Here is a 56880-nt window from a genome sequence, read left to right as displayed (position 1 = left end):
TCAGCCAGTCCTAACCGTATCTGAGGTAACACCTGTTAAGAACCTTTTAACACGTATGCAGTTGGAGCGGGTGCATATCGCCCTGCTGCTTGATGAATATGGTGGAACGTCTGGACTCATCACGATTGAAGATATTTTGGAAGAAATCGTTGGTGAAATTCGAGATGAATTTGACGGTGATGAGCGCAGAGAAATTGAGAAACTAAGCGATACAAATTATCTGTTCGATGGTAAGGTATCTTTAATTGAGGTCAAGGAGCTTACCGGTCTTGATTTCGAACATGAGGAAGTGACAACGATTGGAGGCTGGTTATACAGTCATATCCCAGATCCGGCCGTTGGCAAAAGCATTGTACATGACAACGTAACCTTAATCATTCGTGAAATGAACAGATACCGTGTACGCAAGGTTGAGGTCATCATTGAGACCACTGGTGACACTGAATCGTCAGAGCTTGAGAATTCATAAGCTTTTAATCATAAAAAAAAGGATAGAGTTATCAGATTAAATCTGATCCTCTATCCTTTTTTCTTTTATCAAAATCTTACTCATGTAATATTCATCTATCCATTGGCCATCGATTACAAGTGATTTTCTTTTCGTCCCTTCGATCTCAAACCCATTTTTGATATATAGCGACATAGCTAGCTCATTATGGGTCATAACTGTTAACTCTAACCGGACAATTTCAGTATTCTTAGCCCATACATCCAGTTCTTTGAATAGCCCCGTACCAATCCCCTGACCTTGATGCTGTCTTAGAACTCCAATGACTATGTACGCACTATGGCGATTGCGTCTAACATTTCCACCTCTAACCGACATAAAACCTATCAAATGGTTATCAACCTCAGCACCAATAAGGATTGAAGTATTTGCTAAAGCGAAGCTTTCGATCATCTCTTTGACCTGATTTAGACTGGATTGTCGTTCATCCGGCTCTAATAACATAAATTTGGATTCCTGATCCAACTGATGCTGTAATCGAAGTAATTCTTCTGCATCCTCTGGTATAAGCACTTTAAGTGTAACCATCATATCATCACTTCCAATCATAAATAGCTATAAGTACTTTTTGAACAGCTTACTGGAGCTGCTATTGTATCCAAGATGCTCGTAAAATTGATGTGCATCCTCTCTTCTGACCGCACTCGATAGCATGATCTTAAGGGCGCCCCTAGAAGTGGCTACGTGCTCAGCGTATCTCATTAGTTTCGCACCGTATCCTTTCCCTCTCACCTCTTGTGATATGATGACTCTTTCAATGACAGCAAAGGGTCGATCGTCACATAAAGCATCCATACATAAATGAAGATGAAGCGTCCCAACAATAGCCCCTTCTTCTTCGTACACATAAAGAAAACTATCCGTATTGTCAGCTATCCGCTTCAGGCGGTCCGGTGACACTTGTATAGCTGTCTGCTCAGGCAACAACATTCGATATAAGTTTTCAATATACAATGCGTCTTCAGGAACAGCCTCTCTTATCATTTGTTTATTCCTTTCTTAATCATTCTTAACAACGGCAGACCATGATAACATTGCCATTCGGATCTTTAAAATTAAACCAATGGTCATGCTCGATATCCGTAAGAATCTCTCCGCCATTTGCTTTCACATAGTCATAAGCAGCATCAATATCCTCGGTATTTAGATGAAAAGAGGGGATATTAAGAACGGACTCAGAAGTGTAAATTTTGCTGTCTAATACGATTTCTGGTCCTTGCATGGGGATCACGTATAGATGCCCGAATAATACTTCACCATCCAAAGGCAAACCAAGCAATTGGCAATACCATTCTTTGGATTTCTCAATATCCTTTACCGGAATAAAAACTGCACCAATCTGATTCAGAATCGGACTTACCACCATTAAGAAAGCCTCCTCTTTAAAGTTGCAGAATAGGGTGTTATTCTAGAATAATTCGATAAAATATGTCAATTACCTCCCTCCACTTAGGGAAGGTCTGGCAAGTTATGTTATAATTTTGTGTGCACTACTCTAATTTCACGTATGACAGGAGAATTGAATTGGCTAATCTGAACTTCGGTGGATTGAAATTAACTCCACCAAAAGTCTTATCACTAGGATTTGTAATACTTATCACTGCCGGAACTTTTTTACTTAGTTTGCCGGTCGCCTCAGTAGAAGGGCATATTTCTTTTATTGATGCATTATTCATGGCTACATCGGCAACCTGTGTTACAGGTCTGGCAGTCATTGATACGGGCACACAGTTGACTACTTTTGGACAAGTTGTTCTACTCGTATTATTTCAGTTTGGGGGATTGGGTTTTATTACGATGGCCACCTTGATTACTTTGGTCCTTAATAAACGAATATCCTTTAAAGAGCGAATTCTTATGCAAGAATCTATGAACCAGAATTCCATGCAAGGTATTGTCCAGTTGATCCGCAGAGTCCTGATCTATTCCCTTGTTATTCAGCTCACAGGTGCCATCGTGTTTGCCGGTAGGTTTATGATGGATATGCCTTTCGGGAAAGCTGTATATTATGGAATTTTTCACAGCATATCTATTTTTAATAATGCAGGCTTTGATTTATTCGGTGACATTCATGGACCCTTTAGTGGACTTACTCGTTTTGTAAATGATCCTATAGTGAATTTCACCTCAATGATTCTCATCTTTCTTGGAGGGGTCGGTTTTATCGTCCTGTCTGATGTTTTTGACTTTCCAAAACGCAAAAAGCTTACTCTACATTCTAAGGTTGTTCTTTCGACCTCTATGATATTGATTGTCATTGGGGCTGCTCTATTTTTCTTACTAGAATTTAATTCTACGCTGAAGCCCTTGAGTGCAGGTGGAAAGATGATGGCTACATTTTTACAAGCGATAACACCACGTTCAGGTGGCGTCACTACAATTGAAATTCCACTGATGCGGGAATCAACGCAATTTCTAATGATTCTGCTAATGTTCATAGGGGCTGCGCCTGGATCTACTGGTGGGGGAATTAAGATTACTACGTTCGCTGTTCTAGTGGCTGCGGTTTCTGCAAGACTAAGGGGTAAAGAGGATATTGTAATGTTTCGTCATCGGATCGCCAAAGAAAATGTCTATAGAGCCGTGACGATGACACTGATGTCTCTAATGTTAGTGGTCATTGCTACGATGTTGTTATCCGTGACAGAAAAGGCTGACTTTCTTGCTGTACTCTTTGAATCCGTATCTGCATTCGGGACTTCTGGTCTCTCCATGGGACTTACTCCAGAATTGACTACGGCGGGTAAAGTGCTCATTATTTTTCTAATGTTTCTGGGTCGGACAGGTCCGCTTACTCTAGCTTATGCACTCAAACCTAAGGGTAGTAAGGAACTTTACAGATATCCTGAAGGTAAGATTACAATCGGATAAGGCGAGATGTAACCAGCGGCAATGAATATTGCCGCTGGTAATCAATCAACACTTGTATGTTTTACTCTTCAACGATCTCTTGTTTATCTAGTGCGGCATCAAGCAATTGATTGTATACATCGTCATCATTTTCAAGTAGCGCGTCAGTTTCTAAGAACTGCTCTTCACTTCCAGGCTCACCAGCAAAGCTTAGGCTGTAATCCCATTCCGTTCCTCTTGTACTGAAAAAAGTAATCTCATATGGAGCCTTATGGTTTTCGAGAGTAAATATCGTCCTCCCTACATAGCTTTTATCCTCTTTACGGCTCATTTCAGCACTTACGATCTCTAAATTCATCCGCTAATCTTCCTTCCATTCATCAAATCATTTCCCCTCTCAGTATAGCATTGAAATGAATGTAATTCCTCAATTTACACTGTAAATTCCATGTAATTGACTTTTTTCATCCGGCGGTTAATAATTTAGTACAATACTTGTAAAGTACCAAACTATTAGTAATTGGAGGAAATATCGATGACTGATTTCGAGGCAAAGCTTAGTAAATATGCAGATTTAGCTGTGCAAATTGGGGTTAACGTTCAACCAGGGCAAATTCTGGTGGTGAATGCACCGATTCTTGCAGCTGATTTCGTTCGTATGATTACCGCCAAGGCATATGCGATTGGAGCAAGCTTGGTGAAGGTGAACTGGAGTGATGCAAGCATTACACGCCAGCAGTTTGAACATGCTGCACCAGAAGTGTTCACTGAGCCTCCTACTTGGTACGCAGGTGAAATGACCGAACTCGCCGAGAAGGGTGCAGCTATTCTTAACGTGATCGCGGAAGATCCTGATGCACTTAAAGGTATTGATCCTGTACGCATTTCAAATTATCAAAAAGTACGGGGAGCCGCACTCACCAAATATCGTGAAATGCAAATGTCCGACAAAGTTAGCTGGAGTATTGTTGCCGTACCTTGTCAGGCTTGGGCGGATAAAGTATTCCCGAATGTTCCAGCTGAAGAACGTGTAAGTAAGCTATGGGAAGCTATTTTCCACACCGTACGTCTTGATCGTGAAGATCCAGTAGCTGCATGGCAAGAACATCTCGACACCTTAGATCAAAAAGCAAATGTACTCAACGCAAAAAAATATAAGAAACTGCATTACATAGCACCTGGTACGGACCTAAGCATCGAGCTTCCAGAAGGTCATATTTGGGCACAAGGAGACAGTATTAATGCTAAGGGTCATTCTTTTGTAGCCAATATGCCTACTGAAGAAGTATTTACCGCCCCTCTAAAGACTGGCGTGAATGGCACCGTACGAAGCACAAAACCTCTTAGCCATGGCGGCAACATTATCGATGGATTCTCTATTACTTTTGAGAATGGACGAATTGTTAGTGTTAGTGCAGAGCAAGGACAAGAAGCACTAGAACACCTCATTAGTATGGATGAAGGCGCTAAATACCTCGGTGAAGTTGCGTTAGTTCCTCATAAGTCCCCTATCTCTGAGTCCAATATTCTTTATTACAATACCTTGTTTGATGAGAATGCATCCAACCACCTAGCTATAGGTATGGCTTATGCTTTCTGCTTAGAAGGTGGTAAGGATATGACTCCTGATGAACTGATTGCACATGGATTGAATAATAGCGTTACCCATGTGGATTTCATGATCGGTTCAGCGGAAATGAACATTTATGGTATATCTGCTGATGGAACCGAAGAACCTGTATTCCTGAATGGAAACTGGGCGTTCTAATTATTGCAAATATGAAATAAAAGACTAGAGATATTGGGAGGAGTTGAAACTATGTTAGATTTCAAGCAAAAACTGGAGAACTATGCGTTGCTGGCAGTGAAGATTGGGGTTAATATCCAACCTGGGCAGACCCTTGTTGTAAATGCCGACATCGTTTCGGCAGAACTAGTGCGTCTTGTCGTACGCAAAGCCTATGAAGCGGGTGCGAAGCTCGTCAAGGTTAATTATAGCGACGAGGTTGTTACACGTACACGTTATGACCTCGCTCCATCCGATTCCTTCTTGGAACCGCCACAATGGCAAGCAGATGAATTAGAAGATCTGGCTAAAAAAGGTGCAGCATTTCTATCGATAACTTCAACGAATCCAGATCTGTTGAACGGTGTTGAATCAGGAAGAATTGCAGATAATCAGCGGATCTCTGGACAGACATTAGCTCCATATCGTGAATTGTTAATGGGGAATCACGTAAGCTGGAGTATTGTAGCCTTCCCATCAGCATCGTGGGCGGCAAAGGTATTCCCTGAAGCATCACCTGATCAGCAGATTGATTTGCTATGGGATGCTATCTTTAAAGCTACACGTGCGGATCAGGCTGATCCTATTCAAGCATGGAGTCAACATTTAGATGGTCTAAAAGCACGTTGTACTGCTTTGAATGATAATAAGTTCCGTAAGCTGCACTATACAGGACATGGAACCGATTTGACGATTGAACTACCAGAAGGCCATATCTGGTGTCAAGCCGGAGCTGTCAATGGCAAAGGTGTCCCTTTCCTAGCCAATATCCCTACAGAAGAAGTATTTACTGCCCCACTGAAGTCTGGTGTGAATGGTAAGGTAAGCAGCACTAAGCCGCTTAGCTATGGGGGTAATCTTATTGACAATTTCACCCTCACCTTTGAGAACGGCAAAGTAACGGATTTCACCGCTGAAAAAGGTTCAGAAACGCTAGCTTCCCTTATCGCGTTAGATGAAGGCTCTGCTTATCTTGGAGAAGTCGCTTTGGTGCCTTTCCACTCCCCGATATCCGAGAGCGGAATTCTATATTACACCACATTATATGATGAGAATGCCTCCTGCCATTTGGCGTTAGGTGCAGCATATGCCTTTACCCTTCAAGAGGGTACAACAATGACCAAAGAACAATTGCAGGAAAAAGGAATGAACCAAAGCCATACACATGTTGATTTTATGATGGGTTCACCTGAAATGAGCATTGATGGTATTAAGGATGATGGAACAACCGTACCGATCTTCCGTGATGGAGATTGGGCTTAATTTCTTCGCTTAAATTATTGAATAAATAAAATGCCAAACAACCTGCTTGGTTCCTCTTCCGAGGACAAAAGCAGGTTGTTTTTTATTGCAAACTAGATATCCAGAAAATAAATAGTCCAAATTTGAATAAAAGTTCAATATTTGTTCACACTATTGTTGATTTCCGTTCACAAATATGTCACAATACAGTTAAGGATCTAATTTCCAAGGAGGGGATTATCATGTTGAGAGACCCAATATCCAATGAAATTGACAGCGTTGAAGAAGAACAGCTCGAAATTCAAGCACCGGTGGATTCAAGAATTGTTGCATCTAATGCAATCAAATATACCGCCTATGTTATGCTGTTTTTCGGATTCTTGTATTTCCTGATTGCTTACTTGGCACCTATGTTGGAACAATAATGTGATGGATATAATTTTATTAGAAAACGCTTACGGTTAATCACTCTCATGGGAGTAGTGATTAACCGTTTTTATTTCCATGAGAATGCTTTGTTCGTCCAGGCTATTGCTGTAGGCGACCATTTACCATTCATTTTGGAATGTAGCCAAGCTATTGCCTCTTCTCTATCGCCTTCAAATGAGGAAAGACCGTTATCTTCCATCCAGTGGCTTACAGTCTCAAACGAGGTACTGCTCCAGCCATTTTTCTCACCTTCTGCATTTTGGCGTTCTTTTACACCTGAAATAACGATGTCCAGCGATGCCTGAAGCTCCGTAACCGCATTATCAAAAGCCGTCTTCTTTTCTTTAGCCTTCATATCAGCTTCAATACGAAGTATACGCGTATCAATCCCTTGATGTTCACGGATAATTTGCAGTAAAGTCACTGCTTCTCTGCTGGCCAATCCGTCATTATAATGTTCTTCTATAGATTTAGTACTACCTACAGCTGCCACAAATGCTGGAAACCACTCCCTAGAGACCAAGATAGCTTTCTTCTTAACAAATTTACCGTATCCAGCCAGGCCTTCACCAGGAAACCTTACACGCCATGACCATGGATCTAGCTCTGAACCCGTATGCCAATTCTCCGCTTTCGTTAATCCATTTAAAGATGGGTGCTCAGGAATCAGAGTGGCAAGCGGCAAAATCCCAATCTTGGTAACGATTTCTGCAGTTTCCTCAAAGGTGATAACACTTTCCTCTTCATATTCCTTATACATCACAACATCATCTCCTATGTACTCCATTATTTAGACTTCATATTTCCGATCCCAGCAATATAAGTACTGATGAGCCGAGATAGGCTTACATTCGTATCAAGCGCCATTCCAAAACCGCCCTTTTGTTCCAAAGAGGCAAAGCCATGCAGTATGCTTCGTAACCCGCGTACTGCATGAATTTCTCCTTCATCACCCAATTGATAATCCTTCATCACATGAATGATAAGCTTCAAAATATGATCACTTGCCGTTTCCAGCTCCGTATTTGCCTGTTCAGGGGCTCGCAACGTTGTCTCGTATAATCCAGGCCTGCTTCTAGCAAAGTCCACATACGCTCGCCCCATCGCCTGTACAGCAGCGTCTCCACTAAAGCCTTTAGCTGCGTTGTTCATTGCATTGGAAAGTTCCCCTAGTCCATAAATTGCAAGTTGTGTGCGCAATTCCTGTAGCCCGTTAATGTGATTGTATAAAGACGGAGAACGAACACCTAATTTGTTAGCCAATGCGGCTAAGGTTACGGCCTCTATCCCTTCATGATCGGCGATTTCTGCTGCTGCAATAACTAGCGTACGACGATCTAATCCTGCTCTAGGTGACATTTTAATTACTCCTATCTTGAATCATTTGTGCTTTGTGTATAGCTTTCTCCATCGTTTGCACTGGGTTTCTAAGTAAGTCTCCATGTCCAGTAGCCAGTATAGTCGGGGAAGCCTCTAGAAGCTTAATCGCACTTTTTAATGCTTGATCTTTACTCCAGGTTGCCATAGCCGGAAACGGAAACCAAGGAATTACGGTTCCTGAAACTGCGGTTCCCCGGAAGGTTTGAAAAGCATCTCCAACGATAACAGCGCCGCTTCGTGTATCCATGAAAGACATAGATCCAGGAGTATGACCAGGAGTTAAAATTGCTGTTAATGAACCAATGGTATCCCCATCATAGAGCAATACATCTGGTCTCGTTGCTACCTTCTTGGGTACGCCTCCCTTTATAGGGGTCTGAGGTTCTCCCTCACGAAGGGAACGATCTCCACTAAGCAATGCTGCATCCCTTTCTGAAATGTACACCTGAGCCTCTGGAAGCTGTCTCTTTAGCTCATCCAGTGCACCTATATGATCGTCATGAGCATGCGTCAATATAATACGAGTGATCTTTTTATCAAGCTTCGCTGCGGTATCTATAATTCCTTTTACACTGAACGGCATTGCCGCATCTATCAAAGTCAACTCATTCTCTTCCTCAATGATGTAACAATTCACAGGAAACACTCTTGGCATCCAAGTTAGCTGTAATAAATGACCTTCACGCGTTACTCTCATCATTACCCCTCCATAAAACTAATGGTATTAGCTTAAATATAAACTAATCATATTAGTTTTACAAGAGTGAATTATTAGTTTTCTTATCCATCTAGACTTTTGTCCGCATTTTTATTAGATCTTTTAATAATGAACCACTGAATCCATGTTATCCCAACGAAAAATATAACGGAACCCACAAGGGTGCTCATGATACTTTTAGCAATATCCAACTCCCCGGCTTCTCTAAAATCAGATAGGAACATTAAAGCGGCCCATATTAACGTACTGACAGCTCCCCCAATTAAATTGATTTTCTTATACCGTCTTACATCGCCTTCGCCTTCTTTACTCGGTAGCAGATATATTCCATTTTTGACGGAACGAACAGTTATATACAAACACCCTGCCATCACAATCACAAACGTATCAAACCAATACTTAATGTCCCATTGCAGAATAAACACTTTTACCAAAAGACTAACCATAAAGCCCACGAACACAATCATAAAACCATGCGTACTAAACTTCTGAATTTCGCTGATAATCCGCTCATCCTTAATCCTTGTCCTGCTCACCCTTATTCCTCCCAAAAAATATCGTTTAAAGATCGATCCAATGCCTTGCAGATAGCTATGCACAACTTAAGCGTTGGGTTATAGTTCCCAGCTTCAATCAGACCAATCGTCTGTCTTGTAACCCCTACAACTTCCGCTAACTGTTCTTGGGAAAGATCTTTTTGTATACGTGCCAGTTTCATCTTGATGTTCTTGTTCTCCCCCACGCTTTTCCCTCCTTATTTAAATTCATCCACTTAACCAAATTGTAATCAATATCATTCATTATGTACATTATATATTGCTATAAACATTTAACGCGATTTTGCTATCCGACCATACGACATTAGGAGCTTGAACTTACAACAAAAAAGCACCCCTTCGGATGCTTCGGATATATATTCTTTTAATATTCATTATTCAAATAACGTAAAACCTTCTGCTTATTCCACTACATCGTTCTCTGGATAGCTATCAATGATCTTCAATAGTTCAGAAGCATCCGTTCGTGGACGGCTGTCTGGCACAGTCTCCGGGTATCCGGCATGGATCATAGCTATGATCTTCTCTCCAGGCTTCACACCAATTTTGTTACGGAATTCAGGATTATTGATATAAGGATCGGTCTTCCAAATCGTTCCCACGCCTTGCTCCCAAGCTGCTAGCTGGAAGTTCTGCACAAGTGCTGACGCTGCTGCAAAATCCTCATCCCACTCTCTCTGCCGAGGATCCTCAGGCATCACCACAATTAACGTTAATGGAATATTTGAGATATATTCTTTTCGCTTAGCAGCCACTTCAGGATCAGAAAAAGCACGTTTCACAAAAGCAAATGCCGCTTCAGCCAAGAACTTTGTACCATCACCTTGAAAAGCAATAAATCTCCACGGCTCACGTACCCCATGATTCGGCGCCCATACAGCTACATTTAACAATTCCTCTAAGAGACCTTGCGGCAGTGGATCTTTTTTAAAAAGCTTAATAGAGCGTCTTTCTCTTATTACTTCAGCTACACTATTCTTTTGAGTCGGTTGAGTTTGTGTCATGAGATCCACTCCCTATAATAATGATAATCATTATCATTAATGATACAGTATCTATCTGCCATTTGCAAATAATAGAAACAAAAAACACCGTTCCCTAAGGAACGATGTTGAAAGGCTTCAGCCGAAACGACCCATGATATATTCTTGTGTCATTTGATTCTCTGGATTAGTAAAAACCTTATCCGTCTTATCGTATTCTATAAGGGATCCCAGATAGAAGTAAGCTGTATAATCAGAAATCCGTGCAGCTTGCTGCATGTTGTGCGTCACAATTACAATACGAAGCTCTTCTTTTAACTCCTTGATGAGCTCCTCTACTTTACCAGTGGAAACCGGATCTAGTGCGGATGCTGGTTCGTCCAAGAGTAGAATTTGTGGGTTAACTGACAACGCTCTTGCAATGCAAAGGCGCTGCTGTTGTCCACCGGACAAAGCTAATGCTGAATCTTTTAAACGGTCCTTCACTTCATCCCACAATGCTGCTTTACGAAGGCTGCTCTCTACAATCTCATCGAGTGCTTTTTTTCCTTTTACCCCATGGTACTTCGGTCCAAAGGCGATGTTATCATAAATGGATTTATAGAACGGATTGGGCTTTTGCCAAACCATACCGATCTTCTGACGCAGTTTGATAACGTCTGTGCCAGGAGCATTAATATCAACGCCATCAATCCAGATGCTTCCTTTGGTTGTTGATCCGGAGATTTCGTCATTCATACGGTTCAGTGAACGAAGAAAGGTTGATTTACCGCAGCCGGATGGGCCGATCAGTGCAGTAACCGTATTTTCAGCAAAAGGAAGACTAATCCCCTTTACAGCCTCATATGTTCCATAAAAAATACTCAGGTCCTCGGTTTGAAAAGATTCACGCACTGCTGTTGCCGACGTTCCCATCGATTACTCCTCCTACATCTCTACTTTAGTTTTTAGGAATTAGTTCATTCTTTTTGAAGCTGTAAGCTTACGATAAATAAATCTACCGAAATAACGTGCTGCCAAGTTGAAAATCAACACCATAATTACAAGTACTGCTGAAGCTCCCGCAGCAATTTGCGCGGCATCAGGAGCAAGGCCTTCACTATTTACCTTCCAGATATGAACAGCCAGTGTTTCAGCTGGACGGAAAGGATTCAGTGGTGAGTTCGGACTAAGTGGATTCCAGTTGGTGAAATCTAGTCTTGGGCTACTCATTCCTGCAGTGAACATCAACGCGGCTGCTTCCCCAAAGACACGGCCAGCAGACAAAATAGTACCCGTAATAATCGTTGGTAATGCTACTGGGAACAACACGGAGGTTACGATTTTCCACTTGGACAATCCTAGTGCAAAACCAGCCTCTTTTTGTTGCTTCGGAACACTACGGAAAGCTTGCTCAGTAATCCGAACCATCAGCGGTAGATTAAAGACCGTCAATGCCAGTGCTCCAGAGATTAATGAAAAGCCAAGATTGAAATAGTTAACAATCAGCAATAGACCAAACAAGCCGACTACGATTGAAGGGAACGAAGATAATACCTCAACAATTAAGCGAATAAAGCCGGTGATTTTTCCCGGACGAGCATATTCAGCCATGTAAATACCGGCACCCAGTCCTAGAGGTACTGTAATTATTAGCGTGAGTACCAAAAGGAATAAGGAGTTGAATAGCTGAGGGCCAATTCCTCCACCTGCTCGAATTTTTTGCGGTGCAGAGAATAGAAAATCCCAACTAATGTGACTAAGACCTCGAAAGAGGATATATCCTAATAGACCAACCAGAATAGCTACGATGAGCAATGCGAAAAACACAATAAGGCTTGTGGCAATTTTATTTACGGTTCTCGGCTTCAAATTTTATTTCTCCTTTCAAGCAGTCTCACAAAGAAGACAAATACAAAGGTCATCAGCATAAGAACCAGTGCCATACTCCACAGAGCATTATTGTGCGCAGAGCCCATGGTTGTGTTCCCCATTCCAAGTGTGATTACACTCGTCAGGGTAGAAGCTGATTCAAAGAGTGATTTTGGTACGAATGGCGCATTCCCGATAACCATCTGTACAGCAAGGGCTTCACCGAATGCACGTGCCATCCCCAGTACAATACCAGTCATAATAGCAGGAAACGTTGTCGGAATAATCACTCGAGAGATCGTCTGCCACCGGGTGGCACCAAGCGCATAGGAGGATTCCTTTAAATTTTGCGGCAATGAAGCCAGCGCGTCTGCAGCCACGCTTGTAATCGTCGGAAGAATCATGACCGAGAGCACAAGCGCGCCTGCAGCTACCCCGATGCCTTGACCAGGCAGGTTGTTGCGTAGAAACGGTACAATAACACTTAATCCGATGAAACCATAAACAACTGAAGGGATACCTGCCAACAGCTCGATTACGGGCTGAAGCAATTTTTTGCCCCATCCTGGGACAATCTCAGTCATGAACAGCGCAGCGCAAAGGCTAAGTGGACTAGCAATCAATGCTGCAAGTAGAGTAACTAAGAAGGATCCAGTAATAAACGGAAAAGCACCAAAGGATGGCGTATCTGCTTCAGGTGACCACTTTGTTCCGAATAGAAAATCAGTAACGCTAACATCACCGCTTGTGAAAGTTGAAATACCTTTAGACGCCACAAAATATACCATCGATACAATGATTGTTATCAATAGCAGTACACAGAAGGACATATATGTACGTCCCACAAAATCTTCAATATGATGTTTCTCGATGCGTGAGTTCTTTAGTTTCACCCTCAATTGCTCCCTCTTTCTAAAGTGAAAAGAGAGGCAGATGTATCCGCCTCTAATCACTTGAGATTCTAATCCTTACAAATTACTTAGAAGTGAATTACTTAGCTGTAACATTTCCTGTAACGTCACGAGTCACTTGCATTTTTACTGCTGGAATGTATCCAAGCTCAACGACTTCACCTGTTTGTACTTCGTCTGTCAAGAAAAAGTCAAGGAATGCTTTTACTGTTTCATTTGGTTCGCCGTTTGTGTACATGTGCTCGTAAGCCCATACTGGATATTTACCAGAAATAACATTGTCTACAGATGCTTCTACACCATCAAGGCTAAGTGTTTTGATTGAATCGTCAAGGTATGAAAGAGCCAGATAACCGATAGCCCCTGGAGTTTCTCCGATCATTTTCTTAACAGTACCGGAGGAATCTTCTTGAATCGATCCTGGGATATCTTCAGTTTTAGTTCCAAGTGCAAAGCTTTCAAAGGTTGCGCGAGTACCGGAGCTGCCTGGACGGTTGATGATTTGGATTTTTTGATCCGCTCCGCCAACTTCTTTAAAGTTTGTAATTTTTCCTGTGAAAATATCGATAAGCTGTTGCTTAGTCAAGCTGTCCACACCAGCATCCGGATGAGTTACTGCTGCGATCGCTACTACTGCTACTTGATGATCTACAAGAGCTGCTGCTTTTTCTGCATCTGCATCTTTTAGTTTTTCTTCTGCGAATACGTCAGAGTTACCGATATCTACTTGTTTCTCAGCTACTTGAGTAAGACCAGTACCACTACCGCCGCCTTGAACCTGAATGTCCACACCAGCATTTTTATCCATGAAATTCTCGGCTACCAGCTCAACCAATGGTTGTAGTGCTGTTGAACCTGAAGCTAGAATCGAACCACTTATTTTAGCGCCGCTACCTTCATTTGTAGCTGCAGCGTTTCCTCCCGTGTTGTTTGCCCCACCATTACCGCAAGCTGAAAGTGCTAGTACGCTTGTTAAAGCCAAAGTCATAACCCAAGATTTTTTGAATTGCATTGTTTTGTCTCCTCCTAAATGTTTTGTTAGCACGGCTTCCTCATACAGTTCATACGGAACTGGCTTGGAAAGCTTTAACATGGTGTTGTGGAGCTTTGGCCCCCATATGCTTGTTTACTGTAAAAGTGCATTGTACGCATATGTTATTGTTGTTGTCCGGAGCTTCTTAGCCCCTCTGACTCTTCTTATTCTAGAGCTCGTTCGTTAGAGAAACTTCTTAACTTTGTAAAGCCAACGATAAAAATACCAATAGAAACTATATATATGTATAGATTTAATCTATAATGGAGATATAATTTGTTATCCAACTTAGCATTGTACGGAGGAAAGTCATGAATATTATGAAGTTAAAGATCGTTATCCTACTTGAAAAATATAAGAAAGTAACCGATGTAGCTGCTGAATTAGGCCTTAAACAACCCACAGTATCTTTTCATATGAAGAATCTAGAGAATGAATTTGGAACGCCTTTATTCCAATATCGAAGTGGAAGAGTACTGCTCACAGATGCGGGTCGGGCCCTTTATCAATATGCGCTCAAGATTGTCTCACTTACAGCTGAAGCTGAACGTACTGTTAAACAGTTTTCTTCACCAACACAAGGTACTTTAAAGCTGGAAGCAAGTTATATACCTGCAACTTATATTTTACCTAAAGCGCTAATCCAATTCATGAAACAATATCCTGGGATTAATAATTCAATGTCGATCCAAAGTGATATTTTGTTAAAGGAACGACTCCGAAGCCGAGAAATTCAAATGGCTATTTTACATACTTCTGATTGGCATGATGAATCCTTTAACTTTCAGCTGGTTGTCCGCGACGAGCCTGTGCTCATTTTTGCCCCTGGTCACCCTTTTGCAACTATAGAGAAGTTAACACCAGAACAGATCGCGCTTGAGCCTTGGATTCAGTATGAGGGTGGTTCTTGTTTACGGGGATTTGCGGATCAATGGGCAGAAATAAATCATATTCGCTTGTGGAACCGATCCGAGTTGAATTCACCTGAAACTCTAAAGATGTTAGTTAGCGAGGGAGATGGCGTAGGTATTTGTTCTAGAGTTAGCATTGAAGCAGAACTTGCGTTAGGTCGTCTTTGTTATGCTCCTCTACCGGGAGTTTTGCCTGAGAGCGGTGGTTTTGTACTGGCTTGGCGAAAAGATCATATATTAACACCGTTGCAGCAATCTTTTGCCGATATATTAAACAACAACTAATAGGTCCTTCTATTTTATAAAAGGGAGCGCCCAAAGCCAAAATGGTTTTGAGCGCTCTTATTTGCTTATTCTATAAAGGGAAACATTAACTTTTCATTCTCACTTGTGTACATATTTTCCTTCGTAATGAATTCGGAGCCTGTATCCATAACAGGAGCTACTTTGTGACCTGAAACGACTTCAAGTGCAGTTTTCACAGCCAAGTACCCCATAGTAAAAGGTTTTTGAATCACCGTTCCCAGCATCGTTTCGTTCTCCAGCAACTGAACCTCACTACTGGAATTGTCGAACCCAACCAGCTTCACTTTTGATTTTAAGCCCATATCCATAATCGCCAGTCCCGCACCTAATGTAGAGGGCTCATTTAGGCCAATGATTCCCTTTAGTTGTGGCTGATTCTTTAGAAGATCAACAGTTAATTGATATGCCTTCTTCGAAGATCCGTTACTGTAAAGAGTATCCTGCACAAGATTAACTCCATTCTGAGATAAAGCATCCCGAACCCCTTTCTCCCTTTCGATAGCTGTAGCGGAGCCTTGTACAAAATTCATAATGGCGACTTGATCGTCGCTTTGAATATTTTCAATCAACTTCTGCGCTGCTTTACGGCCTGCTTCATAATTATCTGTAGCTATAAAACTCTCCGATACACCGCCGTTCAGTCCCGAATCCACCGTAATAAGAGTGATACCAGCCGCCTTAATCTGCTCTGCAACCGGAACGAGACGATAATAGTCGGTAGCAGCCAAAATAATGGCATCAGGCTTCTCCTCAATCGCCTGTTCCAGTAATTGAATCTGCTTATCTACATCTAGCTCGGTATCTGTTCCTACCGTATGGACATCTGCACCGAATTCCTTGGCAGCAGTCGCCACCCCTTGTTTCATTACCTCCCAGAATTCAATACTGGTATCGATAGTCTTAGGAACGTAGATAATGGTTCCGACCTTTGGATCAAGATCGTTCATAAACATACGATAACCTACACACCCGAGCGCTACAATGAAGAATAACAGTAGAGCAGACAAGCCTATTTTCGACCATAGTGAGCTCATGGACTCTCCTCCTCATAGAGCGCAGGAATTCTTAAAGTGACCGTCGTCCCTTCTTCCATTTCACTCGTAAAAGACAACCCGTAATGGTCCCCGAAATATAGCTGAATGCGATGGTTCACATTTGCGACGCCAACCCCACTGCCAATCCTGTAATCTGCCTTTTGAAGCAATAACTTGTTCATCTGCTCTGGATTCATACCAACACCATTATCTATAACCTGAATGGTAATATCGTTTTGCTCTTTTTTACCTCTAATCAGGATTTGCCCTTGCTCAGGATTATGCTTTATCCCATGATAAATCGCATTTTCAACTAAGGGTTGAAGGACCAATTTCAATATACTGCATTCAAGAATGTCTTCATTCACCTCTATCGAATATGTGAATTTATGGCGATAGCGCATATTTTGAATCGTTAGATAGTGGCGAATATGTTCTAGTTCTCTTGCGATCGGAATCAATTCCTCGCCCTCACCAATCGTAGAACGCAGCAGCTTCGATAATGATGAGGTCATTTCGACCACCTCCTCCATCTTACCGGTCTCTGCCATCCAGATGATCGAGTCTAGCGTATTGTACAAAAAGTGGGGCTTAATCTGTGCTTGTAAGGCCTTCAACTCACTCACACGCTTCATCTCTTGCTCCATCACAATCTGGCTCATTAACTCTTTAATCTTCATGATCATCAGATTAAATGTTCGGGCAAGCTTGCCAATTTCGTTCGTGCTCTCAATTTCCACACGAATGTCGAACTCTCCGCGTTCAGCCTTTTTCATGTTTATTTCAAGATTCTTGAGTGGCTTAGTTAGTGCGTACGAAAGAAGCACAGATATAGCCATGGCAAAGATGAGACTTACTGCTCCCCACAAGGCAGCTGTACCTTGCATCTGCTGTTTGTTAGCAACCAGATCATCTGGATAGGTCACCCCCACAATCTTCCAACCAAAGCTGGTTGTATCCACCGTGTACAGCTTCTGCTCGTTCCCAGTGTTCACTGTAACCGACCCGCTTTTAATCCCAAGAACGGTTTCCAATTGCTCAAACTTAAGCTGCGAGTAGATCAGCTGCTGTTGAGGATGATAGACTAGGCTCCCTGACGGATCTACGATGAATACATAACCGCGTTTTCCCAGTTCGATTTGTTTGCACAAATTGTTAATAACGCTGTAATTAAGATCTACAAGTAGCACACCTTGTCGATCTGCTTCCATTTCTGAAAAGGTATCTGATAGCTTTCTACTGATCGACACTACCCAACGATATTCATCCTGAAATAAGTGCTGCACATGTGAAGAGGAGACAGCGACTCCCGTCTGGTTCAAAGCTTGCTGATACCACTCTTGAGCAATCAACTCAGGAAGCGGTTTCAAAACCGCGTCCAGTCGATCTGAAACCGTTATACCCTCCGAGCTTGCATACACTATAGAAGAAATGTCGGTGCGGGATTGGACGACAGATCGAAGATATTGGCTGGCTAACTGCTTATCTTTGACTTTCCCTTCTTGTCCCGAACTCGAACCTTCTACATATCTCTCAAGATCACTACTAGTTAATACCAAAGCAGCAATACTCTCCATGTTACTAATATAATTCTCGATGTTCAGTTTTACTTGTTCTATTAATTGTGAAGTATAGGCTACGGAATTCCCCATGACGGCAGCTGAGGAGAGTCGGTATGAAGTATAGCTCAGAACTATAGTTGTGCAGAGAATAAGAAGGGAAAAAGAAATAGCGATATTATTATGAATACTTCGACTTCGGAAGAAGCGATGAGGTTTCATAGAAGGAGATTCTCCTTCTGTCGCTGTCGATATTCCTTCGGTGTGATCCCAACATTACGTTTGAAAATCACACTAAAGTACTGAGGATCAGCATAGCCAACTCTAGCAGCGATGTCATAAGTCTTCAACTGTGTGACGGTAAGGAGCTCTTTAGCTTTTTCCAAACGGAGACGAGTCAAATACTCAATAAAAGTCTCTCCAGTATGCTGTTTAAAGGTCGCACTGAAATAACTGATGCTCATAAAAATATGGCTGCAGAGCTCATTAAGTGAAAAGCTGTCATTACAATAATTCTCCCGAATATAAGCTTCGGCTGCTTTCATCTGAGAGGTTCTGACGGTTGTTCTTTGTTCCGATAGCTTGAGTATCAACTCATGGCAAGTTCTCTCCAAATAATTCCTAGCTTCATCTAAAGTCTTAAGGGCTGCAACCTCAGCAAACATATTATGCGAAACAAGCTCTGTATTTGGGAATCCGATATCGACCACATAGTTCATTAGAGAAACGAGCATTTGGTAGATGCTACTGTGGCAGTCTTCTATAGAAGAGCTATTGCTCTTTAGCTCCTGAAACCATTTTGAGAGGACCTCTGAGATCGCTGATGCTTTACCTGTCTTCAACGCGGATATGAATTGCTTTTCCCATGAAGAGAAATGTGCTTGATCCAATCCTTTGCCGAACTCAAGATCCTGTATGGAGATAACCTTATCTATGCCTAAAAGATATCGATATTCTATGGATGAAATCGCTTCCTGGAATGATTGTGGAATTTGCTGTAAATCAACGTATTTTCTACCGATGCCGATGGTAGCCGTCAGCTTCAAATACTTGTTCAGGCTGGTTTGTACTTGATCTGCAAGAAGTTGTGTTGTGACTTCGATCTCTTCGGAATCCCCTGATAATATCGCAGCGAATTTCCCATCTCTCGTCTGAAATACGACACCGCCCTGCTCCTTCTCAAGTTGCTCCTGCACAATGTTAAAAGCTGCAAAGCGCAGCAGCTCAGCATCAGAAGCAATATCCAGGCTACGATTGTCCATTTCTATATCGATTACGAGTGCAAGGTTAGCCTCACCCCGCAGCTGTATATGAAAATAATTCATTTTATTCTCGATCTCGTCGTTTTTCATACGAGTAGTAACAAGCTTCTCCAGAAAACGTTCGCGAAGCAAAGGAAAGCTCTGATTTAATTGCATACGAAGCTTAGCGATATTGGCCTTTTGTAAATGCTCTTCATCCAAACCCTGCTTCATCTTGCTTAGATATTCGGCAAACTCACGAGCATTAATTGGTTTTAACAAATATTCCGTCACCTTCAAGGTTATAGCCTGTTTAGCGTATTCGAAGTCTTCATAACCAGTTACGATAATGACCTTCATGTCCCGGTATCGTTCCATTACAGCTTTAGCCAATCCTAGTCCATCCATAAAGGGCATGCAAATATCTGTAATAATCACATCCGGTCGATACTGCTCGACTGCATCAAGGGCATCTCTGCCGTTATCGAAATCTCCAACAAGTTCAAAACCATGATTATTCCATGCTATCTTCTGTTTAATCCCCTCACGAACCTCGTCTTCATCATCAACTAGAATAATCTTATACATCCAACACCTCCTCAGCTATTGACTCATCGAGTACATGTAATGTAAATGTTTACCTTTTGGGATAAGCATAATAGAGGTTGCCTTCTTGAGGCAACCTCTATTATTAATCTCTTCTATTCGTACAGCAGAGGTTTGATCTCATCGGAATCTATATTGTTCTTATCGTACCAGTGAAACCCGGTATCAATATTCTTTTCTACGGTTTCCCCTTTAATCGCCTGCACAGCTGCCTTCACCGCTTGATACCCAATACCAATGGGGTCCTGTGTAACAGCGCCAGCTACAACACCACTACGAATAGCATCCATTAACTGTTTACCGGAGTCAAAGCCGATAACCACAATCTTACCACCCATCTGTAATTCATTTACTGCATTAGCTACTCCTACTGCAGATCCTTCGTTTGAGCCATAGATTCCTTTAAGGTCCGGATTGGCTTGCATCATCGCTTTTGCAAGATCCGTGGACTTCAACTGATCTCCGCCGCCATATTGCGGCTCTAACACTTCAATATCTGGATATTTCGCTTTCATTTGTTCTAAGAAGCCATCACGACGCTGTTGACCTGTGCTGCTTGTTTGGTCATGTACAACTAAACCTACTTTACCCTTTTTGCCGATCAACTCAGCCATTTTATCAGCTGCCAAAGCTGCTGCCGCTTTATTGTCAGTCGCTGCGGTTGCTACAGGAATATCGCTATCTACACCAGAGTCAAAGCCAATGATTGGAATATTGTTTTCCTTTGCCTTTTCCAGATATGGAATCGCTGCTTTGCTATCGAGAGCTGCTAACGCGATTGCTGCTGGTTTCTTATCTAGCGCCGTCTGCAGCATCTCAATTTGTTTATCTACCTGACTCTCATTTTCAGGTCCTTCAAACGTAATCTCGACATTAAACTCCTTGGCAGCCTTCTCGGCTCCTTGCTTCACCGCTTGCCAGAATTGATGCTGGAAGCCTTTTGAAATGACTGGGATATATGGTTTGTCTGAACCGGATGCACTCTTTTTGCTATCACTGTTGTTACAAGCACCAAGTAAGGTAGTAGCCAGTAATAAACTGGCAAGCATGATAATCCCTCTTCGACGTTGTTTCATTTAAATCTTCCCCCTCGTCATTTGCTTTGTATATCACTCCGTATGGAGATAATACCTAGTTCATTGCTTCCGTCTGCGAAGAATATCAGCATACACTGCTATGATGATTACAACACCGACAATGACTGTCCGCCATTCCTGAGCAACGGACATAATCTGTAAGCCATTCGTCAGTACACTCATAATCAGTGCACCAATAATTGTACCTAGAATAGAACCTACGCCCCCGCTTAAAGATGTGCCTCCAATGACGACAGCCGCTATAGCTTCAAGTTCATAACCAGTGCCAAGTGATGGCTGGGCTGAATTTAGACGTGATGCCATCAGGATACCAGCGATTCCGCTGAAAATCCCTGTGATGGTATAGATCACAATCTTCCATTTGACCGTATTCACACCTGATAAGCGAGTTGCTTCTTCATTGCTGCCAAGTGCAAAGTTATAGCGTCCAATAATGGTCTTCGACAAGATGATGCTTGCGATAACACCGAGCAATAAGAAGATTACGATGGTGTTAGGAATGCCTGGGATCATCTTGCCCATTGCAATCTTGGCAAAAATCGGATCATCATTGAAATAAATCGGCTTGGCACCCGTTATGACAAGTGATAATCCTTTAGTGACCATCATAATCGCCAGAGTAGCAATGAAAGGAGGAATATTCATTTTCGCCACCATTAAACCACTTATAAAACCGCATAGTGCACCAGCTAGAATCCCGCCTACAATTCCGAGTGGAACAGGTAGGCCCCAGAATGTAATGATGACGCCAACCATCACCGAGGAGAAGGTCATCACAGTACCCAAAGCAAGGTCGATCCCACCCGTAATAATTACAAAGGTGGCACCCAGCGCTAATACTCCAATTACAGCTGTCGAGACGAGGATTCCAACTAGGTTAGAAAACTGAAAAAAGTTACTTGATGCTACGGAAAATACGATGACCAGAATGATCAAACTTGCGAATGCTAATAATTTTTGTTTAAACCCTGATTGCGCCCCGCTTTGCTTAGAGCTGATAGGCTGGCTAGTCCCTTTATCTGCAATCTTCATGACCCTGACACCTCCGATAAACTCTTGAACGATTATGAACGCATCGTCGCATATTTCATTATCGCTTCTTGCGATGCTTCTTCTGCGAGTAGTTCACCAGTTATACGTCCTTCACACATGACAATAATGCGATGGCTCATTCTTAGAATCTCTGGGAGATCTGAAGAGACTATAATGATCGCTTTTCCCTCACCTGCTAGCTGATCAAGCAACTTATAGATCTCACTTTTCGCTCCTACATCAATACCACGTGTGGGCTCGTCGAAGATCAACACATCGCAATCTCTCGTTAACCATTTCCCGATAACTACTTTTTGCTGATTCCCACCGGATAAAAATTTGACTTTTTGACTTACACTTGGAGTCTTGGTTGCTAGTGCTTCCGCATGCTGCTCCGCGGACTTTCGCATCTCCCGATCCCTCATCCATCCGAATGCATTACGGAATTTATAGAAGGAAGCAATCGCATTATTCATGCTAATGTCCATATCTACAAGCAGCCCGTAGCGTTTGCGATCTTCGGACAAATAGCCAATTCCATGCTGCACTGCTTGGTGAGGCTGTTTTATACGAACCGTATTTCCATGCAGCTTAATCTCACCCTTATCGATAGGATCAGCCCCAAATACGGCACGAACAACCTCAGTACGTCCAGCGCCCATTAATCCAGCGAAGCCCAGAATCTCACCTTTATTCAGATGAAAGCTGATATCCTTCAACATTTGCCCACTGGATAAGTTTCGAACCTCTAGTACGACTTGCTCTGTCTGTAACGAATGTGTTGGCTTCGACGTTTGATACAGTTCACGACCAACCATCATGCTAATAATCTGATCAATAGTTATTGAATCCGTCCGAACAGTATCCACGTAACAACCATCCCGCATGACTGTAATGCGGTCTGTGATCCGTTTCAACTCATCCATGCGGTGAGAGATGTATATAATACCTACACCTTTTTCTCGTAATTGCTCGATCATACGGAATAACTCGTTAATTTCCGTATCTGTCAACGCTGCAGTTGGTTCATCCATGATCAGTACCTCCGCATTGAAGGACAAAGCTTTGGCGATTTCAACCATTTGCTGATTAGCAACTGTCAGATCTGAGACCAAAGTCTTCGGATCTAGTTTTAGATTCATCTGATCAAACAGTTCCTGCACCTTACGATTTAGCTCCAGATCATCAACGAACCATTTCAGCGCCTTGCGCGGCTCACGACCAATAAATATATTTTGGGCCACTGTAAGATGCGGCATTAGATTCAGTTCCTGATGAATGATACTAATCCCGAGTTCCTGCGCAGCGCGAGTATTAGCAATCTCCACCTCAGATCCCTTGTACCACATCTGACCCGCATCCTTGGAATAGACTCCTGTTGCAATCTTCATTAAGGTAGACTTTCCTGCGCCATTTTCACCGACTAAGGCATGCACTTCCCCACGCTTCAGCTCAAATTGACATTGATTCAATGCATGAACACCAGGAAAAAATTTATCAATCCCCGCCATTCGTAGTAATACTTCGTCCATTTCATATCCACCTCAAATCCTTTATGATTGCCTTTTTGTAAAGTAATCGCTTTCAAATGTTGAATGTAAAATTATTGTATTACCTATAAGTTTCCAATGTAATGGAATATTCTCCGTAAAAAAGTTTAAAATTTTATGTTTTGAAGCAAGCAAAAAAGACTACACCGTCCTTTTACGGACGAAGTAGCCTTTAGATCAGCTCATATGTGTATAACAGTTGTGATCCTTACATTCGAATAGCCTACAGGTTCTGACCCTTTCCTGCCACCAAGGTGAATGTCTTTGGTATTCCTTTATCATAAACATCCGAGGATAGATTGGGTTCTTCGATCAATTGGCGGATCACAAGCCCGGAACTGGCAGCAGCTGTTACAATTTCTCCAAGCGTCCAGCGGCGCCAATATACAACGCTATGTTCCTGTTCGTCTATTGGTTTGCCTGTGGAAGGCAAATACTTAGAGTACGAGACCTTTTTTTCTTCCAATGTCGTATCGAAATAGTCCCCGCTAACTTTGTGCTTACGAACCTTCGCTGTAGAACCCTTAGAGGATATAAGCTTAGTTGTCACAGGATGGAAATCACGTAGAACAAAAATCCCACCAGGAGAAAGTAAATGGCGGACGGTTTCCATAAACGGTGCTAGGTCGGTAAAGTAGTGTACAATTCCTAATTCAGCAAATACGATATCATATGAACCATCAAGCACGTGATCTGGCAGCTTAAGAACATCTGATACGATATAGTTAAGCTGAACACCTGCTTCTTGTGCGAGATCAGCTGCATAACGCGCATTAGCTTCTGAGAAGTCAGCAACAGTAAGGTCCGCTCCAAGTAATGACAGCGCGACTGCTTTCATTCCGTTTGATCCCATGAGATTCATCATCTTTTTACCCTGTACATCTCCAAAATAAGAAGAGAGCGGGTACAGCTTTGCACTTGGTTCCTTAATTAACTTGGCTGCAGCCTCAGACGGTGTACCAAATCGAGCAACCCAAGCTGTGTACGTGTCTTCGTTCCATAGTTCCTCACTCGTTGGCGCAGTGCCTTTTCCAGGATGTAGTTCTAAATTTTGATCTTGTTCTTCCATACCTTGCGACCCCTTTATGATTAAAATATCTGTTATGAAGCATTCTGAATGGCATCTGCCACCTGAATCGTTTTCTTTCTTCCAGCGTACAAATATACACCCAGTCCAAACATAACCAAAAGTCCACCTGCCCATTGTAGCGCAGTTAATTGTTCACCTAATAGCAGATAAGCAAGGATACTAGCCCCCACTGGTTCTCCTAAGATGTTCATAGATACCGTAGTTGCGGATACATACTGAAGCAGCCAATTAAATAAAATATGACCAAACACCGTAGGAACAACTGCTAGCAATAGGAAAATCCCCCACTCATTCGCAGGATAATTAAAAAAGGAAATCCCCATGAACAGATTGTAAATGGCAAACACACCAGCCGCTGATAAGAAGACTATCAAGCTGTACAGGTATGAGGGCATGCGCACTACAAGCTTTTGACCGATAAGCATATGCACAGCTACCGCTACTGTTCCTCCAACCGATAACAAATCACCTTTAAGATTATCTGCAGAGATACCAATATCGCCCCAACCGATAAACACTACTCCGCCAATAGCAATACTCAGCCCCAGAATAGCAGACACAGCCGTTTTTTCCTTATACAAAAAATAAACGCCCAGCATAATAAACACTGGCTCCAGCGCCATGATCATCGTTGAACTAGCTACCGAAGTATACTTCAAAGAGCCCATCCAAAGCAAAAAATGTAGAGCTAGCATAGTGCCTGAGAGCACAAGCATGATCCAGTCTTTTTTACGAAGAGCAAACGCTGCTCCGCTGTATGGTCTTGCAAAAGGCAACATCAGCAGCGAGGTGAACAACAGCCGATACATTCCTTGTATAGATGCTGGCGCTGCTGACCACTTAATAAAAATGGCGGAAAAAGAGATGGCCACAATCCCAATCAACATTAAAATCGGAATAGGAAGTGGCGGTTTTTTAAGCTTCACATGGTACGCGTCCTTTCACTATCTTAAGTCACTTATGTTAATTTAACGCAGACCGTGAAAAAATGCATCTATTTTCATTAGATTTCACTAAAAAAAGCATAAGCAATGTCATTTCTGACGAGAGCTCATGCTTCTTAAAGGCTAAGGTTTCAGAACCACCTTGATGCAATCCTCTTTTTTCTCACTAAAAATGTCATAGCCATGCTCCGCTTTGCTGATAGGCAAGCGATGTGTAATGATATCTGTGGGATCAAATTTATTCTCTTTAATCATCTTATAAAGCAAAGGCATATAGTGAATCACTGGAGCCTGTCCCATTTTTAAAGTAATGTTGCGTTCAAATAGATGACCCAAAGGGAACATATTGTAATTAAGCCCATAAACTCCTACAAGCTGAATAGTTCCGAATTTACGTACGATATCCGAGGCCATTCTAAATGCACTGAGTGAGCCTCCCTGTAGCTTCAGAGTGGTTTCCACTTTCTCCAAAGCAGATATTTTGGCATCCAAACCTACACAGTCAATAACTACATCTGCGCCCCCATGTGTTATCTCCTTCAAATGAGCTTCAATATCCTTAATCTCTTCAAAGTTGTAAATTTCGACATTATTGGTCAGCTTCGCATGCTGCAGACGGTAGCCAATATGATCAACTGCAATTACTCTTGAGGCGCCTTTGATCCAGGCAAACTTCTGAGTAAGCAGACCAACAGGCCCGCAACCGAGAACAATGACTGTATCCCCTGGCTTCACTCCGCCGCTTTCTACTCCCCACCAAGCAGTAGGCACAATATCAGATAAGAAAAGAATTTTCTCATCTTCCATTTCTGCATCCTCAGGAACGACAAAAGGGCCGAAATTACCATAAGGAACCCGCAGTAATTCGGCTTGCCCTCCTGCAAAGCCCCCATAAGTATCGGAATAACCCAGATATCCGCCTGTATCCTTGGCGTCATTAGCATTGTCGCATTGACTCTCCATCTCATGCTGGCAGAAGTAGCACTGACCACAAGCTACATTAAAGGGAATAATGATCCGGTCGCCTTTCTTGACTTTAGTTACGTCTGGACCGGTCTCCTCAACAATCCCCATGGGCTCATGACCAATAACATAGTCATCATGCATACCTGGAATTTCACCGTTAAAAATGTGCAGATCTGAGCCACAAATCGCTGTAGAAGTAATTCGAACGATAATGTCATCCTTTTTCTCAATCTTCGGATCAGCAACCTCTTTAACTTTCACTTTCTTCTTCCCTTGGTAGGTTAATGCTTTCATGCTGTTAATCCGCTCCTTTGAGTATAGCATAGGATAGAACGATAACGTGTCTACTATGTTATAACCCATTACCTTATCCTCTTATCCATGAAGAAGCGGAGAATACATCATAAGCGCATAGTTATCCGTTACAGCTTCATCTCCAACTAGGTCGCCGGTACGTGTGAATATTTTTCGACTGATCTTATTGCTACGAATATATCCGCCCCATGGTTCTAGGCTTATCCAATGATCACTTTCGTACACTTCATATTTATAAAGGGACTGCTCATCGCATCTCCATTCCCCATGCAAATGGCTGTCATCCAGCCAGAGCTTTAATTGATACGTTTGATTCGTGTTATTCTTCACTTGAAGATCCAAATAATTATAAGAACAGGTGGCCCCGCTTCCAAATGGCTGTGTGCGCTGTTCATCTGGAAATACATCATAGCTGTGCCGATGCCGTTCTGTAACCGTAAGAGGTGTATGCAGTGTCATCCAGTAGATCAGATTGGACAACTGGCACAGTCCCCCGCCGACTCCAGAATGGAAGCCACCATAATGCAGCACCATCCCGTCCAGATACCCTTTTCGCTTACTGGGCTTACCAATGCTTCTCCAATAGGAAAAAGTCTCACCCGGGCGCACCAAGAGCCCATCCATTTTCGCTATCGCCAGACGTAAATTGGTTATTTTATTGTATTGAAGCACCATATCTACATTCCGTAGACTTCTTAATAACGGTGTAGCATGAGTCATCACTTCATTAGATAAAATTTCACTAGTGCGCTGCTTCGCCACCTTGCTGCGGCTAGTGCACCATTTCAAATATCTTTTCCAAATAAAATATCGCTTTCCGGCAAACAGTCTAAGTCGAGAACGCTGAATAGGTTTCATGGCAGCCTGAGGTGTATTCATCTAGAACTGAACCTCGCTTTCAGCTCGTAACTGGGCGAATCTCCCTCCGATTACCGCATTATGATGCTTAACGATCTCACTACTATTCAGAACCCCATTATCAAAGGTGCTATGAGCATCTTGGACGAGAACACTCTTATACCCCATACTGTATGCGCGTCTTATTGTCGTATCTAGGCAGAACTCACTTTGCATCCCACAAATCACCAGATTCGTGATCCCCAGCTTCTGTAGCTCCTCTTGCAGTTCGGTTCGGTGAAAAGCATCCCAAGTAGGCTTCTCCACAATAACTTCGCCTTCCTGCGGTGTGATGCGGTGACTGATCTGCCATGTGGGCGTACCTTTTGTATATTCCTCATCTTCGGTGTGTTGAATATAAACTATTGGAGTACCTGCAACCCTAGCTTTGTTCTGAAGGGAAATAATTCTCTCCATTACACCCTCTTCATCGTACAGCTTTTGATCAGGATAAGAGAACATAGCTTCTTGAACATCGATAATTAATAGTGCAGTTGAATTTCCCATTAAGTACCTCCTACAACTTTTATGAAAATCATACCAGATTATGGGACATTCTATCTACAAATTTCAAGGCTTAAATCAATAAAAAAAGGGCATCTGCTGAGCAGACACCCGTTACATTTAAATACTTTTTACTTGCCACGTTTATTATGCCAGATCAATGCATGCAGCTGTGGAAGGACACGTACTCTATTCATCTCAGAGTCTACGATTACTTTATTAAACAACCATTCCAGCCTTCCCAAAAGTCGAGCAGAAATGTCGCCTTCTTCAGTGACATCATCATTCCCAGGCTGCAGAAAGAGCTGCACATTTGGATATCGCTGGTGAATGTCTTTTGCATAATTAAAGTCCTTATCATCAAACACAACGACTTTAAGACTGTGCGTAGAGCGGCCCAGATTCTCCATCTTACTCATGATGTTATCTAGTATTTCCCAATTCGTCGTCATCCCTGAGCTTGGCGGCTTCGGACTAATGGTCAGCACATCCACGTTATTGAACCATTCCTGCCATTTACTGCCCTGAGTTTCTATAGCGGCTTGTATCCCTCGCTCATGTAGCAGGTTAATAAAAGAGCCCAGCCCATCACCAATCAAAGCAGGATTTCCGCCTGAAATCGTAACACAGTCGAAATTATCTCCAGCTATAGCTAAAAGTTCATTCATAATTTCATCCGAGGTCATCATTCGAACCTTATCCTTAGCAGTACCATCCCAAGTAAAAGCAGAATCACACCAGCCACAGCGATAATCGCAGCCATAGGTACGGACAAACATCGTCTTCACTCCAATTACCGCACCTTCGCCTTGAATAGTTGGACCGAACATTTCAATTACAGGAATCTTACTCACAGTCACAGCCTCCATATAAACGGTAGGATGGCCCTTCATCCGGAACATCTTCAGCCAGCACCTCTGCCCAGGAGGTTGGAGTCTCCCATAGCTTTACCGAGTACAAAGGCAACCCTGCTTGCTTAAGCTTGTAGGCAATATATGAAGACATATTTTCAACTGTGGTGCGGAAAGACAACAAAGCTACTTTGGAACCCGTATTCGTTAACGTCTCTAACACAGGTTCGTTTCCCATAGCGAGAAAAGCGTGATCTAGACGGTCTACAAGGCTTTGTTGCACAGTCGTCTTGATATCACTGAAGTCAATAACAAACCCTTCGTCTGAATGGCCTTCCGTAGCCTCTGGTTTGCCCTTAAGCACTACTTCGAGCTTATAAGTATGTCCATGCAGATTGCTACATTTCCCTTTGTGACCAATTAATTGATGCGCCGCATCAAACGTAAATATTTTGCAGACTGAAACCTCGTTAAGCATTAAGATCCGGCCTCCATTCTCTCCGCCTCATATTGCTCAAGACCACGCTGACGCAACAGACAGGCTGGACAAGTACCGCAGCCACTGCCAATAATACCGTTGTAACAGGTCAATGTGTGTTCGCGAACATAATCAAAATAACCCAGTTCATCGGCCATTTTCCACGTTTCTTTTTTATCCAGCCACATCAATGGAGTGTGTATCGCAAACTCATAGTCCATAGATAAATTCAGCGTAACATTCAATGATTTCACAAATACATCACGGCAGTCCGGATACCCGCTAAAGTCCGTTTGGCAGACACCAGTGACGATATGGGAGTAACCCAATTGTTTAGCTAATATTGCGGAAAAAGACAAAAATAACAGATTCCGTCCGTCAACAAATGTACTAGGAAGCTCATCACCTTCGCCAGCAACGATATCAATATCCTGGCGGGTTAGTGCATTTGGTGCCAGCTGATTAAGCAGCCCAAGATCAAGGATATGCTGTTTTACATTAAACTTAGCTGCTATTTCTGTAGCAACTTCGATTTCAGCCGCATGACGCTGATTATAATTAAAGGTAACTACCTGCACTTCCTCAAACTGCTTCAATGCCCAAACCAGGCAAGTGGTGCTATCTTGTCCGCCGCTAAATACGACGAGTGCTTTTTTGTTCATCTTAATCTCTCCTTATCAACTTGTTGGGATTAGCGGTTATCCACTTTTTCTGGATAGAGGTCGTGATTCATTAAGCGGTGCTCCGCCATCGCCTCATACTTCGTACCCGGTCTTCCATAGTTGCAATAAGGATCAATAGATATTCCTCCACGCGGAGTGAACTTGCCCCATACCTCAATGTATCGTGGGTCCATCAGTGAGATCAGATCATTCATAATAATGTTGACGCAGTCCTCATGAAAGTCACCGTGGTTACGGAAACTAAACAGATACAGCTTTAATGATTTAGATTCCACCATTTTCTGTTCAGGAATATACGAAATATACAGTGTGGCAAAATCCGGCTGACCTGTAACAGGACATAAGCTAGTAAACTCAGGGCAGTTGAATTTAACAAAATAATCACGCCCTGGATGCTTGTTATCAAACACCTCAAGAATAGCTGGATCATAACCAAACTTGTACTGCGTTCCCTGATTACCAAGTAAAGTGACTTCTTGCATTTCCTCTTTCAATCTTCCTTCTGACACGACAAAAAACCCCTCTCTTTTCCTTCGGCCTTGGCCGGTAATGGAAAGAAGAACGAGATTTCGAAAACTTTGCTCCACTAAGAAGAAACGGAAGCAACGTCCGGGTTAAGGACTGCATCCGCTTATAAGATTTAATATACTCTTAGTTTTTTATAGAGGGAGTTCGCGAACCTCTCCTGCACAATCCGTGCAGACTTCTTCTTCATGCATATTGCGTCTTGAACTATACCATGGTAATTTGCTTCTGACAAGTTCTACGCTTTGCCCGTCTTCCAAATCCAGAGCGAAAGCACCACAATCCACAAGAGCAAAAGCAGGCTTTCTAGGAGCAATACTCCTTCTCCATTTAGAATACTGTTCAAATTCTGGACGATTTCAATACTTGGCAGAATTACAAAGATCGGATAGGTCCACTCTGGAAGAGCGACGTACACAGAAGCTACTAAGAAAAAAACGACCATAAATGCGGAGCAAATGGCTGAACCATTTTTGGAGGAACTTACCTTTAAACCAATGATAATTCCAACTTGCACAAAGATAATTCCACCCAATAACATATACATTAAGGAAGGGAGTAAATCCATTGTCAAACCTTGATTTAGTACATAAACAATCAGCTGTGATAACAAAGAAAAAACAAGAACAGATCCAGCTTTCGCTGTAATAATCTGGCCTCTGCTTAGCGGAGTAATCAACAGCGCATCATAAGTCTTACTCTCCCGCTCCTCAATTAATCCTGGGCCGGTAATCATGATCCCAACCATCACTTGCGCAAATAATATCCATGTAGAAAGAAGCATGAAGTCCAAACCGCTCTTGTCCACTACAGTGATGATGATTTTAGCCATAAATATAGGCAAAATTATTAGAATTACAGTCGCAGGATTACGCAGTATATCCTTACTTTCATGTTTAAACAGCTTCCATATCTGATAACTCAACTTAGCTCACTTCCCGTCAGGGCAGCGAATACATCTGCCAGCGAAGCTTCTTTACTGTGCATACTTAGAATTTGATTCGTAGACATTAGCTGATAGATATGATCTTTAGTAGCTTCTTCTGCAATCGGCCAGGATTTCATAACCACTTTCCCATCCTGCTGATATTTAACTTCAATTTCTGGTTTACCATAAATGGTCTTAAGTCTATGCGGTTCATCGAGTGCCACCAAAGCACCAGCGTGCATGATGCCCACTCTATCGCTTAATGCCTCGGCTTCGTGCATATCATGCGTCGTTAAGACGATGGTTGTGCCTTCTTCTTGAATTCTCTTGACGTGATTACGTATGAGTGAAGCTGAATTTGGATCTAACCCACTTGTAGGCTCATCTAAAAACAACACTTGAGGCTTATGTAATAATGCTCTGGCGATTAGAACACGCTGCTTCCAGCCTTTGGATAAGCTGCTTACTTTAGCTTTTTCCTTATCTAACAGCTGGAGGGTTTCCATGACTTCATTCACTCGATTTCCTGCTACCCTATACAGATCAGCGAACAGCTCCAGATTATTTCGAATAGAACTACGCATGTATAGGTTCGGAAGCTCGAAAACAACACCAATTTGAGCATGGATTTCTTTTTTATGACGTGAAATATTCATGCCATTAATTAAAATCTCTCCACTTGTAGACTGAAGTAGCCCTGTCATCATGCGCATCGTTGTAGTCTTCCCTGCACCATTGGGACCTAGAAATCCAAAGACCTCACCTTTCTCCACCGTGAAAGTAATTCGATCAACTGCACACCTCTCCTGATAATATTTTGAGACCTCAGTTAGCTGAATCAATAACACTCCCCCCTTTTTAGAATAGTTAACTTTCTTCTATCCTTATTCTGGTTGTAGAGGATTATCTCTGTTGTTGCTATTCTGTAACATTCGCTATTCCTTAGTACCTTCCTTTGTTCAAATCCGCTCAGATGTGGCAAAAATAAGGATTCAAATCCTAAGAAAAGGGTAACTTAAACATAATAATCTTCGAGGTAAGGGTGGGATCATCTAATGGAACAAAGTATACAGAAACTTATGGACTGGATTAACAGTCATGTGAATGAAACTATTGTAATTGAAAAGAAAGAGCTTCGTGATCTGGATAAAATTCATTTTAATCTAGAGGCTGTTGAGTTTCGGAGTGCGGAGGATGTTATCGATGATTATCTAGGGAGTGCATTAATATTAAAAGGATTTGGCAGCACTTTAAACGCCGATGGTGAGCTAGTATCGCTACCACACTCCACCTATGACTTAGCTATTGACGGGCTTCGGATTGAGGACATAAGTGATCGCAAGGCGGAAATAACTACTGAAAGAGCTAAATATACCCTTTCAGTGGATTAAACCATATGTAATGACAGCAAAAGAGCCCACAGTAATCTGTGGGCTCTTTCTAATTAATAGTTACTCTTCTCCAATGATCTCCACTTCAGTTTCAAGCTCCACTCCGAATTTATCCTTCACAGTCGCTCTTACATGGTGAATTAGCCCAATGTAATCGCTGGCGGTTGCATTATCTGCATTTACAATAAACCCTGCATGCTTCTTGGATACCTCAGCACCACCGATTCTTGTTCCCTGCAAGCCACTCTCTTGAATTAACTGACCTGCAAACCGACCTGGAGGACGTTTAAAGACACTACCACAGGAAGGATACTCAAGCGGTTGCTTGGATTCACGCAAGTAAGTAAGTTCATCCATTTTCGACTTGATGGCTAATGCATCACCAGAAGTCATAGCAAAATTGGCCTCAAGTACGATGTATTCACCGCTTGCGAACACGCTTTTTCTATAACCCCATTGCAGCTCATCCCCTTGAAGAGTCACTAATTGTCCGCTCTTAGTTATAGCCAGTGCACTATGCAGTACATCTTTAATTTCTCCGCCGTAAGCGCCTGCGTTCATGTATAACGCTCCACCAACCGTTCCTGGAATGCCACAGGCGAACTCAAGACCCGTAAGCTCCATATCCAGCGCATATCTGGAAACATCAATAATCTTAGCGCCGCACTCCGCATATAAGAGATTGTCTCGAATCCCCACATCCGTTAGTCCTGCTGTTTGCAGAACTATTCCGCGCACACCTCCATCACGGATAATCACATTGGAGCCGTTCCCAAGTATCGTAAGGTTTATCCCATTCTGTTCCGCATATGTAACGATCTTTTGAATTTCCTCATAAGTAGCTGGTGCTGCCAAAATATCAGCTTTACCGCCCATTTTGGTATACACGTGATCTTTTAAGTTCTCATGACTCTTCACAATCCCTGCAGTCATTAACTGCTCTAGGTCATTTTGAATTTTGTCAATATTCATGTTTCATGCTCCTTTAACCATGTATAAATGATGGTCCTTGATCTATTTTTAGTAGTAGTATCATGGATTTGTAGGCAACCACAACTGTAACAACGAACAGGCTCCCTTGTCAATGACGGGAGCCTGTTCGTTGTATGATTTCAATATAATTATACGGCTTTGTAGGCCGCAAGCTCGTAAGGAAGACACAGAGGCACACCTGTACGTGGATCTGGAACAATATCTGCCTCAATTCCAAACACCTCACGCAGTACATCTGGTGTCATAACTTCAGTAGGTGAGCCTTCACTAACCACAGTACCGGATTTAATAGCTACCATATGCTGTGCATAGCGAGTAGCATGATTCAAATCATGCACGACCATGATAATGGTACGGCCTTCTTCCTCATTCAGCTTTTGCAGAAGCTGTAGAACTTCAAGCTGGTGAGCCATATCTAGAAATGTTGTTGGTTCGTCCAGGAATAGAATGTCAGTTTCTTGCGCCAATGCCATAGCGATCCAAGCACGCTGACGTTGTCCTCCAGATAAGCGGTCAATCGGACGGTCATGGAAAGGCTCCATACCTGTAACAGTGATTGCGTTGGAGATAATGCTGCGATCCTCTGCTGTCATTGTGCCAAATCCTTTTTGATGCGGGAAGCGACCATAGCTGACAAGTTCAGAGACCGTTAGACCGTCTGGAGCCGTTGGGTTTTGCGGTAAGATCGCAAGCTGACGAGCTACCTCTTTCGTTGAAAAGTTATGGATCGATTTACCGTCCAGCATTACACTGCCGCTCTTAGGCTTCATGATCCGGGCCATTGTTTTAAGAATTGTAGATTTACCAGAACCGTTAGCCCCCACTAGTGCGGTTATTTTTCCCGTAGGGATAGTTAAGTTCAACCCTTTAACAATTGTAGCCTCTGCATACCCAATACTTAACTCTTCTGTGTTCAAACGTTCTGACATGTTAACAACTCCTTAAAAGTTTTATGGAGCTATGCTCCTAGAATGAACTACATAGTAAAACTCGCTTCGTACGCATTATGCTTTCGATTTGGCGAGTAAATATAAAAAGTAAGGTGCACCAATGATCGCAACCACGATGCCTGTTGGAACTTCTGCAGGCTGTAACACCCATCTGCCGATAGTATCAGCAGTAATCATAAGAAGCGCCCCTGTCAACGCACTAGCGGGCAATAATACCTGATGACGGGGTCCCACAAGCTTGCGGGCAAGATGTGGTGCAATTAGGCCGACAAAGCCAATTCCTCCACTTACAGCAACGCAGGAGCCGGCAAGCGCAACTGCAGTCACTAGAAGGAGAATACGCTCCTTCTCCACTCGCATTCCAAGTCCTACTGAAGTATGGTCCCCTAGATTCAATACATTAAGAATACGGGCTTTATAGAAGGCGAACGGTAACAGAATCGCTATCCAAGGTAGCAGAGCAAGGACGAATCTCCAATCGCCACCCCATATTTTCCCGGCGATCCAAGTCGCTACAAACTGATAATTATTGGGATCAAGCCGAAGTGCCAACACCAGCTGGCAAGCGTTAATTCCGGCAGCGACTGCAATCCCGATAAGGATCAACCTTGTTGGAGATAGACCATCTGCTTTTCTATAAGCAAGAATATAGATTAAAGCGGCGGTTAAGCTAGCCCCTCCAAGCGCTAAGAGCGGCAAGACAAATACCGGAGCTGCTGTTGTAGCCGGAAAAAACGAGATAAAAATGATTACCGCAAAACCAGCACCCGCACTTATGCCCAGCGTAGCCGGTTCAGCAAGTGCATTTCTTGCGAGACTTTGTAAAATACAGCCTGACACCGCAAAGCCCGCTCCAACCAACAATGAAATTACGATGCGAGGCAATCTGAAATCAAATAAAATAAGCTTTTGCTGATGAGTTCCATCACCCAGCAGTGTATGTAATACCTCCCGTGGGGATAGACGCATAAATCCTGTATTCATACTGACAATAAAAACAACAACGATCAATATGGCAAGGACCGCTAACACTGTAATAGCACGTGTACGGCGTTCATTTTCATTGGTAGAAAGGGTTGTTCTGTGCATTACAGCTCCCCCTTCCGCTTACTCGCTAAGTAAATAAAGAAAGGTACACCGATGATGGCAATTAATGCGCCTAGCGGCGTCTCAAAAGGGGCATTATTCATTCTAGCGGCGATATCCGCAAAGATGATCAATAAGCTCCCAAGAACTGCCGAGCAAGGAATGATCCAGCGATAATCTACTCCAACGAAATAACGTGCTACATGTGGAATAATTAGTCCTATAAAAGCAATCGGGCCAACCATTGAGACTGCACTTCCGGCAAGAACTACTACAACAATCATACATGCCAACTGTACTAATCTTGTCCGCTGCCCCAGACCAACTGCAACTTCTCTTCCTAAGCTGAGCAAGGTGACAGACCGCGATAACATCATCGCTGCGATTAATGCCACGAACACCCAAGGGAAAATAATCTTGATCTGAGTCCAGCTTGCCCCGCCCATTCCGCCAGCCAACCAGAAGGCTATATCTTGGGATAAGTTAAAAAGAATAGCTATGCCCTGACTAACAGCAACCAGTAGTGCACTTACCGCGGAACCTGCCAGCGTCAAACGTAAAGGTGTAAGGCCATTAAAAGATAGCGACCCGATTCCAAATACGATAAAAGAAGCTATAGCAGCACCTATAAAACAAAACAACATAAGTGAAGTGAATGAGATCGAAGGTGCAAAAGCAAAAACTATGGCCAGCGCTACACCTGCTCCCGCATTCAAGCCTAACAGACCTGAATCCGCAAGAGGGTTCCTTGTCATCCCCTGCATGATTGCCCCTGCTACTGCGAAGCAAGCACCGACCAAAGCACCTGCTATCGCGCGTGGAAATCGCAGTTCTCTTATCACCTGATGTTTTTGTACATCTGGATTGAAATGAAATATTGCTTCCCATACCGTAGCTAGCTTGATATCTGCCGCACCTACTGAGACCGAAAGTGCCAGTCCAAAGGCAATGGCAGCGAGTCCAATCACTAGAATACCCATTGCAGCTGCCGGTCGGGTATGTATAGCTTTTTGTGTATCATTTTTATTACGATGTGCGAAATCTGAGGGTGAAACCATGAGTCGTCTCCTTAATCGATAGTTACAATGTTCTATATGATAACAACAATCATTCTCATTATCGCAAAAAAAATTAGGTTGTACAATTGTAGGAGTTATTTTTCAGTAATACAGGAATGGTTTATAAAAAAATGGTGCAGATCTAAGTATCCTAAGATACTTGATCTGCACGCCCTTCCCCACCCAAATGATCAGTCTCATTCATGGTGAATTACGACTTTTTATTTCACAAAACTTTTTAACACATCATCAATAATTTTGCCACCAGCGTTCGCACCACTGTATAGCCAACTGCTTGTTGAGCTCATTTCATGCACATTGCCAGCTTTTACAGCCGGGATGCCTTTCCAAATTGCACTGTCCAGAATCTCCGAACCCTCAGTCTTATCACTATTTACAAGGATAATATGATCTGCTGTCAGCTCAGAAAGCTTCTCTAGCGAAATTGGATTCCAAGTAGCTCTTGTACCAACAGGAATTTCTGTTACTAAGTTAGGCAGCTTTACACCAAGGTCTGTATATAATACAGCACCACTGCTGCGGGTTTCGTCTACAATATAGAAGTTCTTTTGTACCAACCATAAAATCGCCACGGACTCATCTCCAATAGCTTCTTTAAGCTTTTCTTTCGCTGCAGCCGCCTTGTCTTCATAATCTTTAATGGCTTTCTCTGCTTCAGGTGTCTTGTTCAGAATTTCACCAATCTTGAGTAGCGATTTACGCCAATCTTGATTTAGCTTATCCCCAATCACATAAGTCGGTGCAATCTTATTCAGTTGGTCATAGATACCATTCTGTACAGATGACTCCGATGGGATGAGGATAAGATCCGGAGCGAAGCTGGTTACTGCCTCGAGCGGAAGATCGTAGCTGATCGTAGGAACATCCTTCAATTCAGCGGACAGATAATCTTGAATACCATTAGTCACTGACCATTGCGCTACTGGAGTCACACCTAGAGTTACCAAAGCATCCTCCAAATAAGAACCCAGTACACGCCCAGGATTAGCTGGAATCGTTACTTCATGTCCCATTGCATCCGTTAACGTCTTAGCAGCTGCAGGAGCTTCTGTAGCTTCAGCAGTAGGTGCCGTCGCTTTGTCTGTTCCTGCGTTTGAAGCGTTACCGGGATTATTATTACCGCAAGCGGATAAGAATAGCACCATCACCATTAATCCGACCATCGTTAATTTCATGCTTCCAAATCTTTTTCTGTTAAACAAAAACATTAAATACCCTCCTAGTGTGTACATCCTATGTTATTCAAAGGTGTTGACTACCTCAGTCTCACTTTTAAATGATATTGATTCTCATTCTCTATGTCAACATATAAATTTTAAATTTTGTGGATTTGTAATAATTTCCTTCTTAAAAATACAAAAAAAGGCTATATTCCGAACGTTCCGGATATAGCCTCTCCTTAATGATCCATTATTTATTCAAATGATATGGGACAGTCGCAACTACAACATCTTTTGAATTCATTAGATACGAACGGATTAAAAAGCTGGTCTGATTATGAAGTACAGCTTGCCACCAATGCTTAGTTATAAACTGTGGAATCAGAATCGTGATATGATCCGTCGCTGCGGTCTTCCACTCCACTGTATCAATAAATTTCACTAAAGGACGAATAATACTGCGATATCTGGAACGAAGTACAATCAGGCGTACACCCGGATTCCATTCCTCCCACCGTTGCTCCATTTTTTGAATGTCCTCTTCATCAAAGCCAACATACACGGCTACAACATTATCCGTTAGAGACTTGGCATAGCTGATGGAATGTAGTACAGCACGTGTTACACCCGCAACAGGAACAACAACTGTACTGCCTTTAATCAAAGGTTTATCTGTACTCGGGCATATACGAAGCTGATCTGCAGTGTTCAAATAGTGCTTGTGAATCCGGTGGAACACGAACATTACAGCAGGTAAGAAAATGAAAGCCATCCATACGCTTGAGAATTTAGTGATGATAAAAATAAGCGTAATCGTCAATGTAGTCAGCATACCGATGGTATTTACAACAAATCTTTTTTTCCATCCCGATGGTTTTGTTTTAAACCAATGAACCATCATTCCTAGCTGTGACAATGTGAAAGGAATGAATACACCAACCGCATAAAGTGGAATCAAGCTTTCTGTATTTCCGTGGAATGCAGCTACAAGCACAGCAGACAGAACACCTAGAAAAATAATACCATTAGAGAAACCTAGACGGTCTCCACGAACCATAAAAGCATGTGGCATATATTTATCTTTTGCAAACATAAATGCGAGCAGCGGGAACGCTGAGTAAGCTGTATTAGCTGCCAAGAACAAAATTACTGCTGTGATACCTTGAATGAAAAAATATAAGGTTCCGCGGCCAAAGGTCGATTCAGCGATCTGAGAAACAACCGTTGCCTTTTCATCAGGCACTATGCCGTACCAATACGCCAGTAGTGTGATACCTGTAAACATAAATCCAAGTATAACCCCCATGACCATTAAGGTCTTGGCTGCGTTCTTTTCAGCTGGTGCTTTAAAGTTTGGAATGGCATTAGATACAGCCTCTACACCCGTAAGTGCCGAACAGCCAGAACTGAAGGCTTTTAATAGTAGAAACAAACTAACATTAGAAACAGCAGAGCCAATTTCAGGGACATTCGCATGTACGCCACCTGCTGCATATTTAATAATACCGGAGATAATCAACACTACAATCGACACTACAAACAAATACACTGGGATTGCGATGAATGAAGCTGATTCTGTAACTCCGCGAAGATTAATCAAAGTAAGTAAAATAATAACTGATACTGCAATAAGAACGGTGTGATTATGAAGACTTGGAAAAGCCGATGTGATCGCATCCGTCCCTGCCGACGCACTAACAGCTACGGTCAGAATGTAATCCACTAACAAGGACCCTCCTGCTAAGAGCCCTGTCGGAACACCAAGATTACTCTTGGCAACGATGTAAGCTCCGCCTCCCTGAGGATAAGCGTAAATCGTCTGCCGATAGGATAAAATCAGGATGGCCAGCAGGCCCAATACGGCTAATGCAATTGGCAGGGAATACCAGATGGCAGTAAACCCCGCAGCCACCAGTACAATCAAAATTTGTTCCGTTCCGTAGGCTACAGACGAGAGCGCATCAGAAGACAGGACAGCCAGTGCTTTAACCTTGGATAACTTTTCATGATCGAGTTCGTTCGACTTCATCGGACGCCCGATCAATAGTCGTTTTACCTTGCTTACCATGGTGGATACAGTTCCTTTCTTTGGGAGCTGAAACGGAATTTCCGCGCGCTGTTTTCATTGGTGGATTTCATAAATGCAGACACTAAAAATAGCATACGGAAATGATCCGCATGCTATGCATGGTCATTATCCCACCTTTGCTTACGAGGTTAGCTGGCGGATTCGGGCTGTGGTTTAGCCCTACGGTAAAAGTCTAATCGACCCATTCCGATTCACCCCATTGGCACATATGCCAAGTTTGGTTCCCCCGTTTTTCCTAAGAAAATTCAGCGCATATTCAACTTCTCACAAGGTCTAATATTAGTCTACAAAGTGTATACAGTAAAGCGTTGAAAAAAATGAAAAAAGAATGAAAAAACATCCAGTAAGCGCAAATACAGCGTCTTATTGGATGCTCTCTTTCATTCTCTTCAATTATCCCTCTGGATCGTGTTTTTAATCACTTTTTACATTTTTTCGGATCCTTTAAAATTAAAAAATCAAAATCCTAAACTTTCCTCTGTATCTAACTCCATCACTTCTTCTTCCTTGCGTCCGTACCAAAGTAAAATGCTAATTAAAGCAAAAGCGATTAATGCAAGGAAAGGAATCGTAATGAATCCAAAAAAGTTCAAGTAATCCTTATTACAAGGAACACCAATTGTACAAGGAAGCACTTTACTTAACGCAGGAATCTTCTGCTCCGCATAATGATAGATCGAGATACTGCCACCAATCAAGCTTAGTGGAAGTACATATGGGATAATCCTTTTATCCCCTCGAAAGGTTGCAATTCCCAAGAGAAATAACTGTGGATACATAAAAATTCGCTGGAACCAGCAAAGCTTACAAGGTTCATATTTCAATACTTCGCTCAGATACAAGCTACCAGCAACAGCAACTAAAGAGACGAACCAGGCCAGATACAGGCAGTTACGCTTGCAAAAAGATAGGAACTTTGTCACTTTGCCTCCACAGCTTTTGCGGCGTCGTTAATCTCAGTTGAAATCGCTTCAATGTTAAATGGATCCGCAGTCATTACTCCATTGATATAAAGAGATGGTGTAGTCGTCACCCCAGCTTCACTAGCTAACTGCATACCCTTATTCAGCTCATCTGCATACGTACGATCCTTAATATCTTTACGAAGCAGTTCGTAATCGATAGCTAACTTCTCTTTCTCCGCAAGGCTTACTAAGAAATCTTCAGTCGCCCATTCTTCGCTCTCATCACCTTGCTGAGCATATACAGCATCATAGAACTTCCAGAATTCATCATAATTCTGATGGTAAACAGATAATGCAGCAAGTGAGGCAGTTTCAGAGTCTGGACCAACGAAAGCCATATTTACAAAGTAGAGCGCTGCTTTTCCCTCGTTGACAAAATCTTGAACAATTTTCGGTTTAACTGAAGTTGCAAATTGGGAACACGCTGGACATTTTAAGTCTCCAAATTCAACAATTTTAACAGGTGCATCCTCTTTACCGACTCTAGGTAGCTCACTGTAATTGAATGCTACTGGTTCTCCCGAAGTGGCATTTTTTGCGGCATCTTTCGAAGCTAACATAAACAATCCAACAAAAATGATGACTACTAAAGCTATTGAACTAATAATTAAAATTCTCGTCTTCTGCTTTTGCTGCTCCTGTTCTACCCGCCGTTTCTCTTGTTTGCTAAGCTGGGGAACGCTTGTACTTTTATTAGGTTTACTCAAGGAGAGTTCCTTTCTGTCCTCTGTGGACTAATGTAGTTTTTATCATATACATTTAAAATTATATAATTTTTAATCTCTTTTTGGCAAACAATACTGTAAAAACGCTGTAAAAAAGACACAGCGCTATAGCACTGTGTCCTAATAATTACTAATAAGTTCGTTATGCACCAGCTTCTTCAGTCAATAGCTGTAACTTCAGCAGCTTAATTCGAGAAATCCGCTTATTATCCGTTTCTTCCACAATAAACAGATGATTATCAAATTCTACAGACTGTCCTTTTTGAGGTGGATTAACCTCCAATTTAGAATACAGCCAACCGCCTATCGTATCATAATCCTCAGTATCCATATGGAGCCCCAAAAGATCATTGATCTCTTCAATAAGCATCAAGCCGTCGATGGAGTGTTCATCCTCCCCCAGCTTCTCAACACCAGGACGTTCCTCATCGAACTCATCCTGAATTTCTCCTACAATTTCCTCCATGATATCTTCCAGCGTAACCATTCCTGATGTTCCACCGTACTCATCAATCAGAATGGCGATTTGTGTCTTTGCGCGCTGCATGACTTTCAGCAGAGCACTAATCTGAATAGATTCTGGTACGGTTAGTATAGGACGAATCAATTTATTATAGCTTTGTTCACGATCCCTAATTAAGTCCTTGATATGAATGAAGCCTAGGATATGATCCTTATCACCATCACAGACTGGATAACGCGTCCTCATTCCATCAAAAGCAATCTCAAGGTTCTCTTCCGTTGAAAGATGATTATTCAGACAAATCATTTCTGTTCGAGGAATCATGATCTCACGGGCCATTGTGTCCACAAATTCAAAAATATTGTCAACCAGCGCCATTTCGGTATTATCAATAAAGCCGCTTTTATTACTTTCTTGCATGATAATACGGATTTCTTCTTCCGTATGCGCCGTTCCCAGCTCTGAAGCAGGGGATAAACGGAAGATCCGTAATAAACCACGTGCCAGCCCATTTACGATCCAAATCACTGGATACATGATCTTGTAAAACACATTCATCGGCCCAGATGTTAGCAAAAGGACAGATTCAGCCTTGTTAACTGCAATAGTCTTAGGTGCAAGTTCTCCTAGTACGATATGCAAGATAGTGATAAACATTAGAGCAATAATCAAAGATACAACATTAACAGCGGTTACTCCAAAACCTATACTTCCTAATAAGGGCCCTACAAGGTTAGCTATAGCGGGTTGCCCCAACCATCCTAGCGCAAGTGAAGCCAATGTAATACCAAGCTGACAGGCGGATAGATAACCTTCCAAGTTGCGTACGATGCTTCTCGCTTTTAAAGCTTTTTTACTACCTTCTTCAATAAGGGTATCAATTCTACCGCTTCGTACTTTCACCATTGCGTATTCGACTGAAACAAAAAATCCATTTAATAAAACCAACAGAATAATAAGACCTACGTGTAATATACCGGGTAAAGGGTCGCTCAATTTATAATCCTATCCATCATTCTCCGTACGGATGGATAGGCCCACCTCCTTCGTTTTTTCAGAGTATCGGCAAGAAGCTTGCCAGTTGTTCCTTTCAGTATCAATTTCCCAATGGTTTCATCTCCAGTCTGGAATCACGTTTTTGAATATATACTTTATTATATTATTACATAGCCCATCAAAACAGGTCAAAACCAGTGTAAAAATATGATCTGTTTTTGCCGCTGATGGACACATCCCCCTTAATAGTAGAAACAGGTACAAACTAATAAAAAGAGATTATGTGATTTTTCCGTGATTTTATCAGATGATTTTCTTTTGTTCTAATTTCTTATAAATGTGTTCCTTCTATTATATATGTTAAGTCTTTAGAACCCGTCCCGTCAACCGGAGCACCTCCAGCTTACGTTGAAGTTCCAATTGCCACTCATGATCATTCATAACGCTTGCCAGTCTAGACTGATTTTCGAACATCAGTCAGTCACAACATCAATCGCGGGGCATTTATTTATGTAGTCACCTGAATAACATCGTCGATCTTAATCCAATCATTGTCATATTCCATTTGTTCGAGGATGCTGTATCTGCAAGAAAAGCTGGTGAGGATATGTATCATCGACCTATTATGGAAGATAGTTATAAAACAAAAATCCCCCACCTTCGGGAGTCGAAGAACAAGGAATGTGTATTGGATGGAAAATAAATTTATTGAAAAACAGCTTCAACATCATAAAGCATATCTTGAAAAAATGGCTGCCTCACTTCTAGAATTATGGACACTTTCTGAACCAGTGAAAATTTGGATTTTGAGTCAGCTAGAAGATGCATATTATTATATTCCTGATGATATTGGAAAAAGAAAGAGAAAGCCCATAGAATGGGCCTTCTCATTAATGTTATTTTAGGAATTAACGAACTGAGGTTACGCAATTAAATAATAAAGGGAAATAAAAAGGGTATTTCTTCTCGTCTTTCTTCTCGTCTATCGCTTCGTCTTTCGCTTCGTCTTTCTCCTCGTCTTTCACATCTTTCTTCACGTCTCTCTTCGCGTGGGAAGACGCCGCAGCTACAAGCGATAATTACCAATAAAATGAATAGCACCAGAATCGTAGCAGAGCTAGTGTGCATTATTCAATTCACCTCCATCGTTGTTAATACCATGTAGATTATGTGTTGATAGAGCTTAGTGATTGGATGTTTGTTCCGGTATGATACTAGCCTTATATAAAATGATAGGACAATGAGTGCGAACGATTTACTGAGACAATGTTGAATGAATAAAGAAATACATGGGAGGTGGTTAAATTGACGGTCACAATTCCAGTTCGGTTAGTATGGACATTAATTGGTATTATTGGAATCCCGACCTTAGCTTTCGTATTGGTCTTTGCGAATTAAGAAATGAACATTCGTTGAATATCAAGTTACATAAACAGAAAAATCCCCGCCGACCAGTTAAGGTTGACGGGGATACGTCTTTGATTATGTGTTTAAAAAATCCGCCAGCATGAGTACTGGCGGATTTAATTAGGTGCAGCTATATTGGGAGGTTTGAAACTTAGATAAAGAAAGTCTTAGAGATGATTACCAACAAGATAAATAGAACCAGAATTGCAGCGGTAGAAGTAAATCCTCCAGCAAAATCACCCATCATAATTCCTCCTTTGTAAATGAATACAATTTAGAATATACAAGCTTTTGTAATGATGACCAGCAGGATAAAGAGCACCAAGATTGCACCTGTGGATGTAAAGGCTCCACCAACAAAACGTTCAGGTTCACGTTCACGTTCACGTTCACCAACGCCGCAACAACGTTCTCCACGTACTTCGCCCATTTGTCAATTCCTCCTTTTTAATTGGATACAAAACTAAGATATGCGGGATTTGTATCGGTGCGTGGGGTAAATGGAAATTAGCGTTCACCCCAAACACAAGCAGTGGAAATCGGATTACTTTCTCCACGTTTATATCTATCAAACATTACTGTTCAGGAATACCCTACTATACGTTCCTTATCAGTAAGAGAAAGGGGGAATAAACCATGAACTTTCGCAAACAAGCCAAATTACTACAGGGCAAAAGCGTACAGGTGATAACCACTGGAAGTGTTTTTACCGGAACTCTCTCATCAGTTGGCACAGATTTTCTTATTCTAAGTTCCATTATTAGAGGGCGTAGAAGAAGACGCATCATACGATTGGCGGAGATTATTCTGCTCTCAAGGTTATTCGGCTAAAAGACTATTAAGATGCAGAAAGCATATCTCAAAGTTTCCTTGTGCGTAATGCGGAGTACAGCCCATGATACAACATGTAATTTGTATTCAAGATTAGAAAAACAGGAAAACCCGTCAGGCATAAGCCCGGCGGGTTATTTTATGTATGTCCTAAACTCAAACCGTCCCCGAACAAAATGAGCTCCAGCGAGCTTAATAGAGTCTGGTGTATATCCCTCTACGATTCCACCGTAATCCATCAAGTTGCCAATTGGGTCCGGGTCTTCACGGTACCATACAGATACATTGGATTGAACCAGTGCTGCCGTCAGAAACTCTGAATCTGATACCAACACCTCATTTGTAACACTCACCTCTTTCAATAATCCCCCCATTGCAGGCAGGGATCTATTAGCCTAGCTGAAAAAACACCATTTCACCAATAAGCCTGGAAACAACCCCCCACTTACCAATTAAAATTGACGAAGTGTTACTTATTGTTTTGTATGTATTGAAATTTTTTCTTATTCATATCTCTCAGATGTATAGTATGTATCAGTAATTCCCTCAAGTATGTACTGCATAATCTTAAACTCTATTACTATTTCAAATTTTAACATGAAAAATTTTCAATTTATGTATTGTAATTACTATATAAAAAAAGTAAACTTTTACAAGTAATCGAACTTTGTCTACAAATAACTTTTACGAGGTGACTTATGGAATTTAAAAAAAGAACAGTACTAATGTTGACCGCTGCTATCTTATTTTTGTGTTCTGGGAGTGTAAGTGCGTCGTTTGAACTTGAGTCTTATGATTACACAAAAGAAGAATTGTCTTTTAGACAGCAATTCGGATTAGACACTAATATCAGCAAGGTAAAACAAATGGACTCCAAAGATGACAATATAATGGTAGACTCTAAGTTCGGAGTTAGGTTGACAAAACTAGAGGAAGAACAGCTCATAAAGCGTATCAATCATCAAACAGAAAATTTACCCTTAGTTAAAGAGTACCTAGATAAAAATATAAAAGATGGGCTTGTTTTTATTGACCAAAAGTCTGGAGGGATTATAAACATTGGTATTAAAGCTGATACTAATAAAGATCAATATGAATCTGATTTCAAAAAAATATATGGTGACTCCAGTTTAATAAATGTCTTTGTTACAAAATATTCTGAAAACGATTTAAACGAGCTTAATGAAAAATTAATTTCTTTGATAAATACTGATTTTAACGGAGTTACGATTACCGATACGTTAGTAGATTTAGCAGAGCAAAAAATACAGGTGGGTGTGAAGGACTTTAATGAAACGAAGAGAAAGATATTAGAAGAAACTTTTAACGCCGATATGTTATCTATAAGAGAATCTGCTGTCGTTTCGGATGATGTTGACAGAAATTCAACTTACAATCCTCTTCAAGCAGGGACAAAAATAGTTAACAATAACACCGGTGGTTACTGTAGCATAGGTTTTTTGGCTAAACCATCAGGAAGCATTTCAGGATACATTGTTACTGCCGCCCATTGCGGGACTGCCGGTAACTCCTTCAATCAAGGTACTAATAATGTTGGTGCGATAGGTACAAGAGTCTATGGTGGAAGTGTTGATGCTGCAACAATAGGTACATCAAGCTTATCCTATTCCAATGATCTCTATACATCTTCCAGTAGAGCAGGATATTTCGATACTGTTCAGGCAAACGACTTCGCAGGAAGTATGGTTTGCATGTCTGGAGCTTCATCAGCCACTAATCCAGTATCGTGTGGAACAATATTGAGCAAATCTGTATCATATAGTATTGATGGGGTAACTTTTAGTAACTTAAGATCAGCTAGCTACACCTCTGCACCCGGGGATAGTGGCGCACCAACATATTATGGTACTGTATTAATGGGAATCAATAAAGGTCGTCATAATGGAAATGCTGTTTATTCTTATATTGGTAATGTACTAAATGCTATGCCTGTACAACCGATTTTAAACTAATGTCGTAACCACTAGAGGAGAAGGTCCATGTTTCAAAAACCACGTACTACTATTAAATGGAATCTTATTTTTGTTTTTTTGTTATTAGTCACCGCCTGTAATAAGAATGATGAAGTTTTGAAAGGAATTGTACACACAATAGATTTAGAAAATAAAAGAATTTTAGTAATTTCTGAATTAAAAGAAGAAGACTTGAACAAGGATTACAAAGAAGTCCTTGACTCTGGTGAGTACTCCCAGGCCATTTGGGTAAGTAAGGTTGCAACTTCTAAATATAAAAAAGGTGATCAAATAGAAATATCCTATGACGTAAGTGATGATTCATTTCCAGCTCAAGTGACCGCAAAAAAAATCACTAAAATCAAGAATTGAACAATGAAAAATAGAATCTACTATGAGGAAGCGACGTCCCCAAAGGGACGCCGCTTTTTTGTGTAGAAATAAAGAAATATGGGACATTAAATAAATTCAACATCGCTCTTAAGGGTGATTTCTGAATCAGGATACCCTTCCGAACAGTTAAGGTTAATAGAGTTTTTTTGCCCTTATGCCAAAACCATCCTAAACTCAAATTCATTTCTCATGTAATAAGCATCAGCAACCTTAACGCTCACTGGGCTCCATTTCTGGGCTGGACCCTCACAATCAATTATGCAGCCAGCCAGATCACCACGCCGTTCAAGTATATCTACTTGTGACTGTGACAAAGCAGCTGTTAGAAATTCAACATCCGTCTTCAAGACTTTGTATACATTACTCAACACGATCACTCCATATGTTTTAATTAAGTTTGATAAAGATAAGTTTTAGAACTCATATGTATTCCACATCATTTATATTCATGTTACCCCAAAACACACTCCTGCATATAGGATACTAGAATTGGAACATTATGTATATGTCGTTATGTCATACGATAAGAGAATCACTCGATTTATATCATAATTGGATTGTATCCCAAATAAAGGAAAGAAGGTTGAATTATGAAAAAGAAAATTTTACTTGGACTTTTAACTGTTGCTACCTGTTTTTCTCTAGGGTCGACCTCATTCGCTTCGACCACCTCTGCCACAAGTCTACCTGACACTAATCAATCATCACAAATAACCCCATTCCAAGATTTTTCTACTGTGATTAATTTAGTTGTTGGAGATCGCACTTGGGTCACGGGATATTCATTTGTGATTGTTTCTACTGATGGAGCTGCTATTTTAGAACCCTATAATGAAGATGCAATTTATGCTCTCAAACCAGGTATCACAGTTATAAGAGCTGATTTTGGTAATGGAAATTGGATGTATTATTCAGTAGTGGTAAGAGCATCTTAATACTACTAAATTAAACGTTCATATTAATTTCCCCGTCATATAAACCTGGCGGGGATTTTTATTTCTCCAAACGTCCGGCAATCCCACCCTTCAGTATAAATTCCAATAATCAGGATTACCTAGTTTTTCTTATGAGCAAATAAAAAAGTTGCTTTCCCGTTCCTCAATTTATAGTTGGCTTATCTGATAAAATGCTAATAGAGCAGAAATATCTGTAAATGACAAAAGCCCACTAGTCAAAACCAGTGAGCTAATTTCTTTATTCTTTTGTAGTCCCATCCCTCTTACTAAAAGCCAGTTCAAATAGCCCAGTTGCTGATAATCCCGCTAAACCGCCAGCCCATAACCGTAGAGTCAAATCCAACTCTGTAAAAGGATAAGCCACAACACCAATCACTAAGCCGATAACTAAGCCAATCAAAGGTAATATATTATTAGGCACGTTAACCGACTTCTTTACAAACTGTACTCCCGCCATCACAAAAACGGCGATCACCGAGGAGAACGCCAGTACATTAGTTAGGTTTTGATTGTCCATTAATTATTTATCCCCCTTCGCAAATAATCCCATGTTGTACAACATTTGAATCACATTAAGTTCTAGCTTTGACTTTTCTGCCGATGTAGTTATCGCTCCAACCGCTTTAGCAGCCGTAAATAGCCTCTGTATAATTGATGGCATAGGTTTCCTTGCCGGAGATATTTAAACGCTTCTCAATAGTTGCTAGGCGCTCATCCTGCTTAACTACGATTGCTTCTAACTCCTCAATTCTACTCATGTCTTCCTTTACCTCCTCTTTTAGTCGATTTATAATAGCCGTTGCTTTTGCCATTGCTGTTTCAGTTGGCTTGCTACCTGCTCGCAGCTGAGTGAGTGTTAAACCAAAGACCATTTGGAAATGAGGATAACCCTTAAATGTTGTCCAGTCGCCTCCCCACTCAAATCCGAGCCTCTTGGCCTCTTCCACCACTTCAATCCAGTCTTTGATGTTGTTTCCGTTGTAGTCTCGGTTCATATCCCAAGAGACACTGGACCCATTCGGCAACAAAAGTGCAAAATCTACAGCCAAACCATAATTGTGATAACTATACCCGCCTTTAGCGTTAGTCACGATAGATCCCGGCTTAGTACGCCCTTGAGCGTAGAGAGCGTCTTGCTCAGCAATAGTCCGTAACCCTTGAGTTATTAAAATAGGCACTCCCCGAGCGTAACAGCGTTCAATTAATACTGTAGCAGCAGCCATAATCACCGGTTGCAATCCTAACAATCTTGTAGATGATTTACTCCTTACTTGATCCAGTGTAAGCATATTTACCTCCCTAAAAATTGGTTAGCCACAATCACGCCAATGGTAATACCAATGATGTACTTAACAAAATCAAGCCACATTTTACGTTCTGACCCACTATCCTTATTGTCTTGTTGCAATAGCATGAATATCTTATTTTCAAGAGAATCAAATTTCCCCATAATCTCACCAAACTTAACTTCCATTTTTATTGTGGATTTCTCCATTTGTAAAATGCTCTCTTCGTGTCTCAGACCAGCTGCTTCAAGTAAGTTCATTTTTGCGTTAGTATTGGCTAGGTCTGCGGATATTCGTGAAAATTCACTGGAAAGACCGAGTAAGCCCTTTTCAACATCTTCCAATCGGTGCATTGGCACTACATCCCCACCCCCTCCTTCTTGGTTTGCTCCCCCAATGGACATAAAACAACTCCCCTCTCTATCTATTGTTCAATATAAATAGCCCCCGTAATTGCTACGAGGGCAAAATAAAAACGCCTACTATATGGCGCTATCTGTAATCTCTTTAGCTTGTTCAGTCGTTATCTTTTTGGCGGTAACAAATACCTGTACTTGCTCCCCCGTATACAACCCTGCGTCAAAGTATCGCTTAATCAGTGCGTACCAGTTCATTTACAACACACCTCCTTCCACGAGGCTCAGGAGTAAGGCTGCCTGGTCCTGTTCCGCTTGATCTTGCCTTGCCTGAGTCTGCACAAGCTCCAGTAATAAAGCAGCGTTATCGACTCGGAGTTTCTCAGTCTCCGTCAGTTCTGGTGGTTTATTAGCCTCAGCTTCCAGATATGCCACCCATGCGGCCTGTAACTCTTCTTCTGTCGGCTGTGGTACGTCCAGATTCCACACCGCGATAAACTGCCCACGATCTACAATGTCATAATCCACACCACGGTTTAGGTGATGATCTAGAGACGTTTTATTTTTTGCTGTTTAGCGGAGTGCGACCCGGAGAATTTTGAGCATTAGAGTGGCCTGATTTCAACTTCGAAACTCGTGACGTTCATATTTATAAAACTCTTCACTTTCCTCAGGGTGGAAGTGGCGCATACCAATTAACACCTCCAAAGACTACCGGATCCGTCCGGACCTTTGATGTGGATGATTTCATCGTTGAGATGTTTAAGCGGTTAAAGGTAACTCAGTCCTCTCGACATAAAAGATACAAGGAGCTCCACGATGATTTTGTAGAGACTCAGTTTATTTTGACCAATAACAACGGAACACCATTTACAAACTGGAAGTTAGTTAATCGTATGGCTCGTCTAATGAAATTAACAAACATCAAGAAGCACGCAACTCCTCATATATTTCGACACACGCACATCACGATGCTAATCGAAGCAAGTATAGCCTCTGGCTCTCAGATTGATCTCAAAACGATTATGAAGCGTGTAGGTCACGATGATGCAAAAACCACACTCAAGATTTATACCCATGTGACAGAACGAATGATTCAGAGCAGTAGTGACAAACTAAAAATCCACTTCCAAAACATATTAACTCCCAAGGATCTGCCGGAAATGTGATTTTTCTGTGATTTCAAGATAAAAAAAAGACTCAAAATCCCTTGTAAACACTGATATATCAAGGTTTTTTGAGTCTTATACAATTTATTATATTAATATATTGGGGCAAACCGCAAGCATGCGTGTCCTTTCGAAAAAAAATGGGTCTTTATTCCCCTTATTATTCCAAAATATCAGTATGTATAAAGAAAACCCCCTCACCGTTAAGTGTTGGGGTTCATCCAGAAATATAAGGACTTGATTAGCGACAGTTTCTTGTTGTTGGAGGATTACCGATCACTCCAGGGTACTGGTAAGTAAGGGGCTCATCAAATGTAGCATAATCAAAATAAATCATAAGTAATACAGTACGTTGACCAGTTACTGGGTCACTAATAATAATGTGGTCACGGCCCGCAGCTTCCAGCACACCCTTGTAAACTTTGGCATTCCACTCTTTGTTATTTTCGTAAGTAAAATAAAATGTACCTACTTTGCCTAAATTCAGTCTGAAAATATTTTCGATATACGATTGTTCAAACTGTTGAGGTGGGTTTTGAACTACAACCCCTCCTGGAGTCATCGGACTTCCGCTGCTAACTTGTGGCGGCATGCTACCCATGCCTTGCATTCCTTGCATTCCTGTAGACATTGGCATTTGCATACCTGAAGAAGAAACACTACCAATAGTATAAGTGACGGGACGGTATGGTTGAACGATCATTTAATGAAACCTCCTAAATGTTTATCGGAGCAGTTGCTCCCTTTGGACACAAAAGAACATTTACACTAGCTTACTGAGAGAATTACTCATAATAATGAGTAATTCTCTTTAACACAGTTACCCTGTTAATTACCAATAAATACAGACGGACAATCTTCTCCAGTCGGAGTAAAGAAGCAATGAGCTTTAAAGCGGCCTGTGTTTTGTTGGTTATACCAGGTTGGAGGGCAATCTCCTACAGGACGGAAGAACCATAAAGCATTGGTCGCTGGCCATGTTCTTTCACCTGCAATTGCACGTTTAGCAAGACGAATGTCTGCTTCTCTTGCTCGTTGATAGAAGTAGCTTTTCTGCGGGGCTTCGAATCCTCCTGGACTTTGATAGACCATGTCATTCACATTACGAATGTTCAAAAAATCAAGGCAATTGCCAAGAATCCGGTTGACACCAACATTGCCGACCATAAGCATACCGAGATCTCCATCTTCCTCAGCTTCCGCTCTCATCAACCGCGCTAGCACCTTCACATCTTCCGAGTTCGTTTTGATGACGGCCACGCTGTCTCCTCCTTGGGGTTGCTTCGTTAACAACCTCGTTCTTAACTGCATGGTGTATTGTATGTGCATTAGCCCAAGAGGTGACAGTTCCAACCTAATTTTAAAGCCATTTGCTTTCCGTTAGGTTCTTAATAGTCCGCAAAAAAAACCATTCTCTCTGCTCCGTTGAATGGAACAGAAGAATGGTTTAAGAATGAATGTATAGCTAATGACTACTCCGCTGTGGAGTATTGTGGTTGTCGCTCAAATCCGTGATATCTGGTTCCTTGATAAGTAAGCATGCCTTTATCGCCTTCTGCACTCATTCCATATTCATGGCCATCTACTTTAAATTCAATTCGACTGCCCCCATTCAATTCGTACGTTAAGTAGTAGGTTGTACTCGTACGACTTGAACCATTATCTTCTTGAACCTGCTGCTGTCTTATTTCACTCCGCTTGCTGACGATACGGGCAGGGATGGTTAGCATGGGTGAGCTATTGTTCCGGCTCCATTGAAGCAAACCCCTGCCTGCTGATACTGCAAGAATACCAACCATTACAATGAGAAAAATTGGCATCACTGTTCCAGAGAAATCAAACATCCATGAAAGATCCGGGCCCATTCCCATGACATTTTCCCCCTTCATACCCATTAATTCAACCCTAAACTTAGCTTCAGGCACTTCTGTACATGTATATGCCTCTTCTAGTCCAGAAAGCATTAAATTAGTGAGACTTCATGCAAAAAGACCACTTCGTTTTCTTAGAAATCAAGAAATCGAGTGGTCTTTAATCATAATTTTGAGTGATCAGATTAAGCATGAACGAGGTCTAGCAATTGCTTCGTTTCGTCAGTCTCAACATCTAACATACCATTGTCTGCCCAGCATGCTCTGCATTGTTCTTCCGTTTCACACAGGTGGGCGTCATCACAGTTGTAGCAAAGTTGCAGCAGGTTTCTTGTCATATAATCTGTTTCAAAAGTTTTCATTGTAATCTCTCCTATTCGAAAGTTAAGTTTGTGAAAATTTGAACTTGTTCTATGTGTTAAATATATCACACGATCATTTAAATGTCATGTGATTTTTTTCACATCTATAAAGAAAATTTTAATTAAGTTTTTTCCTTATATTCAATCAATCAAAAACATATTGATTTAGAAGTTCATTCTTATTCAAAAAAAGCTGTTTCAAAAGTATTATCCTCTACTTTTGAAACAGCTTCACTTCACTTTACATCACACGCCAACTAATCCCACCATTTGTAGTTTGTAAGAGGAGCGAGCGTTTTTGTTCTTTTTTCTCAAATAAAAGCCATCCCACCTCTGTGGAAATAAACTGCATCTTAATCGTCTCAGGATATTCCTCAAGCTTAGACTGCAGAACACTGCTCTCCTTTAGAGGGAGCCAAGTTTTCCCTTGGTTAGCGGTATGGTAAAGAGTATCACCAATAATGGCCCAACCAACTTGCGAATTCAGAAACGTCGGAGCGCTCTGATGATTCCCTCCGGTTGGACTCTTTAATTCAAATGGTGTAAATTTCCAGTTATCTCCACCATTAGCGGTAAAGTAACCATGGTAAGTAATCGTCTTATCTTTATCATTTTGGCAGCCCACAGACATCCAACCATTAGTCTTACTAGCATCGAAGAACTCTGGTTTGCCAGTAATGACTCTGTCACAGCTTTCCAGTTGTTCATTTACCAGAAAAGACTGTCCTGGATTCCAACTCTGACCACCGTCCTTAGTTATAAAGATCTTAGGAAGGGCACCGGTCTGCAAAGTCACAAATCCTTCTACACGACTCTTGAAGATCATTCCAGTACTTACACCTGTGAACGGGATCGAATGATTGGGAAGGTTCGGATTATACTGTTCATTCTGCATCACTTCTTCCCATGTGGCCCCACCGTCTGACGTTGAGTAAATCGCCTTGCTTTCCTTATTAGGAGTAGCGTTCGCAGAGGTCATTAGCCATCCCTGAGTTGGTGAATTGAAATAAACGGAAGATACATTATTATCATCACCTAATGAAGAGATTTTCCAGCTTTTCCCTCCATCTGTGGTTCGTAGCACTATATTCTCTGTCGTACCAAAAGCACTTCTTATAATCCAACCATGGTTAGAGTCAGTAAAAAAGATGCCTTTTCCATAAACAGGTGTGGACAGGAACTGCACATTGGGTGCAGGAGAAATATTAGCCCAGGTCGCCCCGTTATTATGGGTAACGTACAAACGAAGTTCATTTTTTGTTACCCCCCATACCATGCCCTCTGTCTCACTAAGCAGATGAAAACCCGTAATTCGAGTTTGAACCTGATATTTCGGGCCACTCTCTTTGTTAGTATTGTTACTTGGTGGTGTAATCAGAGTAATCGTCTGTCCTTCTTCCGGTGCTTCTGTAGGCTGTGGCTGTGGAGAAGGCTCCGGTGGTGGTGAAGAACATGCTGAGACTATCCACGCTAAAAAAAATAGCATCATAAACATTCTTAGAGTTTTCAATCCAGCGGTTCTAGATGTCAATGCCCTCTCTCCTCTCAATTGGAATCTTATTTATGATTTAACTTACTATTACGGTAGCCGTATAGAAAATAGATCAGAAGTCCAAGACTCGTCCAAATCAGAAACCCAATCCATGTCTCACTTCCTAGATTATACATCAAATATCCGCATGTTGCCGCACTTAGCAATGGAATGAAGGGTACCCAGGGTACTCTGAACCCTCTTTTCATATTGGGATGAATAACACGCAGGGCAATTACCCCCAAAGAAACGACAAAGAAGGCAAACAGTGTTCCAATACTTGTTAAGTTAGCCAATCGATCCAAAGGAATAAAGCCCGTTAATACAGCTATAATGATCCCAACCATCCACGTACTACGAATAGGTGTCTGTGTTTTAGCATTGATCTTAGACAATCCTCGTGGTAAAAGACCATCACGTGAGATTGCGAATAACAGTCGGGTTTGACCGAACAGCATTACGAGCAGTACGGTGGTCATTCCCGCAATAGCTCCAACAGAGATTAGACCCGCTATCATATCTTGATTTACAACACGAAGCGCATAAGAAACGGGATCACTAACATTGAGATCCGTATACGGTATAATACCTGTTAATACAAGTGAAACTAGGATATACAATACAGAACATATAGCAAGGGATGAAATAATCCCTATAGGCAAATCGCGCTGTGGCTGCTTTACTTCTTCTGCAGCAGTCGATAACGCATCAAAACCTATGTAGGCAAAGAAGACAGTTGCCGCACCGTTTACAACACCTTGATAGCCAAAGGGTAGAAATGGAGTCCAGTTCTCTGGTTTAACATAGAAAAATCCAGTTACGATAAACAAAAGCACTACAGCTATTTTGATAACGACCATAATCGCATTAAAACGAGCAGTCTCTTTAGTTCCCCGAGTTAGTAAGTAGGAAATTAGTAAAATGATTATTACTGCTGGTAAATTAATAATGGTACCTGCTTCCGCATTATACGCCCCGGATAGTGCTGTAGGAATATGGATACCAAAGCCCTCTAAAAGTCCCTGCAAATAGCCTGACCATCCACTGCTTACTGCAGCTGCTGCAACGCCATACTCTAACACA

General features: G+C 41.7%; 69 protein-coding genes, 1 pseudogene and 2 riboswitches (2 of these 72 only partly in view). Of the genes and pseudogenes, 13 read left to right on the top strand and 57 right to left on the bottom strand.

Features of this window, described 5'->3' with window-relative positions; all coding sequences use genetic code 11:
• Window positions 1-469, top strand: partial view of a hemolysin family protein gene (locus NSQ29_RS10915; protein ID WP_042188579.1) — the 3' end only. Its footprint begins 857 nt before the window's first position; 469 of the gene's 1326 nt are visible here — the last part of the coding sequence; its start codon lies beyond the left edge, outside the window; it ends in the stop codon at window positions 467-469.
• A gap of 36 nt (window positions 470-505) precedes the next feature.
• On the opposite strand, the gene NSQ29_RS10910 is transcribed toward NSQ29_RS10915, so the two are convergent.
• The 3 genes from NSQ29_RS10910 to NSQ29_RS10900 are packed head-to-tail and all read right to left on the bottom strand — an operon-like array spanning window position 506 to window position 1871.
• Window positions 506-1039 carry a GNAT family N-acetyltransferase gene (locus NSQ29_RS10910; protein WP_339795986.1) on the bottom strand — a complete coding sequence of 178 codons (534 nt, stop codon included), beginning with the start codon at window positions 1037-1039 and terminating at the stop codon, window positions 506-508.
• A gap of 24 nt (window positions 1040-1063) precedes the next feature.
• Window positions 1064-1492 carry a GNAT family N-acetyltransferase gene (locus NSQ29_RS10905; protein WP_340969834.1) on the bottom strand — a complete coding sequence of 143 codons (429 nt, stop codon included), beginning with the start codon at window positions 1490-1492 and terminating at the stop codon, window positions 1064-1066.
• Window positions 1493-1517: 25 nt separating this feature from the next.
• A complete protein-coding gene (locus NSQ29_RS10900) occupies window positions 1518-1871 on the bottom strand; it encodes a VOC family protein (protein WP_042193979.1) in 354 nt (117 codons plus the stop codon).
• Between the two features lie 161 nt (window positions 1872-2032).
• Here NSQ29_RS10900 and NSQ29_RS10895 point away from each other — a divergent pair, with 161 nt between their 5' ends.
• Window positions 2033-3379 (top strand): TrkH family potassium uptake protein, encoded by a 1347-nt coding sequence (locus tag NSQ29_RS10895; protein WP_081393020.1) that lies wholly within the window; start codon window positions 2033-2035, stop codon window positions 3377-3379.
• Window positions 3380-3440: 61 nt separating this feature from the next.
• On the opposite strand, the gene NSQ29_RS10890 is transcribed toward NSQ29_RS10895, so the two are convergent.
• Window positions 3441-3716 carry a hypothetical protein gene (locus NSQ29_RS10890; RefSeq protein WP_042188584.1) on the bottom strand — a complete coding sequence of 92 codons (276 nt, stop codon included), beginning with the start codon at window positions 3714-3716 and terminating at the stop codon, window positions 3441-3443.
• A 177-nt stretch (window positions 3717-3893) separates the two neighbouring features.
• On the opposite strand from NSQ29_RS10890, the gene NSQ29_RS10885 reads away from it, so the two are divergent.
• The 3 genes from NSQ29_RS10885 (at window position 3894) to NSQ29_RS10875 (ending at window position 6811) form a co-directional block, all read left to right on the top strand.
• Window positions 3894-5126 (top strand): aminopeptidase, encoded by a 1233-nt coding sequence (locus NSQ29_RS10885; RefSeq protein WP_341125023.1) that lies wholly within the window; start codon window positions 3894-3896, stop codon window positions 5124-5126.
• Between the two features lie 51 nt (window positions 5127-5177).
• Window positions 5178-6407, top strand: a complete 1230-nt coding sequence (locus tag NSQ29_RS10880; protein WP_076283619.1) for an aminopeptidase — start codon at window positions 5178-5180, stop codon at window positions 6405-6407.
• A gap of 221 nt (window positions 6408-6628) precedes the next feature.
• Window positions 6629-6811, top strand: coding sequence for a hypothetical protein (locus tag NSQ29_RS10875; protein WP_042128123.1), 183 nt, complete (start codon window positions 6629-6631; stop codon window positions 6809-6811).
• A 71-nt stretch (window positions 6812-6882) separates the two neighbouring features.
• Here the strand turns inward: NSQ29_RS10875 and NSQ29_RS10870 are convergent, their stop codons facing one another.
• The 10 genes from NSQ29_RS10870 to NSQ29_RS10825 all read right to left on the bottom strand — a co-directional run bounded on the left by NSQ29_RS10870 (window position 6883) and on the right by NSQ29_RS10825 (window position 14227).
• Entirely contained in the window at window positions 6883-7575 is a 693-nt protein-coding gene (locus NSQ29_RS10870; protein ID WP_341125022.1) for an AlkZ-related protein, read from the bottom strand.
• Window positions 7576-7601: 26 nt separating this feature from the next.
• A complete protein-coding gene (locus tag NSQ29_RS10865) occupies window positions 7602-8174 on the bottom strand; it encodes a TetR/AcrR family transcriptional regulator (protein WP_076298706.1) in 573 nt (190 codons plus the stop codon).
• Window position 8175: 1 nt separating this feature from the next.
• Complete coding sequence (locus NSQ29_RS10860; protein ID WP_076298707.1) at window positions 8176-8892, bottom strand: MBL fold metallo-hydrolase; 717 nt, start codon at window positions 8890-8892, stop codon at window positions 8176-8178.
• A gap of 83 nt (window positions 8893-8975) precedes the next feature.
• Window positions 8976-9449 carry a DUF6773 family protein gene (locus NSQ29_RS10855; RefSeq protein WP_076298708.1) on the bottom strand — a complete coding sequence of 158 codons (474 nt, stop codon included), beginning with the start codon at window positions 9447-9449 and terminating at the stop codon, window positions 8976-8978.
• Window positions 9450-9451: 2 nt separating this feature from the next.
• Entirely contained in the window at window positions 9452-9631 is a 180-nt protein-coding gene (locus NSQ29_RS10850) for a helix-turn-helix transcriptional regulator (RefSeq protein ID WP_042132222.1), read from the bottom strand.
• Window positions 9632-9871: 240 nt separating this feature from the next.
• On the bottom strand, window positions 9872-10474 hold the full coding sequence (locus tag NSQ29_RS10845) for a nitroreductase family protein (protein ID WP_076283615.1): 603 nt from the start codon (window positions 10472-10474) through the stop codon (window positions 9872-9874).
• A gap of 117 nt (window positions 10475-10591) precedes the next feature.
• Window positions 10592-11368, bottom strand: a complete 777-nt coding sequence (gene pstB / locus NSQ29_RS10840) for a phosphate ABC transporter ATP-binding protein PstB (protein WP_042188599.1) — start codon at window positions 11366-11368, stop codon at window positions 10592-10594.
• Between the two features lie 39 nt (window positions 11369-11407).
• Window positions 11408-12304 (bottom strand): phosphate ABC transporter permease PstA, encoded by an 897-nt coding sequence (gene pstA / locus NSQ29_RS10835; RefSeq protein ID WP_042128135.1) that lies wholly within the window; start codon window positions 12302-12304, stop codon window positions 11408-11410.
• Window positions 12301-13203: a phosphate ABC transporter permease subunit PstC gene (gene pstC, locus NSQ29_RS10830; protein ID WP_042128137.1), complete on the bottom strand. Its 903-nt coding sequence runs from the start codon at window positions 13201-13203 to the stop codon at window positions 12301-12303. Before pstC ends, pstA begins: the two co-directional genes overlap by 4 nt.
• Window positions 13204-13294: 91 nt before the next feature.
• Entirely contained in the window at window positions 13295-14227 is a 933-nt protein-coding gene (locus tag NSQ29_RS10825) for a phosphate ABC transporter substrate-binding protein (protein ID WP_341125021.1), read from the bottom strand.
• Between the two features lie 332 nt (window positions 14228-14559).
• Here NSQ29_RS10825 and NSQ29_RS10820 point away from each other — a divergent pair, with 332 nt between their 5' ends.
• Entirely contained in the window at window positions 14560-15444 is an 885-nt protein-coding gene (locus NSQ29_RS10820; RefSeq protein WP_076283614.1) for a LysR family transcriptional regulator, read from the top strand.
• A 65-nt stretch (window positions 15445-15509) separates the two neighbouring features.
• Here the strand turns inward: NSQ29_RS10820 and NSQ29_RS10815 are convergent, their stop codons facing one another.
• The 17 genes from NSQ29_RS10815 to NSQ29_RS10735 form a co-directional block, all read right to left on the bottom strand.
• Window positions 15510-16499 (bottom strand): substrate-binding domain-containing protein, encoded by a 990-nt coding sequence (locus tag NSQ29_RS10815; protein WP_341125020.1) that lies wholly within the window; start codon window positions 16497-16499, stop codon window positions 15510-15512.
• Window positions 16496-18280, bottom strand: coding sequence for a cache domain-containing sensor histidine kinase (locus NSQ29_RS10810; protein ID WP_341125019.1), 1785 nt, complete (start codon window positions 18278-18280; stop codon window positions 16496-16498). Before NSQ29_RS10810 ends, NSQ29_RS10815 begins: the two co-directional genes overlap by 4 nt.
• Window positions 18277-19887: a response regulator gene (locus tag NSQ29_RS10805; RefSeq protein WP_341125018.1), complete on the bottom strand. Its 1611-nt coding sequence runs from the start codon at window positions 19885-19887 to the stop codon at window positions 18277-18279. The genes NSQ29_RS10810 and NSQ29_RS10805 overlap by 4 nt, the downstream gene beginning before the upstream one ends.
• A gap of 113 nt (window positions 19888-20000) precedes the next feature.
• Window positions 20001-20981 (bottom strand): ABC transporter substrate-binding protein, encoded by a 981-nt coding sequence (locus tag NSQ29_RS10800; RefSeq protein WP_060623448.1) that lies wholly within the window; start codon window positions 20979-20981, stop codon window positions 20001-20003.
• 60 nt (window positions 20982-21041) lie between these two features.
• Window positions 21042-22034: an ABC transporter permease gene (locus NSQ29_RS10795; protein ID WP_340969859.1), complete on the bottom strand. Its 993-nt coding sequence runs from the start codon at window positions 22032-22034 to the stop codon at window positions 21042-21044.
• A 32-nt stretch (window positions 22035-22066) separates the two neighbouring features.
• Window positions 22067-23566 (bottom strand): sugar ABC transporter ATP-binding protein, encoded by a 1500-nt coding sequence (locus tag NSQ29_RS10790; RefSeq protein ID WP_339796021.1) that lies wholly within the window; start codon window positions 23564-23566, stop codon window positions 22067-22069.
• A 241-nt stretch (window positions 23567-23807) separates the two neighbouring features.
• Window positions 23808-24653: a class I SAM-dependent methyltransferase gene (locus tag NSQ29_RS10785; RefSeq protein WP_042188610.1), complete on the bottom strand. Its 846-nt coding sequence runs from the start codon at window positions 24651-24653 to the stop codon at window positions 23808-23810.
• Window positions 24654-24685: 32 nt separating this feature from the next.
• Complete coding sequence (locus NSQ29_RS10780) at window positions 24686-25600, bottom strand: DMT family transporter (RefSeq protein WP_179086659.1); 915 nt, start codon at window positions 25598-25600, stop codon at window positions 24686-24688.
• A gap of 141 nt (window positions 25601-25741) precedes the next feature.
• Window positions 25742-26878, bottom strand: a complete 1137-nt coding sequence (locus tag NSQ29_RS10775; RefSeq protein WP_076283791.1) for a zinc-dependent alcohol dehydrogenase — start codon at window positions 26876-26878, stop codon at window positions 25742-25744.
• An 81-nt stretch (window positions 26879-26959) separates the two neighbouring features.
• Window positions 26960-27778, bottom strand: coding sequence for a VanW family protein (locus NSQ29_RS10770; protein WP_341125017.1), 819 nt, complete (start codon window positions 27776-27778; stop codon window positions 26960-26962).
• Window positions 27779-28303, bottom strand: a complete 525-nt coding sequence (locus NSQ29_RS10765) for a cysteine hydrolase family protein (RefSeq protein ID WP_042188616.1) — start codon at window positions 28301-28303, stop codon at window positions 27779-27781.
• A 128-nt stretch (window positions 28304-28431) separates the two neighbouring features.
• Window positions 28432-29154: a 7-carboxy-7-deazaguanine synthase QueE gene (gene queE / locus NSQ29_RS10760; RefSeq protein ID WP_341125016.1), complete on the bottom strand. Its 723-nt coding sequence runs from the start codon at window positions 29152-29154 to the stop codon at window positions 28432-28434.
• Window positions 29147-29629 (bottom strand): 6-pyruvoyl trahydropterin synthase family protein, encoded by a 483-nt coding sequence (locus NSQ29_RS10755; protein ID WP_076298716.1) that lies wholly within the window; start codon window positions 29627-29629, stop codon window positions 29147-29149. Before NSQ29_RS10755 ends, queE begins: the two co-directional genes overlap by 8 nt.
• On the bottom strand, window positions 29629-30291 hold the full coding sequence (gene queC / locus NSQ29_RS10750) for a 7-cyano-7-deazaguanine synthase QueC (RefSeq protein WP_042188622.1): 663 nt from the start codon (window positions 30289-30291) through the stop codon (window positions 29629-29631). The genes NSQ29_RS10755 and queC overlap by 1 nt, the downstream gene beginning before the upstream one ends.
• A gap of 29 nt (window positions 30292-30320) precedes the next feature.
• A complete protein-coding gene (gene queF / locus NSQ29_RS10745; protein ID WP_042193989.1) occupies window positions 30321-30794 on the bottom strand; it encodes a preQ(1) synthase in 474 nt (157 codons plus the stop codon).
• Between the two features lie 163 nt (window positions 30795-30957).
• A riboswitch (PreQ1 riboswitch) is annotated at window positions 30958-31001 on the bottom strand.
• Between the two features lie 74 nt (window positions 31002-31075).
• Complete coding sequence (locus NSQ29_RS10740) at window positions 31076-31762, bottom strand: ABC transporter permease (RefSeq protein ID WP_341125015.1); 687 nt, start codon at window positions 31760-31762, stop codon at window positions 31076-31078.
• Window positions 31759-32607, bottom strand: a complete 849-nt coding sequence (locus NSQ29_RS10735; protein ID WP_341125014.1) for an ABC transporter ATP-binding protein — start codon at window positions 32605-32607, stop codon at window positions 31759-31761. The genes NSQ29_RS10740 and NSQ29_RS10735 overlap by 4 nt, the downstream gene beginning before the upstream one ends.
• A 213-nt stretch (window positions 32608-32820) precedes the next feature.
• On the opposite strand from NSQ29_RS10735, the gene NSQ29_RS10730 reads away from it, so the two are divergent.
• Window positions 32821-33156 (top strand): hypothetical protein, encoded by a 336-nt coding sequence (locus tag NSQ29_RS10730; RefSeq protein WP_042188628.1) that lies wholly within the window; start codon window positions 32821-32823, stop codon window positions 33154-33156.
• A 60-nt stretch (window positions 33157-33216) separates the two neighbouring features.
• On the opposite strand, the gene murB is transcribed toward NSQ29_RS10730, so the two are convergent.
• From murB to NSQ29_RS31515, 10 genes are all read right to left on the bottom strand, one after another.
• A complete protein-coding gene (gene murB, locus NSQ29_RS10725; RefSeq protein ID WP_341125013.1) occupies window positions 33217-34128 on the bottom strand; it encodes a UDP-N-acetylmuramate dehydrogenase in 912 nt (303 codons plus the stop codon).
• Between the two features lie 149 nt (window positions 34129-34277).
• Entirely contained in the window at window positions 34278-35078 is an 801-nt protein-coding gene (locus NSQ29_RS10720) for an ABC transporter ATP-binding protein (protein ID WP_042188632.1), read from the bottom strand.
• Between the two features lie 75 nt (window positions 35079-35153).
• Entirely contained in the window at window positions 35154-36188 is a 1035-nt protein-coding gene (locus NSQ29_RS10715; protein WP_341125012.1) for a FecCD family ABC transporter permease, read from the bottom strand.
• The gene (locus tag NSQ29_RS10710; RefSeq protein ID WP_341125011.1) at window positions 36188-37243 is read right to left on the bottom strand and encodes a FecCD family ABC transporter permease; all 1056 of its coding nucleotides are present in this window, start codon (window positions 37241-37243) and stop codon (window positions 36188-36190) included. The genes NSQ29_RS10715 and NSQ29_RS10710 overlap by 1 nt, the downstream gene beginning before the upstream one ends.
• 221 nt (window positions 37244-37464) lie before the next feature.
• A complete protein-coding gene (locus NSQ29_RS10705) occupies window positions 37465-38472 on the bottom strand; it encodes an ABC transporter substrate-binding protein (RefSeq protein WP_341125010.1) in 1008 nt (335 codons plus the stop codon).
• Between the two features lie 202 nt (window positions 38473-38674).
• Window positions 38675-40492, bottom strand: a complete 1818-nt coding sequence (locus tag NSQ29_RS10700; RefSeq protein WP_076283595.1) for an APC family permease — start codon at window positions 40490-40492, stop codon at window positions 38675-38677.
• 123 nt (window positions 40493-40615) lie between these two features.
• A riboswitch (cyclic di-AMP (ydaO/yuaA leader) is annotated at window positions 40616-40774 on the bottom strand.
• A 197-nt stretch (window positions 40775-40971) separates the two neighbouring features.
• Window positions 40972-41436 (bottom strand): disulfide oxidoreductase, encoded by a 465-nt coding sequence (locus NSQ29_RS10695; RefSeq protein WP_042128176.1) that lies wholly within the window; start codon window positions 41434-41436, stop codon window positions 40972-40974.
• Complete coding sequence (locus NSQ29_RS10690) at window positions 41433-42185, bottom strand: DsbA family protein (RefSeq protein WP_341125009.1); 753 nt, start codon at window positions 42183-42185, stop codon at window positions 41433-41435. Before NSQ29_RS10690 ends, NSQ29_RS10695 begins: the two co-directional genes overlap by 4 nt.
• 160 nt (window positions 42186-42345) lie before the next feature.
• Window positions 42346-43662 (bottom strand): hemolysin family protein, encoded by a 1317-nt coding sequence (locus NSQ29_RS10685; RefSeq protein ID WP_341125008.1) that lies wholly within the window; start codon window positions 43660-43662, stop codon window positions 42346-42348.
• A gap of 360 nt (window positions 43663-44022) precedes the next feature.
• The gene (locus NSQ29_RS31515; RefSeq protein ID WP_445739159.1) at window positions 44023-44136 is read right to left on the bottom strand and encodes a DUF7667 family protein; all 114 of its coding nucleotides are present in this window, start codon (window positions 44134-44136) and stop codon (window positions 44023-44025) included.
• Between the two features lie 218 nt (window positions 44137-44354).
• On the opposite strand from NSQ29_RS31515, the gene NSQ29_RS10680 reads away from it, so the two are divergent.
• On the top strand, window positions 44355-44567 hold the full coding sequence (locus NSQ29_RS10680; protein ID WP_341125007.1) for a hypothetical protein: 213 nt from the start codon (window positions 44355-44357) through the stop codon (window positions 44565-44567).
• Between the two features lie 3 nt (window positions 44568-44570).
• Here the strand turns inward: NSQ29_RS10680 and NSQ29_RS10675 are convergent, their stop codons facing one another.
• The 3 genes from NSQ29_RS10675 to NSQ29_RS10665 form a co-directional block, all read right to left on the bottom strand.
• On the bottom strand, window positions 44571-44699 hold the full coding sequence (locus tag NSQ29_RS10675) for a hypothetical protein (protein WP_341125006.1): 129 nt from the start codon (window positions 44697-44699) through the stop codon (window positions 44571-44573).
• Between the two features lie 521 nt (window positions 44700-45220).
• Window positions 45221-45316, bottom strand: a complete 96-nt coding sequence (locus NSQ29_RS10670) for a sporulation protein YjcZ (protein ID WP_427472411.1) — start codon at window positions 45314-45316, stop codon at window positions 45221-45223.
• 27 nt (window positions 45317-45343) lie between these two features.
• Window positions 45344-45499, bottom strand: coding sequence for a hypothetical protein (locus NSQ29_RS10665; protein ID WP_197071257.1), 156 nt, complete (start codon window positions 45497-45499; stop codon window positions 45344-45346).
• A 206-nt stretch (window positions 45500-45705) separates the two neighbouring features.
• Between NSQ29_RS10665 and NSQ29_RS10660 the strand changes: the two genes are divergently transcribed.
• Complete coding sequence (locus NSQ29_RS10660) at window positions 45706-45900, top strand: hypothetical protein (protein WP_339241463.1); 195 nt, start codon at window positions 45706-45708, stop codon at window positions 45898-45900.
• 134 nt (window positions 45901-46034) lie between these two features.
• Here the strand turns inward: NSQ29_RS10660 and NSQ29_RS10655 are convergent, their stop codons facing one another.
• Window positions 46035-46274: a hypothetical protein gene (locus tag NSQ29_RS10655; protein WP_341125005.1), complete on the bottom strand. Its 240-nt coding sequence runs from the start codon at window positions 46272-46274 to the stop codon at window positions 46035-46037.
• A gap of 324 nt (window positions 46275-46598) precedes the next feature.
• Here NSQ29_RS10655 and NSQ29_RS10650 point away from each other — a divergent pair, with 324 nt between their 5' ends.
• The gene (locus NSQ29_RS10650) at window positions 46599-47873 is read left to right on the top strand and encodes a S1 family peptidase (RefSeq protein WP_341125004.1); all 1275 of its coding nucleotides are present in this window, start codon (window positions 46599-46601) and stop codon (window positions 47871-47873) included.
• Window positions 47874-47900: 27 nt separating this feature from the next.
• Complete coding sequence (locus NSQ29_RS10645; RefSeq protein ID WP_341125003.1) at window positions 47901-48245, top strand: DUF3221 domain-containing protein; 345 nt, start codon at window positions 47901-47903, stop codon at window positions 48243-48245.
• 173 nt (window positions 48246-48418) lie between these two features.
• Here the strand turns inward: NSQ29_RS10645 and NSQ29_RS10640 are convergent, their stop codons facing one another.
• Window positions 48419-48634 (bottom strand): hypothetical protein, encoded by a 216-nt coding sequence (locus tag NSQ29_RS10640; protein WP_341125002.1) that lies wholly within the window; start codon window positions 48632-48634, stop codon window positions 48419-48421.
• A gap of 222 nt (window positions 48635-48856) precedes the next feature.
• On the opposite strand from NSQ29_RS10640, the gene NSQ29_RS10635 reads away from it, so the two are divergent.
• Window positions 48857-49201, top strand: a complete 345-nt coding sequence (locus tag NSQ29_RS10635) for a hypothetical protein (protein WP_339241474.1) — start codon at window positions 48857-48859, stop codon at window positions 49199-49201.
• Window positions 49202-49460: 259 nt separating this feature from the next.
• Here NSQ29_RS10635 and NSQ29_RS10630 read toward each other — a convergent pair whose 3' ends face one another.
• The 5 genes from NSQ29_RS10630 to NSQ29_RS10610 all read right to left on the bottom strand — a co-directional run bounded on the left by NSQ29_RS10630 (window position 49461) and on the right by NSQ29_RS10610 (window position 51392).
• Window positions 49461-49739, bottom strand: coding sequence for a holin (locus tag NSQ29_RS10630; RefSeq protein ID WP_341125001.1), 279 nt, complete (start codon window positions 49737-49739; stop codon window positions 49461-49463).
• 106 nt (window positions 49740-49845) lie between these two features.
• Entirely contained in the window at window positions 49846-50511 is a 666-nt protein-coding gene (locus NSQ29_RS10625; RefSeq protein ID WP_341125000.1) for a M15 family metallopeptidase, read from the bottom strand.
• A gap of 2 nt (window positions 50512-50513) precedes the next feature.
• Window positions 50514-50912 carry a hypothetical protein gene (locus NSQ29_RS10620; protein WP_341124999.1) on the bottom strand — a complete coding sequence of 133 codons (399 nt, stop codon included), beginning with the start codon at window positions 50910-50912 and terminating at the stop codon, window positions 50514-50516.
• Window positions 50913-50990: 78 nt separating this feature from the next.
• Complete coding sequence (locus NSQ29_RS10615) at window positions 50991-51122, bottom strand: XkdX family protein (RefSeq protein WP_339241483.1); 132 nt, start codon at window positions 51120-51122, stop codon at window positions 50991-50993.
• Complete coding sequence (locus tag NSQ29_RS10610; RefSeq protein WP_341124998.1) at window positions 51123-51392, bottom strand: XkdW family protein; 270 nt, start codon at window positions 51390-51392, stop codon at window positions 51123-51125.
• An 89-nt stretch (window positions 51393-51481) separates the two neighbouring features.
• On the opposite strand from NSQ29_RS10610, the pseudogene NSQ29_RS10605 reads away from it, so the two are divergent.
• A pseudogene (locus tag NSQ29_RS10605) lies at window positions 51482-52033 on the top strand (site-specific integrase); the annotation flags it as partial.
• A gap of 241 nt (window positions 52034-52274) precedes the next feature.
• Here NSQ29_RS10605 and gerQ read toward each other — a convergent pair.
• From gerQ to NSQ29_RS10575, 6 genes are all read right to left on the bottom strand, one after another.
• Complete coding sequence (gerQ, locus tag NSQ29_RS10600) at window positions 52275-52736, bottom strand: spore coat protein GerQ (RefSeq protein WP_076283593.1); 462 nt, start codon at window positions 52734-52736, stop codon at window positions 52275-52277.
• 125 nt (window positions 52737-52861) lie between these two features.
• Entirely contained in the window at window positions 52862-53293 is a 432-nt protein-coding gene (locus NSQ29_RS10595; protein WP_042188711.1) for a cell wall hydrolase, read from the bottom strand.
• Window positions 53294-53505: 212 nt separating this feature from the next.
• On the bottom strand, window positions 53506-53898 hold the full coding sequence (locus tag NSQ29_RS10590; protein ID WP_042194012.1) for a DUF2500 domain-containing protein: 393 nt from the start codon (window positions 53896-53898) through the stop codon (window positions 53506-53508).
• A gap of 191 nt (window positions 53899-54089) precedes the next feature.
• On the bottom strand, window positions 54090-54266 hold the full coding sequence (locus NSQ29_RS10585) for a hypothetical protein (RefSeq protein WP_179085723.1): 177 nt from the start codon (window positions 54264-54266) through the stop codon (window positions 54090-54092).
• Between the two features lie 241 nt (window positions 54267-54507).
• The gene (locus NSQ29_RS10580) at window positions 54508-55797 is read right to left on the bottom strand and encodes a WD40/YVTN/BNR-like repeat-containing protein (protein ID WP_341124997.1); all 1290 of its coding nucleotides are present in this window, start codon (window positions 55795-55797) and stop codon (window positions 54508-54510) included.
• 26 nt (window positions 55798-55823) lie between these two features.
• Window positions 55824-56880 carry the 3' portion of an amino acid permease gene (locus NSQ29_RS10575; RefSeq protein ID WP_076283591.1) on the bottom strand. 326 nt of this gene lie beyond the right edge of the window, so 1057 of the gene's 1383 nt are visible here — the last part of the coding sequence; its start codon lies off the right edge, out of view; it ends in the stop codon at window positions 55824-55826.

Origin of the sequence: Paenibacillus sp. FSL F4-0236 (assembly GCF_038000135.1) — a bacterium.
Taxonomy (GTDB): Bacteria; Bacillota; Bacilli; order Paenibacillales; family Paenibacillaceae; genus Paenibacillus_AQ.
This window is presented reverse-complemented; position numbering and strand designations above follow the sequence as displayed.

Bases quoted from the DNA above. Each gene is read 5' to 3' on its own strand.
- NSQ29_RS10910 (WP_339795986.1), bottom strand. From the start codon at position 1,039: ATGATGGTTACACTTAAAGTGCTTATACCAGAGGATGCAGAAGAATTA.
- NSQ29_RS10905 (WP_340969834.1), bottom strand. From the start codon at position 1,492: ATGATAAGAGAGGCTGTTCCTGAAGACGCATTGTATATTGAAAACTTA.
- NSQ29_RS10890 (WP_042188584.1), bottom strand. From the start codon at position 3,716: ATGAATTTAGAGATCGTAAGTGCTGAAATGAGCCGTAAAGAGGATAAA.
- NSQ29_RS10885 (WP_341125023.1), top strand. From the start codon at position 3,894: ATGACTGATTTCGAGGCAAAGCTTAGTAAATATGCAGATTTAGCTGTG.
- NSQ29_RS10880 (WP_076283619.1), top strand. From the start codon at position 5,178: ATGTTAGATTTCAAGCAAAAACTGGAGAACTATGCGTTGCTGGCAGTG.
- NSQ29_RS10875 (WP_042128123.1), top strand. From the start codon at position 6,629: ATGTTGAGAGACCCAATATCCAATGAAATTGACAGCGTTGAAGAAGAA.
- NSQ29_RS10870 (WP_341125022.1), bottom strand. From the start codon at position 7,575: ATGTATAAGGAATATGAAGAGGAAAGTGTTATCACCTTTGAGGAAACT.
- NSQ29_RS10865 (WP_076298706.1), bottom strand. From the start codon at position 8,174: ATGTCACCTAGAGCAGGATTAGATCGTCGTACGCTAGTTATTGCAGCA.
- NSQ29_RS10860 (WP_076298707.1), bottom strand. From the start codon at position 8,892: ATGAGAGTAACGCGTGAAGGTCATTTATTACAGCTAACTTGGATGCCA.
- NSQ29_RS10850 (WP_042132222.1), bottom strand. From the start codon at position 9,631: ATGAAACTGGCACGTATACAAAAAGATCTTTCCCAAGAACAGTTAGCG.
- NSQ29_RS10845 (WP_076283615.1), bottom strand. From the start codon at position 10,474: ATGACACAAACTCAACCGACTCAAAAGAATAGTGTAGCTGAAGTAATA.
- pstB (WP_042188599.1), bottom strand. From the start codon at position 11,368: ATGGGAACGTCGGCAACAGCAGTGCGTGAATCTTTTCAAACCGAGGAC.
- NSQ29_RS10825 (WP_341125021.1), bottom strand. From the start codon at position 14,227: ATGCAATTCAAAAAATCTTGGGTTATGACTTTGGCTTTAACAAGCGTA.
- NSQ29_RS10820 (WP_076283614.1), top strand. From the start codon at position 14,560: ATGAATATTATGAAGTTAAAGATCGTTATCCTACTTGAAAAATATAAG.
- NSQ29_RS10815 (WP_341125020.1), bottom strand. From the start codon at position 16,499: ATGAGCTCACTATGGTCGAAAATAGGCTTGTCTGCTCTACTGTTATTC.
- NSQ29_RS10810 (WP_341125019.1), bottom strand. From the start codon at position 18,280: ATGAAACCTCATCGCTTCTTCCGAAGTCGAAGTATTCATAATAATATC.
- NSQ29_RS10805 (WP_341125018.1), bottom strand. From the start codon at position 19,887: ATGTATAAGATTATTCTAGTTGATGATGAAGACGAGGTTCGTGAGGGG.
- NSQ29_RS10800 (WP_060623448.1), bottom strand. From the start codon at position 20,981: ATGAAACAACGTCGAAGAGGGATTATCATGCTTGCCAGTTTATTACTG.
- NSQ29_RS10795 (WP_340969859.1), bottom strand. From the start codon at position 22,034: ATGAAGATTGCAGATAAAGGGACTAGCCAGCCTATCAGCTCTAAGCAA.
- NSQ29_RS10790 (WP_339796021.1), bottom strand. From the start codon at position 23,566: ATGGACGAAGTATTACTACGAATGGCGGGGATTGATAAATTTTTTCCT.
- NSQ29_RS10785 (WP_042188610.1), bottom strand. From the start codon at position 24,653: ATGGAAGAACAAGATCAAAATTTAGAACTACATCCTGGAAAAGGCACT.
- NSQ29_RS10775 (WP_076283791.1), bottom strand. From the start codon at position 26,878: ATGAAAGCATTAACCTACCAAGGGAAGAAGAAAGTGAAAGTTAAAGAG.
- NSQ29_RS10770 (WP_341125017.1), bottom strand. From the start codon at position 27,778: ATGAATACACCTCAGGCTGCCATGAAACCTATTCAGCGTTCTCGACTT.
- NSQ29_RS10765 (WP_042188616.1), bottom strand. From the start codon at position 28,303: ATGGGAAATTCAACTGCACTATTAATTATCGATGTTCAAGAAGCTATG.
- NSQ29_RS10755 (WP_076298716.1), bottom strand. From the start codon at position 29,629: ATGCTTAACGAGGTTTCAGTCTGCAAAATATTTACGTTTGATGCGGCG.
- queC (WP_042188622.1), bottom strand. From the start codon at position 30,291: ATGAACAAAAAAGCACTCGTCGTATTTAGCGGCGGACAAGATAGCACC.
- queF (WP_042193989.1), bottom strand. From the start codon at position 30,794: ATGCAAGAAGTCACTTTACTTGGTAATCAGGGAACGCAGTACAAGTTT.
- NSQ29_RS10730 (WP_042188628.1), top strand. From the start codon at position 32,821: ATGGAACAAAGTATACAGAAACTTATGGACTGGATTAACAGTCATGTG.
- murB (WP_341125013.1), bottom strand. From the start codon at position 34,128: ATGAATATTGACAAAATTCAAAATGACCTAGAGCAGTTAATGACTGCA.
- NSQ29_RS10720 (WP_042188632.1), bottom strand. From the start codon at position 35,078: ATGTCAGAACGTTTGAACACAGAAGAGTTAAGTATTGGGTATGCAGAG.
- NSQ29_RS10715 (WP_341125012.1), bottom strand. From the start codon at position 36,188: ATGCACAGAACAACCCTTTCTACCAATGAAAATGAACGCCGTACACGT.
- NSQ29_RS10710 (WP_341125011.1), bottom strand. From the start codon at position 37,243: ATGGTTTCACCCTCAGATTTCGCACATCGTAATAAAAATGATACACAA.
- NSQ29_RS10705 (WP_341125010.1), bottom strand. From the start codon at position 38,472: ATGTTTTTGTTTAACAGAAAAAGATTTGGAAGCATGAAATTAACGATG.
- NSQ29_RS10700 (WP_076283595.1), bottom strand. From the start codon at position 40,492: ATGGTAAGCAAGGTAAAACGACTATTGATCGGGCGTCCGATGAAGTCG.
- NSQ29_RS31515 (WP_445739159.1), bottom strand. From the start codon at position 44,136: ATGTTCGAAAATCAGTCTAGACTGGCAAGCGTTATGAATGATCATGAG.
- NSQ29_RS10680 (WP_341125007.1), top strand. From the start codon at position 44,355: ATGGAAAATAAATTTATTGAAAAACAGCTTCAACATCATAAAGCATAT.
- NSQ29_RS10670 (WP_427472411.1), bottom strand. From the start codon at position 45,316: ATGATGGGTGATTTTGCTGGAGGATTTACTTCTACCGCTGCAATTCTG.
- NSQ29_RS10665 (WP_197071257.1), bottom strand. From the start codon at position 45,499: ATGGGCGAAGTACGTGGAGAACGTTGTTGCGGCGTTGGTGAACGTGAA.
- NSQ29_RS10660 (WP_339241463.1), top strand. From the start codon at position 45,706: ATGAACTTTCGCAAACAAGCCAAATTACTACAGGGCAAAAGCGTACAG.
- NSQ29_RS10655 (WP_341125005.1), bottom strand. From the start codon at position 46,274: ATGGGGGGATTATTGAAAGAGGTGAGTGTTACAAATGAGGTGTTGGTA.
- NSQ29_RS10650 (WP_341125004.1), top strand. From the start codon at position 46,599: ATGGAATTTAAAAAAAGAACAGTACTAATGTTGACCGCTGCTATCTTA.
- NSQ29_RS10645 (WP_341125003.1), top strand. From the start codon at position 47,901: ATGTTTCAAAAACCACGTACTACTATTAAATGGAATCTTATTTTTGTT.
- NSQ29_RS10635 (WP_339241474.1), top strand. From the start codon at position 48,857: ATGAAAAAGAAAATTTTACTTGGACTTTTAACTGTTGCTACCTGTTTT.
- NSQ29_RS10630 (WP_341125001.1), bottom strand. From the start codon at position 49,739: ATGGACAATCAAAACCTAACTAATGTACTGGCGTTCTCCTCGGTGATC.
- NSQ29_RS10625 (WP_341125000.1), bottom strand. From the start codon at position 50,511: ATGCTTACACTGGATCAAGTAAGGAGTAAATCATCTACAAGATTGTTA.
- NSQ29_RS10620 (WP_341124999.1), bottom strand. From the start codon at position 50,912: ATGTCCATTGGGGGAGCAAACCAAGAAGGAGGGGGTGGGGATGTAGTG.
- NSQ29_RS10615 (WP_339241483.1), bottom strand. From the start codon at position 51,122: ATGAACTGGTACGCACTGATTAAGCGATACTTTGACGCAGGGTTGTAT.
- gerQ (WP_076283593.1), bottom strand. From the start codon at position 52,736: ATGATCGTTCAACCATACCGTCCCGTCACTTATACTATTGGTAGTGTT.
- NSQ29_RS10590 (WP_042194012.1), bottom strand. From the start codon at position 53,898: ATGGGCCCGGATCTTTCATGGATGTTTGATTTCTCTGGAACAGTGATG.
- NSQ29_RS10585 (WP_179085723.1), bottom strand. From the start codon at position 54,266: ATGAAAACTTTTGAAACAGATTATATGACAAGAAACCTGCTGCAACTT.